General features: G+C 42.4%; 54 protein-coding genes and 1 pseudogene (1 of these 55 running past the window's edge). 50 read left to right on the top strand and 5 right to left on the bottom strand.

Annotation, left to right across the window (positions count from 1 at the left end; translation table 11 throughout):
- Positions 1–58 carry the 3' end of a DUF3841 domain-containing protein gene (locus H8S07_RS12780; protein ID WP_186856149.1) on the top strand. It extends 554 nt beyond the left edge of the window, so only the last 58 of its 612 coding nucleotides appear in the window; its start codon lies beyond the left edge, outside the window; it ends in the stop codon at positions 56–58.
- Positions 59–170: 112 nt separating this feature from the next.
- On the opposite strand, the gene H8S07_RS12775 is transcribed toward H8S07_RS12780, so the two are convergent.
- Positions 171–1,286 (bottom strand): acyltransferase family protein, encoded by a 1,116-nt coding sequence (locus H8S07_RS12775; RefSeq protein WP_117538388.1) that lies wholly within the window; start codon positions 1,284–1,286, stop codon positions 171–173.
- A 244-nt stretch (positions 1,287–1,530) separates the two neighbouring features.
- Between H8S07_RS12775 and H8S07_RS12770 the strand changes: the two genes are divergently transcribed.
- From H8S07_RS12770 to H8S07_RS12760, 3 genes are all read left to right on the top strand, one after another.
- Entirely contained in the window at positions 1,531–2,244 is a 714-nt protein-coding gene (locus tag H8S07_RS12770) for an IMP cyclohydrolase (RefSeq protein ID WP_021861307.1), read from the top strand.
- A gap of 53 nt (positions 2,245–2,297) precedes the next feature.
- Positions 2,298–3,476, top strand: coding sequence for a phosphoribosylaminoimidazolecarboxamide formyltransferase (locus H8S07_RS12765; protein WP_021861308.1), 1,179 nt, complete (start codon positions 2,298–2,300; stop codon positions 3,474–3,476).
- 91 nt (positions 3,477–3,567) lie between these two features.
- Entirely contained in the window at positions 3,568–4,962 is a 1,395-nt protein-coding gene (locus tag H8S07_RS12760; RefSeq protein ID WP_117538390.1) for an NAD(P)/FAD-dependent oxidoreductase, read from the top strand.
- On the opposite strand, the gene H8S07_RS12755 is transcribed toward H8S07_RS12760, so the two are convergent.
- On the bottom strand, positions 4,952–5,491 hold the full coding sequence (locus tag H8S07_RS12755) for a TetR/AcrR family transcriptional regulator (protein ID WP_021861310.1): 540 nt from the start codon (positions 5,489–5,491) through the stop codon (positions 4,952–4,954). The two genes, H8S07_RS12760 and H8S07_RS12755, sit on opposite strands and share 11 nt — an antisense overlap.
- Positions 5,492–5,610: 119 nt before the next feature.
- On the opposite strand from H8S07_RS12755, the gene H8S07_RS12750 reads away from it, so the two are divergent.
- The 17 genes and pseudogenes from H8S07_RS12750 (at position 5,611) to hflX (ending at position 21,727) form a co-directional block, all read left to right on the top strand.
- Positions 5,611–6,474: a DegV family protein gene (locus H8S07_RS12750; protein ID WP_021861311.1), complete on the top strand. Its 864-nt coding sequence runs from the start codon at positions 5,611–5,613 to the stop codon at positions 6,472–6,474.
- A gap of 1 nt (position 6,475) precedes the next feature.
- Positions 6,476–6,601, top strand: a pseudogene (locus H8S07_RS12745) (LysR family transcriptional regulator); the annotation flags it as partial.
- A 267-nt stretch (positions 6,602–6,868) separates the two neighbouring features.
- Complete coding sequence (locus H8S07_RS12740; protein ID WP_118288799.1) at positions 6,869–8,206, top strand: MATE family efflux transporter; 1,338 nt, start codon at positions 6,869–6,871, stop codon at positions 8,204–8,206.
- Between the two features lie 37 nt (positions 8,207–8,243).
- Complete coding sequence (gene eno / locus H8S07_RS12735) at positions 8,244–9,593, top strand: phosphopyruvate hydratase (RefSeq protein WP_118288777.1); 1,350 nt, start codon at positions 8,244–8,246, stop codon at positions 9,591–9,593.
- Between the two features lie 86 nt (positions 9,594–9,679).
- A complete protein-coding gene (gene secG / locus H8S07_RS12730; RefSeq protein WP_021861314.1) occupies positions 9,680–9,925 on the top strand; it encodes a preprotein translocase subunit SecG in 246 nt (81 codons plus the stop codon).
- A gap of 92 nt (positions 9,926–10,017) precedes the next feature.
- A complete protein-coding gene (gene rnr / locus H8S07_RS12725) occupies positions 10,018–12,165 on the top strand; it encodes a ribonuclease R (RefSeq protein ID WP_186856148.1) in 2,148 nt (715 codons plus the stop codon).
- Positions 12,158–12,628: an SsrA-binding protein SmpB gene (gene smpB / locus H8S07_RS12720; protein ID WP_021861316.1), complete on the top strand. Its 471-nt coding sequence runs from the start codon at positions 12,158–12,160 to the stop codon at positions 12,626–12,628. Before rnr ends, smpB begins: the two co-directional genes overlap by 8 nt.
- A gap of 22 nt (positions 12,629–12,650) precedes the next feature.
- Positions 12,651–12,890 (top strand): hypothetical protein, encoded by a 240-nt coding sequence (locus H8S07_RS12715; RefSeq protein WP_186856147.1) that lies wholly within the window; start codon positions 12,651–12,653, stop codon positions 12,888–12,890.
- A 57-nt stretch (positions 12,891–12,947) separates the two neighbouring features.
- Complete coding sequence (locus H8S07_RS12710) at positions 12,948–13,625, top strand: response regulator transcription factor (protein ID WP_117538396.1); 678 nt, start codon at positions 12,948–12,950, stop codon at positions 13,623–13,625.
- Positions 13,626–15,110, top strand: a complete 1,485-nt coding sequence (locus H8S07_RS12705; protein WP_021861319.1) for a sensor histidine kinase — start codon at positions 13,626–13,628, stop codon at positions 15,108–15,110.
- 96 nt (positions 15,111–15,206) lie between these two features.
- Complete coding sequence (hisH, locus tag H8S07_RS12700) at positions 15,207–15,812, top strand: imidazole glycerol phosphate synthase subunit HisH (protein WP_186856146.1); 606 nt, start codon at positions 15,207–15,209, stop codon at positions 15,810–15,812.
- A 15-nt stretch (positions 15,813–15,827) separates the two neighbouring features.
- A complete protein-coding gene (gene hisF / locus H8S07_RS12695; RefSeq protein WP_186856145.1) occupies positions 15,828–16,589 on the top strand; it encodes an imidazole glycerol phosphate synthase subunit HisF in 762 nt (253 codons plus the stop codon).
- 96 nt (positions 16,590–16,685) lie between these two features.
- Positions 16,686–17,354 (top strand): uracil-DNA glycosylase, encoded by a 669-nt coding sequence (locus tag H8S07_RS12690; RefSeq protein ID WP_021861322.1) that lies wholly within the window; start codon positions 16,686–16,688, stop codon positions 17,352–17,354.
- A gap of 232 nt (positions 17,355–17,586) precedes the next feature.
- The gene (locus H8S07_RS12685) at positions 17,587–17,946 is read left to right on the top strand and encodes an ArsR/SmtB family transcription factor (protein WP_021861323.1); all 360 of its coding nucleotides are present in this window, start codon (positions 17,587–17,589) and stop codon (positions 17,944–17,946) included.
- Between the two features lie 42 nt (positions 17,947–17,988).
- Positions 17,989–19,851 (top strand): heavy metal translocating P-type ATPase, encoded by a 1,863-nt coding sequence (locus H8S07_RS12680; protein WP_021861324.1) that lies wholly within the window; start codon positions 17,989–17,991, stop codon positions 19,849–19,851.
- A gap of 75 nt (positions 19,852–19,926) precedes the next feature.
- Positions 19,927–20,451: a tetratricopeptide repeat protein gene (locus H8S07_RS12675; RefSeq protein ID WP_117538400.1), complete on the top strand. Its 525-nt coding sequence runs from the start codon at positions 19,927–19,929 to the stop codon at positions 20,449–20,451.
- Positions 20,452–20,485: 34 nt separating this feature from the next.
- Positions 20,486–21,727, top strand: a complete 1,242-nt coding sequence (gene hflX, locus H8S07_RS12670) for a GTPase HflX (RefSeq protein ID WP_117538401.1) — start codon at positions 20,486–20,488, stop codon at positions 21,725–21,727.
- Here the strand turns inward: hflX and H8S07_RS12665 are convergent.
- Positions 21,706–22,548, bottom strand: coding sequence for an AraC family transcriptional regulator (locus tag H8S07_RS12665; RefSeq protein WP_021861327.1), 843 nt, complete (start codon positions 22,546–22,548; stop codon positions 21,706–21,708). The two genes, hflX and H8S07_RS12665, sit on opposite strands and share 22 nt — an antisense overlap.
- A 168-nt stretch (positions 22,549–22,716) precedes the next feature.
- Here H8S07_RS12665 and dapF point away from each other — a divergent pair, with 168 nt between their 5' ends.
- From dapF to addA, 3 genes are all read left to right on the top strand, one after another.
- Positions 22,717–23,574: a diaminopimelate epimerase gene (gene dapF / locus H8S07_RS12660; protein WP_021861328.1), complete on the top strand. Its 858-nt coding sequence runs from the start codon at positions 22,717–22,719 to the stop codon at positions 23,572–23,574.
- A gap of 61 nt (positions 23,575–23,635) precedes the next feature.
- A complete protein-coding gene (locus tag H8S07_RS12655) occupies positions 23,636–27,100 on the top strand; it encodes a PD-(D/E)XK nuclease family protein (protein ID WP_186856144.1) in 3,465 nt (1,154 codons plus the stop codon).
- Entirely contained in the window at positions 27,100–30,717 is a 3,618-nt protein-coding gene (gene addA / locus H8S07_RS12650) for a helicase-exonuclease AddAB subunit AddA (RefSeq protein ID WP_186856143.1), read from the top strand. Before H8S07_RS12655 ends, addA begins: the two co-directional genes overlap by 1 nt.
- Before the next feature lie 21 nt (positions 30,718–30,738).
- Here the strand turns inward: addA and H8S07_RS12645 are convergent, their stop codons facing one another.
- Positions 30,739–31,173, bottom strand: coding sequence for a hydrolase (locus tag H8S07_RS12645; protein WP_186856142.1), 435 nt, complete (start codon positions 31,171–31,173; stop codon positions 30,739–30,741).
- Between the two features lie 227 nt (positions 31,174–31,400).
- Here H8S07_RS12645 and H8S07_RS12640 point away from each other — a divergent pair, with 227 nt between their 5' ends.
- The 21 genes from H8S07_RS12640 to purD all read left to right on the top strand — a co-directional run bounded on the left by H8S07_RS12640 (position 31,401) and on the right by purD (position 49,926).
- A complete protein-coding gene (locus H8S07_RS12640) occupies positions 31,401–31,610 on the top strand; it encodes a small, acid-soluble spore protein, alpha/beta type (RefSeq protein ID WP_118520677.1) in 210 nt (69 codons plus the stop codon).
- Positions 31,611–31,746: 136 nt separating this feature from the next.
- Positions 31,747–32,445 (top strand): WecB/TagA/CpsF family glycosyltransferase, encoded by a 699-nt coding sequence (locus H8S07_RS12635; protein WP_117538405.1) that lies wholly within the window; start codon positions 31,747–31,749, stop codon positions 32,443–32,445.
- Between the two features lie 173 nt (positions 32,446–32,618).
- Complete coding sequence (locus H8S07_RS12630) at positions 32,619–33,707, top strand: PucR family transcriptional regulator (protein WP_117538406.1); 1,089 nt, start codon at positions 32,619–32,621, stop codon at positions 33,705–33,707.
- Between the two features lie 31 nt (positions 33,708–33,738).
- Entirely contained in the window at positions 33,739–34,425 is a 687-nt protein-coding gene (gene ftsE, locus H8S07_RS12625) for a cell division ATP-binding protein FtsE (RefSeq protein ID WP_021861335.1), read from the top strand.
- A complete protein-coding gene (ftsX, locus tag H8S07_RS12620) occupies positions 34,415–35,323 on the top strand; it encodes a permease-like cell division protein FtsX (RefSeq protein WP_118520675.1) in 909 nt (302 codons plus the stop codon). The genes ftsE and ftsX overlap by 11 nt, the downstream gene beginning before the upstream one ends.
- Positions 35,324–35,402: 79 nt before the next feature.
- Positions 35,403–36,512, top strand: a complete 1,110-nt coding sequence (locus H8S07_RS12615) for a murein hydrolase activator EnvC family protein (RefSeq protein ID WP_186856141.1) — start codon at positions 35,403–35,405, stop codon at positions 36,510–36,512.
- 16 nt (positions 36,513–36,528) lie between these two features.
- Entirely contained in the window at positions 36,529–37,701 is a 1,173-nt protein-coding gene (locus tag H8S07_RS12610; RefSeq protein WP_118288790.1) for a S41 family peptidase, read from the top strand.
- Positions 37,702–37,825: 124 nt separating this feature from the next.
- Positions 37,826–39,121 carry a dihydroorotase gene (locus tag H8S07_RS12605; protein WP_021861339.1) on the top strand — a complete coding sequence of 432 codons (1,296 nt, stop codon included), beginning with the start codon at positions 37,826–37,828 and terminating at the stop codon, positions 39,119–39,121.
- Between the two features lie 78 nt (positions 39,122–39,199).
- Positions 39,200–40,120, top strand: a complete 921-nt coding sequence (pyrF, locus tag H8S07_RS12600) for an orotidine-5'-phosphate decarboxylase (protein ID WP_021861340.1) — start codon at positions 39,200–39,202, stop codon at positions 40,118–40,120.
- Between the two features lie 11 nt (positions 40,121–40,131).
- Positions 40,132–40,917, top strand: coding sequence for a dihydroorotate dehydrogenase electron transfer subunit (locus tag H8S07_RS12595; RefSeq protein WP_186856140.1), 786 nt, complete (start codon positions 40,132–40,134; stop codon positions 40,915–40,917).
- On the top strand, positions 40,917–41,819 hold the full coding sequence (locus tag H8S07_RS12590) for a dihydroorotate dehydrogenase (RefSeq protein WP_021861342.1): 903 nt from the start codon (positions 40,917–40,919) through the stop codon (positions 41,817–41,819). Before H8S07_RS12595 ends, H8S07_RS12590 begins: the two co-directional genes overlap by 1 nt.
- A gap of 114 nt (positions 41,820–41,933) precedes the next feature.
- Complete coding sequence (locus H8S07_RS12585) at positions 41,934–42,341, top strand: sugar transporter (protein ID WP_186856139.1); 408 nt, start codon at positions 41,934–41,936, stop codon at positions 42,339–42,341.
- Between the two features lie 349 nt (positions 42,342–42,690).
- On the top strand, positions 42,691–43,371 hold the full coding sequence (gene pyrE / locus H8S07_RS12580) for an orotate phosphoribosyltransferase (RefSeq protein ID WP_021861344.1): 681 nt from the start codon (positions 42,691–42,693) through the stop codon (positions 43,369–43,371).
- Between the two features lie 17 nt (positions 43,372–43,388).
- Positions 43,389–43,541: a hypothetical protein gene (locus tag H8S07_RS12575; protein WP_021861345.1), complete on the top strand. Its 153-nt coding sequence runs from the start codon at positions 43,389–43,391 to the stop codon at positions 43,539–43,541.
- A gap of 32 nt (positions 43,542–43,573) precedes the next feature.
- The gene (locus H8S07_RS12570; RefSeq protein WP_021861346.1) at positions 43,574–44,038 is read left to right on the top strand and encodes a VanZ family protein; all 465 of its coding nucleotides are present in this window, start codon (positions 43,574–43,576) and stop codon (positions 44,036–44,038) included.
- Positions 44,022–44,366 (top strand): DUF6142 family protein, encoded by a 345-nt coding sequence (locus H8S07_RS12565; RefSeq protein ID WP_186856138.1) that lies wholly within the window; start codon positions 44,022–44,024, stop codon positions 44,364–44,366. Before H8S07_RS12570 ends, H8S07_RS12565 begins: the two co-directional genes overlap by 17 nt.
- The gene (locus H8S07_RS12560) at positions 44,367–46,415 is read left to right on the top strand and encodes an aminopeptidase (RefSeq protein WP_118520665.1); all 2,049 of its coding nucleotides are present in this window, start codon (positions 44,367–44,369) and stop codon (positions 46,413–46,415) included.
- Between the two features lie 42 nt (positions 46,416–46,457).
- On the top strand, positions 46,458–46,967 hold the full coding sequence (purE, locus tag H8S07_RS12555) for a 5-(carboxyamino)imidazole ribonucleotide mutase (protein ID WP_021861349.1): 510 nt from the start codon (positions 46,458–46,460) through the stop codon (positions 46,965–46,967).
- A 23-nt stretch (positions 46,968–46,990) separates the two neighbouring features.
- Positions 46,991–48,016 carry a phosphoribosylformylglycinamidine cyclo-ligase gene (gene purM, locus H8S07_RS12550; RefSeq protein WP_117538415.1) on the top strand — a complete coding sequence of 342 codons (1,026 nt, stop codon included), beginning with the start codon at positions 46,991–46,993 and terminating at the stop codon, positions 48,014–48,016.
- Positions 48,010–48,636, top strand: a complete 627-nt coding sequence (gene purN / locus H8S07_RS12545; protein ID WP_117538416.1) for a phosphoribosylglycinamide formyltransferase — start codon at positions 48,010–48,012, stop codon at positions 48,634–48,636. The genes purM and purN overlap by 7 nt, the downstream gene beginning before the upstream one ends.
- Positions 48,637–48,651: 15 nt before the next feature.
- Positions 48,652–49,926 carry a phosphoribosylamine--glycine ligase gene (gene purD / locus H8S07_RS12540; RefSeq protein ID WP_021861352.1) on the top strand — a complete coding sequence of 425 codons (1,275 nt, stop codon included), beginning with the start codon at positions 48,652–48,654 and terminating at the stop codon, positions 49,924–49,926.
- A gap of 170 nt (positions 49,927–50,096) precedes the next feature.
- On the opposite strand, the gene H8S07_RS12535 is transcribed toward purD, so the two are convergent.
- Positions 50,097–50,954: a MurR/RpiR family transcriptional regulator gene (locus H8S07_RS12535; RefSeq protein ID WP_117538417.1), complete on the bottom strand. Its 858-nt coding sequence runs from the start codon at positions 50,952–50,954 to the stop codon at positions 50,097–50,099.
- Positions 50,955–51,241: 287 nt separating this feature from the next.
- On the opposite strand from H8S07_RS12535, the gene ald reads away from it, so the two are divergent.
- The 5 genes from ald to radA all read left to right on the top strand — a co-directional run bounded on the left by ald (position 51,242) and on the right by radA (position 57,229).
- Positions 51,242–52,357 (top strand): alanine dehydrogenase, encoded by a 1,116-nt coding sequence (gene ald / locus H8S07_RS12530; protein ID WP_021861354.1) that lies wholly within the window; start codon positions 51,242–51,244, stop codon positions 52,355–52,357.
- A 118-nt stretch (positions 52,358–52,475) separates the two neighbouring features.
- Positions 52,476–52,859 carry a GntR family transcriptional regulator gene (locus H8S07_RS12525; RefSeq protein WP_118520663.1) on the top strand — a complete coding sequence of 128 codons (384 nt, stop codon included), beginning with the start codon at positions 52,476–52,478 and terminating at the stop codon, positions 52,857–52,859.
- The gene (locus tag H8S07_RS12520) at positions 52,856–55,300 is read left to right on the top strand and encodes an ATP-dependent Clp protease ATP-binding subunit (RefSeq protein WP_186856137.1); all 2,445 of its coding nucleotides are present in this window, start codon (positions 52,856–52,858) and stop codon (positions 55,298–55,300) included. Before H8S07_RS12525 ends, H8S07_RS12520 begins: the two co-directional genes overlap by 4 nt.
- A gap of 56 nt (positions 55,301–55,356) precedes the next feature.
- Positions 55,357–55,770, top strand: coding sequence for an endosialidase (locus H8S07_RS12515; RefSeq protein WP_118520659.1), 414 nt, complete (start codon positions 55,357–55,359; stop codon positions 55,768–55,770).
- Between the two features lie 103 nt (positions 55,771–55,873).
- The gene (radA, locus tag H8S07_RS12510) at positions 55,874–57,229 is read left to right on the top strand and encodes a DNA repair protein RadA (protein ID WP_118520657.1); all 1,356 of its coding nucleotides are present in this window, start codon (positions 55,874–55,876) and stop codon (positions 57,227–57,229) included.
- Positions 57,230–57,671 lie beyond the last annotated feature (442 nt).

The raw sequence follows: 57,671 nt of genomic DNA, 5'->3' as shown, positions 1-57,671 counted from the left end.
TAAAATCGTTCATCCGGGAGAGGAGATTCCGGATGATACAGATCTGATTGAAGGATAAAGGTATAAAGACAATATACGTCATCACCATAAAAAGAAGACTTCTGAAGTACAGAGGTCTTCTTTTTATATGAGTGGGGCAGGCAGCGTACGTCGCTAATGAAGGAAAGTCTTTAATCTGCTCTGTTAGTGGAAAGGGTACAGCTAAACAACTGCAGCGTTCCAGGTTCCAGTGCCGGATTGGAAACTTCCAGATAATGCACAGGAAGAAAACGGAACGGGAAAGCCAACTGTTGTATGGAAAGTTTAAGTACTGCAGGAAGATTGGAAACCAAGCCGGTCAGTCTGCTGAATGGCAATGCAGAAAACAGCAGTGCCAGAGCCGTACAGAAGAAGAGCAGAATGAGAGATTCTGTCAGAGTATCCACATGATCCAGCAGTGTTGTACATTCTTTCAGATAAGAATAGGTCAGTCCATGAAACAGATAAATTGCCATTGTCCGGCTTCCAATATAGGAAAGCAGATTCTGGCGGTCTGTGATAAGACTAAAAATAGCAAATGTAAGAATGAAGCTTACTGCATAACAGAATAACCGGCAGAAGATTCCTTCGGCGTTTGTCTGTCCTAAGAAATCATAATTGTATCTGCCATAAAAAATTTTCGGCGAATATTCTGTGTGTGTTTCATCTAAAATCAAATAAAGAATAAATGTTGCAATAACACATGCGGAAAAGAGCTGGCATTTTCTTGTGCGGAGAGTATTCAGAGTATCTCTGGAAAATATAGTTCCGGCGAGGAAAAATGGATAAAATACAAGAATCCTCGGCAGGCTTAAAAAATTGTCAGCCATATCACTGCATCCGATCAAGAGCCCAAGTCCGACAGAAAGCAACATATAGTATGGAAGCTTTTTGAAATACGGTGTGACAGCTCTCCATGCAAATAAAGCCAAAATATACCAAAGGGAGAACTTCGGATATAACAGATATAAGCTGGTTTCTTTATGAAGTACATAAATATAGAAAAAATAATATATAAATTCATAAATCAAATACGGAATAACCAGTTTTTGAAATAATTTTGCAAAAGTCAGTTCACGTTTGGAAAAATAGCCGGATATGAAAATGAATGCCGGCATATGAAAGGACACAATCAGCCATTTTAAAGTATATAAAAAATCATTATTGCGATAGGATGGCTCGGTAAAATGTCCGATGATGACCAGAATGATCAATAATACTTTGTAGTTATCGAATAAATAATCTCTTTGTCTGTTCTTTGATTCCATAATATCTGCTCCTGGATTAGCGAATAGATTTTAAAACCGCATTTATTTTACTCTTTTTTATTTCTGCGTACAAGATAAAAATTGCATAAAAATGTAATAAAATTGTAATATAATCTTAACAAAATTAATGTTTTTCAGAGCAAACAAAAGAAAGAGTTCGGTTGTTGACACTTGTATCAATTCCAGATTTCTTATATAATGAATGCACAGCTTAAAACCAATCAGAAGAAGGAGACGTATTCTTATGGAAATGTTAGCAATTGAAAAAGAACTGAAAGAAAATTCCTATCCAGGAAGAGGTATCGTTATAGGCAGAAGTGCAGACGGAAGTAAAGCTGTAACTGCCTATTTTATTATGGGAAGAAGTGAGAACAGCCGGAACCGTGTGTTTGTAGAAGACGGACAGGGAATCCGTACGCAGGCATTTGATCCGGCGAAACTGACAGATCCGAGCCTGATCATCTATGCACCGGTTCGTGTACTGGGGAATAAGACGATCGTTACAAACGGAGATCAGACCGATACGATCTATGAAGGTATGGATAAGCAGATGACATTCGAACAGTCATTGAGAAGCCGTGAATTTGAACCGGACGGACCGAACTATACACCACGTATTTCCGGTATTATGCATATTGAGAATGGAAAATACAACTATGCCATGTCTATTCTTAAGAGTAATAATGGTGATCCTTCCGGATGTAACCGCTATACATTTGCATATGAGAATCCGGCAGCAGGAGAAGGACATTTCATTCATACATACCAGCATGATGCCAATCCACTGCCAAGCTTTGAGGGAGAGCCGAAGCTTGTTCAGATCCCGGATGGAATCGATGCATTTACAGAGCTTCTGTGGAGCAGCCTGAATGAAGACAATAAAGTATCTTTATTTGTACGTTATATTGATATCGAAACAGGAGAGTATGAGACAAGAATTGTCAACAAGAACCAGTAAGAACAGAATATAGAGAATATAGAAATCACATATGAAAAGTCAGGAGTGTAAACATGAAAGAATTAGAATTAAAGTATGGTTGTAACCCGAATCAGAAACCATCTAAGATCTATATGAAGAATGGAAAAGATCTGCCGATCCAAGTGTTAAACGGACGTCCGGGATATATTAATTTCCTGGATGCGTTTAATGGATGGCAGCTTGTAAGTGAGCTTAAGAAAGCAACCGGACTTCCGGCAGCAACTTCTTTTAAACATGTATCACCGGCAGGCGCTGCCGTAGGTCTTCCGCTGAGCGATACACTGGCTAAGATTTACTGGGTAGATGATCTTGGAGAGTTGTCTCCGCTAGCAAGTGCTTATGCAAGAGCAAGAGGAGCAGACCGTATGTCTTCCTTCGGTGATTTTATTTCGCTGTCTGATGTGTGCGATGTAGATACTGCAAAGCTGATCAAGAGAGAAGTGTCAGACGGTGTGATCGCACCGGGCTATGAGCCGGAAGCACTGGAGATTTTAAAAGCAAAGAAAAAAGGCAATTACAATGTTATCCAGATTGATCCGGATTATGTACCGGATCCGATGGAGCACAAAGAAGTATTTGGAATTACTTTTGAGCAGGGACGAAATGAATTAAAGATTGATGATGATTTCTTTGCTAAGATTGTGACTGAGAATAAAGAACTGACAGAGCAGGCAAAGATCGATCTTGCGATCTCTATGATCACTCTGAAATATACACAGTCAAATTCCGTATGCTTTGTCAAAGACGGACAGGCAATTGGTATCGGAGCAGGACAGCAGTCACGTATCCACTGCACACGTCTGGCAGGTCAGAAAGCAGATAACTGGTGGTTAAGACAGTCTCCGCAGGTAATGAATCTTCCGTTTGTAGATGGAATCCGCCGTGCAGACAGAGATAATGCGATCGATCTTTACATTGGTGAAGATTATATGGATGTACTTGCTGACGGGGCATGGGAGAATATTTTCAAAGAAAAACCGGAAGTATTTACAAGAGAAGCGAAGAGAGAATGGCTGGATAAGCTGACAGATGTATCACTTGGTTCGGATGCCTTCTTCCCATTTGGGGATAATATTGAACGTGCCCACAAGAGCGGTGTAAAATACATTGCACAGCCGGGTGGTTCTGTACGTGACGACAATGTGATCGATACATGTAACAAGTATGATATGGTAATGTCGTTTACAGGCATTCGTCTGTTCCATCACTAGATCCATTACCAGAACAGCCGGGGAGCTCTCACCGGCTTGTTCTGTGCCACAGGAGTGTTGCACGAATATAAAACCAGGAAGGTGAAAATGATTGAATAATCAATATGATGTAATTATTATAGGAGCAGGTCCGTCAGGAATTTTCTGCGCCTATGAACTGACGCGGCAGAAACCGGATCTGAAAGTCCTTATGCTGGAAAAAGGAAGATCTATAGAAAAGCGACAGTGTCCGAAGCGTAAGACGAAAGTCTGCGTGGGATGTCAGCCGTGTTCCATCACAACCGGATTTGCAGGAGCAGGAGCATTTTCCGATGGAAAATTATCGCTGTCACCGGATGTCGGCGGTACACTGCCGGAGATTTTAGGATATGAGAAAGCAGAAGAACTGATTCATGAGGCAGATGATATTTATCTGAAATTCGGAGCAGATAAGAAGGTATACGGCATTGAAGACTATGAGGCAATCGAAGCAATTCGTACTAAAGCAATCCGTGCGAATCTGAAGCTGATCGAATGTCCGATCCGTCATCTGGGAACGGAAGAAGGTTATAAGATTTATACAAGACTGCAGGAACATCTGATAAAGAGCGGTGTTGAGATAAAATTTATGACAATGGTGAAGAATATTCTGGTAGAAGATGGCGTTGCAAAAGGCGTGCTCACGGAGCAGGGAGAGGTGTTCTATGCACCGGAAATTGTAGCCGGAATCGGTCGTGAAGGTTCTGAGTGGTTTTCACATATCTGTAAGGAACATGGCATCGATACCAAGAATGGTACAGTAGATGTCGGTGTTCGTGTGGAAGTGCGTGATGAGATCATGAAGGAACTTAATGAGAAACTGTATGAAGCAAAGCTTGTATACTATACACCAACCTTTGATGATAAAGTGCGTGTATTCTGTACGAATCCGTCAGGAGAAGTTGCGACAGAATATTATGATGACGGGCTTGCCGTTGTAAACGGACATGCTTATAAATCAAAAGATATGAAGACAAAGAATACGAACTTTGCACTTCTTGTATCCAAGAATTTTACAGAGCCGTTTAAATCACCAATCGAATATGGTAAACATATCGCACAGCTTGGCAATATGTTAAGTGACGGTAAGATCCTGTTACAGAGATACGGAGATTTCCGCAGGGGAAGAAGAACAACAGAAGAGCGTCTTCACCGTAACAATATTACGCCGACACTGAAAGATGCAGTGCCGGGAGACCTGTCACTGGTATTTCCACACAGAATCATGGTTGCGATTGACGAGATGATCCAGGCACTTGATAAAGTAACACCGGGTATTGCGTCGGATGAGACATTGCTGTATGGCGTGGAAGTGAAGTTCTATTCCAATAAAGTTGTAGTTGGACAGGATTTTGAGACCAGCATCAAAGGATTACGTGCGATGGGAGACGGTGCTTCCATTACAAGAGGACTGCAGCAGGCATCTGCGAATGGTCTGTGGGTAGCGCGCTGTATCCTTAATCAGTAGTCAAAGAAAGAAGAATCTGTACGATTTCATCGACAGGTTCTTTCTTTTTTCCTTTTTCCCATTCGATGAATGTATTTAAAAGTGCACCTGCGTAAAAATACAGTTCATAGATAGAACCGGAGTAATAAGGAGCGACATAAATACGCATATAGTCATTGATGGCATTAATCATAAGGGAGTACAAACCGGCTTTTTCCAATGTCAGAAACAGAGAAGTGTACTGATCAAAATAATGCAGTGCCTGACGGATCGATGTCTCACGGCGAAGCATGACAAGGGTAATGTCTTTCGGGCAGACTTCCTGATAACCGTCAATGACTTCCTGCAGATAGTTGCCGAGAGCTTCGGTTTTATCTTTGAAATAGTGGTAAAAAGTCATGCGGGATACGCCGGCAGTTTTTACAATGTCGGAGATGGTAATGGAATCAAAGTCTTTTTTGTAAACAAGAGCAATAATCGCTTCTCCGATACACTGTCGGGTAAAACGTGTCCGCTTTGTATATTTTCTGGAAAATAATTTTCGTGTCATGAGAAGGCTCCTTTCTTACACTTTCACGTCTTTTGTAAATTGTATCACAGATATGTATGAGATACAATTAAATGTAGTAATAAAAACTACGTGATAAAGATGAAGGGAAATTATTTAGAATGAGCAAGATTGTGATTTTAGCCGAGACGGGTTCGGATATAACAGAAGAAGTGGCGAAAGAATATGGGATAAAATTAGTGCCGATGCACGTCTCCTTTGGAAAAGATACGAAGGATGACGGAACATTTCCGGCAGAAGAAATCTATGCGTATTATGAGAAGACCGGTGAGTTGCCACGGACAAGTGGAAGCGTACCGGAAGATTTCCGGCGTGTAATCGCAGAAATCAGAGAGGAAGATCCGGAGTGTGAGCTTTTATATCTGGCATATTCAGCAGTGACAACCTGTTCTTACCAGAGCGCCCAGATTGCAATTGATACAGATGATATTGAAAGAATTGCCTGTGTGGATACAAAACATGTGGCAGCAGGTCAGTATATGGTGGTGGTTGAAACCGCAAAAGCAATTAAGGCGCATCCGGAGTGGACACTTTCTGAGGCGAAAGAAGCGGCGGAGAAGATTTCAGCAAGTGTACATATGTGTTTTATACCTGATACATTGAAATTCTTAAGAGCAGGCGGAAGAGTCAGCAATGGTGCGGCAATTGCAGGAGAGTTGTTAAAACTGCATCCACAGATTGAGATCCTGGATGGATATTTGCAGGCAACGAAGAAGCATCGTGGCAAAATGAAGAAGATTGCAGTAAAAGTAATCCCGGAATATATCAAAGAACAGAAACTGGATCTTAGTGAATTGTATCTGATCTGGTCTCCGGGAATGGATGAACATACAAAAGAAATTGCAGAAAATGCCGCAAAAGAGTGTGGTGTGAAGAAAATCACATGGGTGCGTACCGGGGGTGTGATCACCTGTCACGGAGGTCCGGGAGCATTTGGCGTGGTAGGAATCTGCAGGGAAGGATAATATGACATTACAACATTTAAAATATATTCTTACAGTGGCAGAGAAAGGCTCGATCAGTGAAGCCGCGCGGGAATTGCATATTTCACAACCCAGCCTTTCCAGTGCGATCAAAGAAGTGGAGAAGGAACTCTGCTTTCCGGTAATTTCCGTATCATCAATGTTATGCTGTCTCTGACTCTGCTGGAATGTGTTGCCGGAATGTTACGTGTTTAAAAAAAGATGATTTTCACCTCGGGAAGATACACCGCTGGATCATGTGCTGGCCGGTTAAAGTGTGAACAAGTGATGCTGGTTTACAGAAGTAAAACAGAAGTGTTATACTTATTGCGGTATGAGTAATTGAAAATCTAAAGGAGAGGTGAATCAATTGAAAAAGAATAAATATGAAATTGATATGTGCAATGGAACCATTATGGACAAATTGATTTCTTTTTCTGTGCCGTTAATTTTGTCCGGAATCTTACAGCTTTTGTTTAATGCGGTAGATATTATTGTGGTTGGAAGATTCAGCGGAAGTCAGGCACTGGCAGCTGTCGGTTCAACAACAGCACTTATTAATATTTTTACGAATTTATTTATCGGAATATCACTTGGGGCAAATGTGCTCGCAGCAAGATTCTATGCAGCACAAAAAGATAAAGAAATGTCGGAAACGGTACATACAGCGATTATGCTGGCGCTTATAAGCGGTGTAGTAATGCTGTTTGTCGGTATCTTTTTTGCCAGAGGTGCGTTGGAACTTATGGGAACACCGGATGATGTTATCGGTCAGTCCACTTTATATATGCGGATTTATTTTGCCGGGATGCCATTTTTTATGCTGTATAACTATGGTGCGGCGATCCTTCGTGCAGTCGGAGATACAAAGCGGCCATTGTTGTTCCTGATCGTATCAGGTGTTGTCAATGCGTGTCTGAATCTTTTTCTCGTTATTGCTTTTCATCTGGGCGTTGCCGGAGTGGCAATCGCAACTGTTACTGCGCAGGGAATTTCCTGTGCGCTTGTGCTTCGCTGTCTGCAACGGTCACAGGCAAGTTATCAGTTACGTTTCAGAGATCTTAAGATCCGTGGCTGCTATGTGCAGCAGATTTTCCAGGTAGGACTGCCGGCGGGAATCCAGAGCACAGTTATTAATTTTTCCAACGCATTATTACAATCTTCGGTAAACTCTTTTGGTTCAATTGCAATGGCAGGGTATACAGCAGCCAACAATTTGTTTGGATTCCTGTATGTGTCAACGAACTCGATCACACAGGCATGTATGAGTTTTACAAGCCAGAATTACGGAGTCGGTAAATGGAAGAGAATGGATCGGGTACTGTTTGACTGTATAATCTTATCGGTTGCAGTTATGCTGATTCTTGGCGGTGGAATGTATTTCTTCGGACCGGAGGTACTGAAAATATATACAACGAATCCGCGGGTTATCAGTTGTGGAATGGAAGTTCTGACTTATACGACACTTACTTATTTTCTGTGTGGCATCATGGATCTCCTTCCGGGAGCTCTTCGTGGTATGGGATATTCATCTGTGCCGATGATCCTGTCAATCATAGGAACAGTAGGTACGAGAATTGTATGGATCTTTGGAATCTTCCCGAACCACCGTTCACTGGATATTTTATTTATTTCTTATCCGGTATCATGGATGATAACGATTGTGCTTCAGGTCATCTGTTTTTATTTTGTGCGACGGAAAGTTCATGCACGTCCGGGTGTATCAGAAACGTAAAACCGGTGCATAATATCCTCTGTAAGGAGGAAAAAACATGTACAAATATTTACCGATCACGGATTTGTACGCAAGAGAAATCCTGGACTCCAGAGGTAATCCGACTGTAGAAGTAGAAGTGCTTGCGGCGGATGAATTTTGTGGCAGGGCGTCTGTGCCGTCCGGTGCATCGACCGGGCGTTATGAGGTCGTGGAACTAAGGGATGGCAGGCAAAGGGAGAAGAACCTGGAAAAGAAACCGGGAATAAAACATACAAAAGAACGATACGGCGGTATGGGAGTGGAGCTGGCAGTAGACCATGTAAATTCCAGAATTGCACCGGCGGTGATTGGGATGAATGTTTTTGATCAGGCAGCAGTCGATGAGATGCTGAAAAAACTGGACGGAACGAAAGATAAATCCAATCTGGGAGCCAATGCAATGCTTGGAGTATCCATGGCAGTTGCAAGAGCGGCTGCAAATTCACTTGGCATACCGCTGTATTCATATCTGGGCGGTGTAAATGTGAAGATGCTTCCGGTTCCGATGATGAATATTATGAATGGAGGAAAACATGCCGACAATACGATCGATATCCAGGAATTTATGATCGTACCATCTGGAGCAGAGACATATAAGGAAGGATTAAGGATGTGTGCGGAAGTGTATCAGATGCTGAAAAAGATCCTGAAAGAAGAAGGATTAAGCACTGCGGTCGGTGACGAAGGCGGGTTTGCACCGAATCTTCCGGATGCCGGGACCGTGTTGGAATGGATGGAAAAAGCAGTGCGGCGTGCCGGATATGAACCGGGACAGCATATTACGTTTGCACTGGATGTGGCAGCGAGCGAACTGTATGATTCTACTTTTCAGAAGTATGTATTTGAAGGAGAAGGAAAGATGCAGGGGAAACCTTGCGTCCGGTCATCTGAGGAACTCATTGATTATTACGAAGAGCTTCTGGAACGTTTTCCGATTGTATCGCTGGAAGATCCACTGGACGAAGAAGATTGGGATGGCTGGGAACTGATTACGACAAGGCTTGGGCTTCATACACAGCTTGTGGGGGACGACTTGTTTGTGACAAATACGAAGAGGCTGAAAAAAGGAATCAGGAAAAAAGTTGCAAATGCGATTCTGATCAAAGTAAATCAGATCGGGACGCTAACAGAAGCGTTTGATGCGATTGAACTGGCAAAGCGCGCCGGATATCAGACAATCATATCACACCGATCAGGAGAAACTGCGGATACGATGATCGCAGATATTGCGGTTGCATTTCAGGCAGGACAGATTAAAACCGGAGCACCGTGCAGAATGGAGCGGGTAGAAAAATATAACCAGTTACTGCGGATTGAGGAACGGCTGGGAGAGATTGCACAGTATCCTACAAAAACGCGGAATTAATCACAGGAAAACCAGAAAATAAAGCTTGCGAATCTACCGCCTCTATGATAAAATATACATGGTTTATCCGCAGGAGGTGTAAAGGGATGGATATTTTAAAAACGATTTTAATGATTATATTTGCAATAGATTGTATCGCATTATCAGCTATCGTGTTGATGCAGGAAGGTAAGACACAGGGACTTGGTTCTATCGGAGGTATGTCAACAGACACATACTGGGGACAGAACAAGGGACGTTCTATGGAAGGAGCACTTGTAAGAGGTACGAAGATACTTGCGATTCTTTTTATTGTGCTGGCAGCAGTGTTGAATTTAAAAGTATTTGCGTAGATTGCAGATGATGAGAATGAATGGGTAGGGCACTCCTGTATGGGAGTGCCTTTTTTCTAATATTAAATGGATTTATGGAGGATTTGTAAGACGTGGATAAAACATTTGAAAAAAGAAAAAAGGTTGTGCACGATCTGATCTGTGACGATTTGTATACACCTATGAAATTTAAAGAACTTGCAGTCCTTCTGCAAGTTGCAAAAGAGGACAGAGATGCTCTTCGTATGATTCTGGAAGAGCTGGAAGAAGAAGGAAAAATATATCTTTCCAAGCGTGGGAAATACTGCAAAGGAGAGGCGAAGAAACTGAGAGGAAGATACCGTGCTAATCAGCGTGGCTTCGGCTTTGTTGTAGTAGAAGACGATCCGGACGATACGTTTATCGCTGAGGAGAATGCAGGTGGTGCGCTGGACGGCGATGTGGTTGAGTTTACGATTATCCGTTCTCCACAGGGGCGAAGTAAGGAAGGCAAGATCACAAAAGTTCTGGAGCATGAGCTTAAGACCGTCGTAGGGCTTTATCATAAGCGTAAAGGAAAAAGCTATGGATTTGTGCTTCCGGATAATTTGAAGATATTAAAGGATATATTTGTACCGGCGGAAAAGGATAAAAGTGCATTGGATGGACAGAAGGTTGTCGTGAAGCTTACTTCCTACGGGGATGACAGACATAAACCGGAAGGAGAGATTACAGAAGTTCTTGGCTATGCAAATGAGCCGGGAACAGATATTTTGTCGATCGCCAAAGGCTACAATCTGCCGACAGAATTTCCGGAGAAAGTGCTGAACCAGGCAGAGCGCGTGGCTAAGCCGGTCAGTGAGGCAGACCGCGTGGGGCGCAAGGACTTAAGAAACTGGCAGATGGTTACCATTGACGGAGAAGATGCGAAAGATTTGGATGATGCAGTTTCGCTTGTAAAAGAAGGAGAGAATTATATTCTCGGCGTTCACATTGCAGATGTGACAAATTATGTGCAGGAGAACAGTGCACTGGATCGAGAAGCCTTGAAGCGTGGAACAAGTGTATATCTGGCAGACCGTGTGATACCGATGCTTCCACAGACATTGTCCAATGGGATCTGTTCGCTGAATGCAGGAGAAGACAGACTGGCACTGAGCTGTATTATGACAGTCAGCCCGAAGGGTGTTGTGATTGATCACGAAATCACTGAGACGGTGATCCATGTAGACCGGAGAATGAGTTATACCAGTGTAAATAAGATCCTGACAGAAGAGGACGAGGAAGAGTGCAGAAAATACGAAGAACTGGTCCCGATGTTCAGACAGATGGAAACGTTATCGGGAATCTTAAGAGCACACAGAAAACAGCGTGGAGCGATTGATTTTGATTTTCCGGAAGCAAAAGTAATTCTGGATGAAAAAGGCAGACCGGTTGAGATTCGTGCATATGAGAGAAATGTGGCTACGAAGCTGATTGAGGATTTCATGCTGCTGGCAAATGAAACAGTGGCAGAAGACTATTACTGGCAGGAGCTGCCATTTGTATACCGTGTGCACGAAGCACCGGATGAGGAAAAGATGCAGGCACTTGCGCTGTTTATCAATAATTTTGGATATTCCATGCATCTTGGCGTAAATGAAATTCGACCAAAAGAAATACAAAAATTGCTTGGCAAAGTTGAAGGCACACCGGAAGAGCCAATGATCAGCCGTCTGGCATTAAGGTCTATGAAACAGGCAAAATATACACCGGAAAATGCCGGACATTTCGGGCTAGCAGCTTCCTATTATACCCATTTCACGTCACCGATAAGGAGATATCCGGATCTTCAGATCCATAGGATCATCAAGGATAATTTAAGAGGCAGGATGACACCGGAAAAACGTGCGCATTATGAAGCAATCCTTGAAGAAGTGACAAAACAGTCTAGTGAGATGGAGAGAAGAGCAGAAGAGGCAGAGCGTGAGACGGTCAAGCTGAAAAAGACGGAATACATGGAAAAACATAGCGGTGAATACTTTGATGGCGTGGTTTCCGGTATTACGAAGTGGGGCGTATATGTAGAACTGGAGAATACGATAGAGGGATTGGTACATGTCGTAAACATGACAGACGATCATTATGAGTATTATGAAGAACGGCATGAGATGGTCGGCATGCATACAGGAAAGACTTATAAGCTTGGACAGCGTGTGAGAATCTGTGTACTGGATACAGACAGATTCTTACGGACAATCGATTTCAAATTTGCAAGGGAAGGGGAAAAACAGGATGGCTAAGGCAAATGGCAAGATGATTGCCAATAATAAAAAAGCATACCATGATTATTTTATATTAGAGAATTTTGAAACAGGAATTGCGCTTCATGGAACAGAAGTAAAGTCCCTGCGTATGGGAAAATGCAGTATCAAAGAATCCTTTATCCGTATTGAAAACGGAGAAGTGTTTATTTACGGCATGCATATCAGTCCATATGAGAAGGGAAATATTTTTAATAAAGATCCGCTTCGTGTACGGAAACTTCTGATGCACAAATCAGAGATCAATAAACTGATCGGTAAGACAAAAGAAAAAGGAATGGCGATCGTGCCGCTCAAAGTTTATTTCAAAGGCAGTCTTGTAAAAGTAGAAATCGGTCTTGCCAAAGGTAAGAAACTGTACGACAAACGACAGGATATTGCGAAGAAAGACCAGAAGAGAGAAGCGCAGAGAGATTTCAAAGTGCGGAATCTTCGCGTATAGTGCACGAAAGGGAGGAACACGAATGGTACCGGTAAAAAAAGAAGATTTACGGAAAATGGTAACACAGAAGACGCTGGATACTTACGAAGATCTGACACCGCAGCTCATCCAGCTTATCGATCAGACGAAGCATGATGATTCTCTTTCAGAGGCACAGAAACAGGATGAGATTTCTCTTCATATGATGGGATATATCAAGTCCTGCACGAATGAGATCATTATTGAAGTACTTGCGGAGATCCTTGGAATACAGGAAGATTAATTCACAGAACAGACAAACTTTTTTGGTAGTATAAGATACAAAGAAGGAGGGTTTTTGATGGATAAGATCAAAATACTGGTAGTAGATGATGAGAGCAGGATGAGGAAGCTTGTAAAAGACTTTCTTGAAAGAGAAGGATTTGAAGTACTTGAAGCCGGAGACGGAATGGAAGCGATGGAGATTTTCTATGAAGAGAAAGAGATTGCTCTGATTATTCTGGATGTGATGATGCCGAAGATGGATGGATGGCAGGTATGCCGGGAAGTAAGACAGAGTTCCAAAGTGCCGATTATTATGCTGACAGCAAGATCGGAAGAGCGGGATGAACTGCAGGGATTTGATCTCGGGATTGATGAATATATTTCCAAACCGTTCAGCCCGAAGATCCTCGTTGCCCGTGTAGAAGCGGTACTTCGCAGAACACATGGCATAGATGCTTCTTCTGTAATGGATGCAGGCGGAATTGAGATTGACAAATCGGCACATATGGTCAAGATCGATGGCAAAGAGATCGACCTGAGTTTCAAAGAATTTGAATTACTTACTTATTTTGTAGAAAATCAGGGAATTGCGTTGTCCAGAGAGAAAATCCTGAACAATGTGTGGAATTATGATTATTTCGGAGATGCAAGAACGATTGATACGCATGTAAAGAAACTTCGGAATAAATTAGGCGACAAAGGCAATTATATCAAAACCATCTGGGGTATGGGCTACAAATTCGAGGTGGAATAGATGAAAAAACAGTCGATTAAAAGGCAGATGATTGCTGTATTTATATGCATGATCGTTTGTATGATTGGCGCAATGTGGATCACAAATGTACGTTTCCTGGAACCTTATTATGTAAGAAATAAGCAGACTGAATTTATCAAAATGTACAAGGAACTTCGTACGGCGATAAAAAAAGACAACATTACAGACAATACGGTATCTAACCGTATTCAGAAAATGGCAGAAAAGAATAATATATCATTTCTGGTGTTGGATAACAGGAATTCCGATTCGGATGATGTGAGTATTATAACGAATGTACATGATAAAGATCTGCTCCGGAAGCAGCTGATGGGATACCTTCTTAATCAGGCACAGAAAAATGGCAAAGTTCTTTTAAAGAAAAAGAATTATCAGATCCGGCAGACAAAAGAGCCGTGGACGCAGACCGAGTATATTGAAATGTGGGGAACATTCTCAGACGGTGAGACTTTCCTGATCCGGAGTCCATTGGAGAGTATCAAAGAAAGCGTACAGCTATCGAATCGGTTTCTCCTTTACATCGGAGCTGCTGCGCTTATTATCTGCGCAATTCTTGTATGGTTTTTCTCAAAGCGTCTGACGGCGCCTGTAAGAGAACTGGCTACATTATCAGAGAAGATGGCAAATCAGGATTTTGAAGCGAAGTATACCGGAGGAGGACCGAGTGAGATCGCGGAACTGGGCGAGAATTTCAACCAGATGTCGTGGAAACTGGAACGCTCGATTTCGGACTTAAAGAGTGCTAATAATAATTTGCAGAAAGACATTGAACAGAAAGAAAAACTGGAACAGATGCGTAATGATTTTCTGGGAAATGTATCCCATGAATTAAAGACGCCGCTGGCGTTGATACAGGGATATGCCGAAGGATTGAAGGACGGCGTGACCAGCGATCCGGAAAGCATGGATTTTTACTGTGATGTGATTATTGACGAAGCTAGCAAGATGAATAATATGGTTCGTAATCTGCTGACGCTTAACCAGCTGGAATTTGGCGATGAGGATATTACTTTTGAACGTTTTGATTTGACAGCAGTAATCAGAGGCGTGATCCAGAGTATGGATATCATGGCACAGCAGGGTAATGCTACGGTGAACTTCCGGCGAGATGAACCGGTCTATGTATGGGCAGATGAATTCAAAGTAGAACAGGTAATTCGTAATTATATGAGCAATGCTTTCCACCATCTGAACGGAGAGAAGATTGTGGAAGTAAAGATTTATATGGAGGAAAGCAGAGCGAAAGTAACAGTGTTTAACACAGGATCGCCGATCCCGGAAGAAGATCTTAACCATATCTGGGATAAATTTTATAAAGTGGATAAGGCGCATACAAGAGAGTATGGTGGTAATGGAATCGGTCTTTCTATTGTAAAAGCGATCATGGAATCCTTCCATCAGGAGTATGGTGTGAAGAATTATGAAAATGGCGTGGAATTCTGGTTTACACTGGATCGGAAGTAGGAAAGTTTCATATCGACAAGCTATAAGGGATGTGCTATTATTTTAACGTGGCAAAGTGATAAAATGGTAAAACGTACTGATTAGGAGTAAAAACATATGATAGCAATTATTGATTATGATGCCGGTAATATTAAAAGTGTAGAGAAGGCAATGATCCGTCTGGGACAGGATGTCTGCATTACAAGAGATAAAGAACGGATTCTTACAGCAGACAAAGTTATTCTTCCGGGTGTGGGAGCCTTTGGTGATGCAATGGGAAAGATTCATCAGTACGGACTGGAGTCGGTGATCCATGAAGTAGTGGAGAGAGGAACGCCGTTTCTCGGAATCTGTCTTGGCTTGCAGCTCTTGTTTGAACGAAGTGATGAGACACCTGGAGTGGAAGGACTTGGCATTTTGAAAGGTGAGATTTTAAGAATTCCGGATCACCCGGGACTTAAGATACCGCATATGGGTTGGAATTCCCTGGATTTTCAGAATGATGGAAGACTGTTCAAAAATCTTCCGGAACATCCATATGTATATTTTGTACATTCTTATTACCTGAAGGCGGCTGAGGAAGATATTGTAACTGCAACAACCGAATACAGCACACATATTCATGCATCGGTGGAAAAAGGCAATGTATTTGCATGTCAGTTCCATCCGGAGAAGAGCAGTGATATCGGACTTCAGATTCTGAAAAATTTTGTGGAATTATAAGCGGAGGTAGTTTAGATGCATACAAAGAGAATTATTCCATGTCTGGATGTAAATAACGGTCGGGTAGTAAAAGGTGTGAATTTTGTAGATTTGAAAGATGCCGGAGATCCGGTTGAGATTGCGAAAGCGTATGATCAGGCTGGAGCAGATGAACTGGTATTTCTGGATATTACGGCATCTTCCGATAATCGTGGAACGGTCATAGATATGGTGCGAAAAGTCGCTGAGAATGTATTTATTCCATTTACAGTTGGTGGTGGAATCCGTACCGTGGACGATTTTAAGGCACTTCTGCGCGAGGGAGCAGACAAGATTTCCATCAATTCTTCGGCAATCAATACACCGAATCTCATTTCTGAAGCGGCAGACAAGTTCGGAAGTCAGTGTGTAGTTGTTGCAATTGATGCAAAGAAGCGGGCAGATGGAAGTGGCTGGAATATATACAAAAATGGCGGACGTATAGATGTCGGCATTGATGCGCTGGAATGGGCACGCAAGGTAGAAAGCCTTGGAGCAGGAGAAATCCTGTTGACAAGCATGGATTGCGACGGAACAAAAGCGGGATATGATCTGGCACTTACAAGAGCCATTGCGGAAGCGGTAAATATTCCGGTAATCGCATCCGGTGGAGCCGGAACGCTGGAACATTTCTATGAAGCACTGACGGATGGAAAGGCAGATGCAGCACTGGCGGCTTCATTGTTCCATTATAAAGAACTGGAGATCAAAGAAGTAAAACAGTATCTGCGAGAGAAAGGCGTATCCGTGCGTTTGTAGGCACAGGAGCCGGACAGATGATATTGAATAATATATAGGAAAATACATAAGAAATGAAACTGCCATATAGCAGTAAGAGAAAAGAAGGAAAAGAGTATGTCTGCGATTAACAATGACTGGTTAGATGCGTTAAAAGGGGAATTTAAGAAACCTTATTATAAAGAATTATTTAATAAAGTGAATGAAGAATATCGGACGAGGCTTATCTTTCCGCCGGCAGATGATATTTTCAATGCATTTCATCTGACACCGCTCAGTAAGGTAAAGGTTGTAATTCTTGGGCAGGATCCGTATCATAACAACGGACAGGCACATGGACTTTGCTTTTCGGTGAAAAAAGGTGTGGAAGTACCACCGTCACTGGTGAATATTTATAAAGAACTGCACGATGATCTTGGATGCACAATTCCAAATCACGGATGCCTTACGAAGTGGGCAGAGCAAGGCGTACTTATGCTGAATACAGTACTGACTGTGCGCGCACATCAGGCAAATTCCCATCGCGGGATCGGCTGGGAAGAATTTACCGATGCGGCGATCATGGCGCTTAACAGTCAGGATCGTCCGATTGTATTTATTTTATGGGGCGCTCCGGCACAGCGGAAAGCCAGAATGCTTGATAATCCGAAGCACCTGATCTTAAAGGCACCGCATCCGAGTCCGCTGTCGGCATATCGTGGATTCTTCGGGAGCAAGCCGTTCAGCCAGACGAATGATTTCCTGAAGGAACATGGGATCGAGCCAATTGACTGGCAGATTGAGTAGGCGGAAGAAGTGATAGGAGAATGTTGATGCTAGAAGAGAAGAAGGCTCTCACTGCTGTTAGCGGCAGTGAGAGCCTTCTTACGAATATAAATCGTTACAATTTTCTTAATTTTCCGTGTATTTTGCTGCAAACAGTTGAAATGCCGGTTTTGTTTTGGCATAATATATCAGATGAGAGATGGTTCATATTTTCATAGGTTATGGATCTCTTGAATCGATGGGAGGACAGACCATGAAGAAGACAGAAGTAGAATGCTGTGACGTTACATGCGTACACAACCAGATTATAGAGGCAGTAAAAGAGAAGATGCCGGCGGAAGAATTGCTGAATGAACTGGCGGATTTTTATAAAGTATTCGGAGATGCAACAAGAATCAAGATCTTATGCGTGCTGCTCCGATCAGAGATGTGTGTGTGTGACCTGGCAGAGATGCTGGGGATGACGCAGTCGGCGATTTCACATCAGCTTCGTGTATTAAAGCAGATGAAGCTGGTGAAGAACAGAAGAGAAGGAAAAACAGTTTATTATTCACTTGCGGATGGGCATATTCAGAATATTATCAGCCAAGGAATGGAACATATTATGGAGTAGTTTTTACAGGCTTTTTAGTGGAAAAAGAAAAGGGAAAATGATATGACAGAGCAATTAAAAAAACAAAGTATGATATATGGAGTCGGCGTTGTTATTTATCTGGCGGCTGTTATTGTGACATCGAATTTTACGATAGAAGATGAGATTAAATTCGTCTGGTTTCTGATCGCATATCTGATCGTTGGTTTTGATGTATTTAAAAAACTTCGAGACAGGATTCTGGAACTGAAATTTTTAACAGAATATACGCTGACGACGGTTGCGACGATCGGAGCTTTCGGTATTGGAAGATATACAGAAGGTGTACTTGTCATGATCCTTTTTGAGCTGGGAGTTATTTTTGAAGCATATTCCACAGACAATGCCAAACGATCCATTGAAGAGATGATTGATATTCGTCCGGCATTTGCGATCCGTAAGACAGATGGCGGAGAAGAACAGATCGATCCGATCGATCTTCAGGTTGGAGATATCATTGTGATCAAGCCGGGAGAACGTGTGCCGGTTGATGGAATAGTAGAAGCTGGATCTACGCTTCTTGACATGAAAGCGGTTACCGGTGAGTCTATGCCAAGAAGAGTTTCTGAAGGAAATAAGATCTACAGTGGATGTATTAACTTAAGCGGTGCAGTAGAGGCAAAGGTTCTGAAAGTATATCGTGATTCGACAGTCGCACAGATCATGGAACTGGTAGAGGAAGCACAGAATAAGGAATCCGAGAGCGAAAGTTTTGTTTCCAGATTTTCAAGAATATACACACCGGCAATGGTGCTGTTAGCACTCTTTGTTATGATCTATCCGCCGCTTACATTTTCTTATCATAACTGGAATATATGGATTTACAGAGGACTTATTTTCCTGATCGTGGCATGCCCGACAGCACTTGTAATGTCGATTCCAATCGCGTTCTTAGGAGGAATTGCATCGGCGGCAAGACAGGGAATCGTAATCAAAGGAGCCAACTATCTGGAAGACCTTTCCAAGGCAGATACATTTGTATTTGATAAGACAGGAACACTGACAGAAGGAGAATTTTCGGTTCAGGAGATTTACGCAGAGCAGGGAACAGAAGAGGAACTTTTAAAGATTGCGGCGCATGTGGAAAGCTATTCCAATCATCCGATCGCACAGTCACTCCTGAATGCCTATGATGGCGAGATTGACAAAGATCTCGTATCCAATATTAAGCAGATTCCGGGATATGGTCTTTCCGGAGATTATGATGGAAAGCGAATCCATGTCGGAAACTTCCGGCTGATGGAAAAATATGATATTGAAGTAGATGAATTTGATAGTACAGGAACGGTTGTCTATGTCAGCGTGGGAACAGAATATATGGGTGCGATCATCATTGAAGATGCGATTAAATATCGTGCGAAGTGGACGATGAAATATCTGAAAGATAAGTGTAAAGCTGTGCTTGTTATGCTGACTGGTGATACAAGGAGCGCAGGATATGCGGTGGCAAAAGAACTGAAGATGGATTATGCATATACAGATCTGATGCCTTCAGACAAATTAGAGCAGCTGGAAGATTTCCTGACGATCCAGGATGATATGGAGAAATTGGTCTGTGTCGGAGACGGTGTAAATGATGCCCCGGTACTGGCACGTGCAGATATCGGAATCGCGATGGGAGCGTTAGGTTCTGCGCTGGCAATTGAGGCGGCAGATATTATTTTACTGGAAGATGAATTGCCGAAAATCGTAGATGCGATCAAAATTTCCAAAGAAACACTCCGGGTAGTAAACCAGAATATTGCTTTTGCGATTGCAGTGAAAGTGATCATTGTACTGCTTGCACTGGTTGGATACTTTGGAATGTGGGAAGCGATCGTTGCAGAAGTCGGCGTTGTATTTGCAGCGATTATGAACGCAGTCTATGTCGTGAAATATTATGCATAGACTGTGGAATATATTTTGAGAGAGAATCACTATTTGCATATAAACATGTAGGAAAGCAAAAGGAGACAGATCATAATGAAGAGATTGGCAGCAGTGATATTGACAGCAAGTATGGGACTTGCGCTGGCAGGATGTTCCGGCAATCCTTACAAAGAGGGTGTCAGCCAGTTAGAGTCCAAAGAATATAAACAGGCAGAAGCAAGCTTCAAAGAAGCAGTGAAACAGGACAAGAATACAGCAGATGCATACCGTGGAATCGGAATTGCCTGCTGGGAGCAGAAGGAATATAAGGCTGCATTAAAAGCATTTAAAAATGCAGTTAAAGCAGGAACAAAAGAAAATGCCACACTTTATAATTTGATGGGTGGCTGTGCACTGAAACTTGATGATGGAAAGAGTGCACTTTCCTATTATGAGAAAGGTCTGGCAGCATCCGGAAGTTCAGATGAGTTGAAAAAGGAAATGGAATACAATGTTATTGTTTCCTATGAGAAGATGCAGAACTGGGAAAAAGCAAAGTCAAAACTGAATGAATATCTGGAAAAATATCCGGATGATGAAACAGCAAAAAAAGAAGTGGAATTTCTGGAAACAAGATAATCAGTTATAGAACCAGATAAAATAGAGGTTTCGTATGATAGAATTAAAACAGGATAAAGAGAGAGTGATCCTGGTAGGAGTGGAACTTCCGGGAGAAGAAAGCATGGAAGATTCGCTTTCGGAACTCTCTGAACTGGCAACCACAGCAGGTGCAGAAACGGTCGGTCGTGTGATCCAGAACCGAGAGCAGGTGCATCCGGGGACTTATGTTGGGAAAGGAAAGATAGAAGAGATCAAAGACCTGTTATGGGAACTGGAAGCAACAGGTATTATTTGTGATGACGAACTTTCACCGGCACAGATGAAGAATCTGCAGGATGAACTGAATGTGAAGGTGATGGATCGTACACTTCTTATATTGGATATATTTGCAGCCAGAGCTTCTACAAGTGAAGGTAAGATTCAGGTAGAACTGGCACAGTTAAAGTACCGGCAGACAAGGCTGACCGGATTTGGTACGGCAATGTCAAGACTTGGCGGCGGTATCGGAACGAGAGGACCGGGAGAGAAGAAACTGGAGATGGACAGACGTCTCATTAAAAGCCGGATTGCAGCATTGAACCGGGAATTAAAAGAAGTAAAACGCCACCGTGAAGTGACAAGAGAGCAGAGAAGCAAAAGTTATGTGCCGGTAGTTGCAATCGTTGGATATACGAATGCCGGAAAGTCTACACTTCTTAACCGGTTAACGGGAGCGGATATTCTGGCGGAAGATAAGCTGTTTGCAACATTAGACCCGACAACAAGAGGTTTAAAATTGCCGGGAGGTCAGGAAGTACTTCTGACAGATACAGTCGGATTTATTAAAAAACTTCCACATCATCTGATCGAAGCATTTAAGAGTACACTGGAAGAAGCAAAATATGCGGATGTAATCCTGCATGTAGTAGATACATCCAGTCCACAGATGGACAGTCAGATGTACACCGTGTATGAGACATTATCGAATCTTGGTGTAAAAGACAAAGCGATCATCACGGCGTTCAATAAACAGGACAAGTTAGAAGATGCACCGTTGATCCGGGATTTTAAAGCAGATTATACGGTTAAAATTTCAGCAAAGACAGGAGCCGGACTTACCGACCTGACAGATACGATGGAAGCGGTGTTAAGAGAGCAGAAAGTATTTCTTGAATGCCTGTATGAGTACCGGGATGCGGCAAAGATCCAGCTCATCCGCAAGTACGGAGAGCTGCTGGAAGAGAAGTATCAGGAGGATGGTATCTTTGTAAGAGCCTATGTCCCGGCAGAACTTTACTCGAGGGTCACTGTCTGACTCGGAGATTCAGAAAATAATTTGCGGTATGCACGCTGGAACGTGGAATAGTCGTGATAACCGCAGTCATAACATACCTGTGCGGCAGGAGTGCCGGACAGGAGCATTTCTTTTGCGAGCAGGAGCCGTTTCTGGGCAATGTAATTCCCGATGGTATAACCGGTTTCCTGCTTGAACTGTCTCATCATATAATATTTGCTGATATAAAAATGTTCAGCAAGAATATCAATATTCAAATTTTCACTCAGATGATTATTAATGTAGTCAAGAATATGGATAATCTTTGCATTGCAGTTATCTGTATCAATAAATTCCAGCCTGTTTTTCAGGGCGGCACGGTTTAAGTGGATCATAAATTCCAGAAATAATACCTGCCGGTACAGACCAGAAGCATAACTATCATCAGAGAAAGATTTCTCCAGCCGGGTAATGGAGCGGAAAAGAGAGCTTTTTTCGAGTGATGGAATACGAAGCACGTTAGAATGTTCTTTTGCGGCACGCTGAAAACAGAAACTCAGATCATAATCCTTATTTTTATAAGCTTGGATAAATCCCGGTGCAATATAAACAATAATACGTTCATAAAGAACCGAATTATCCACTTCGAGTCTATGAATATCATTATGATTGACTAGAACGATATCATAAGGTTTTAAATCATAGGATTTTCCTTCAATCATATAGTTGACCTTTCCTTTAATAAAAATCGTGATCTTGTTAAAGTCATGATAATGGTATTCGACTTCCTTCGTCTCACGGTCCGTCAGGTGAAAAAGCCGGAATTCACTGTTCAGATAGCCTTTTTTCATATATGTGTCCATGGAGAAATGCTCCTTTTGTCGTTTTTTCTTATATCATAGAATAAAATAGCACGATTTGCAATGCAAATAGCAATATTTGCGTTGAAAAGGAAAATCATGCCTGCTATGATGAGTACAGAAGCTATGAGAAAAAGAAATCACAAGATTTCTGCAAACCGGAGGTATGTTATGAAAGTTGTATTAGAGCGTTATCATGGACTTGGAAATGATTATGTTGTATTTGATCCAAATAAAAATGAGCTGGAATTAAATGAAAGAAATGTCCGGAGGATCTGTGACAGAAATGCGGGACTTGGCTCTGATGGAGTTCTTGAGGGACCGATTTTAAAAGAAGACGGAATGTATGTGAAAGTATGGAATCCAGACGGAAGCGAATCCGAGACGAGTGGAAATGGTGTCCGTATTTTTGCAAAATATCTCAAAGATGCAAGTTATGTACAGAAAAAGAATTTTAAATTATATACAGGAAACGGACCGGTTGAAGTAACATTTTTAAATGAAGATGGTAGCAGACTTCGCGTTTCCATGGGAAAACTTTCATTCTGGAGTGATGATATTCCGGTAACTGGAGAACGAAGAGAAGTCATTAATGAAGATATGGTATTCGGACGTACGTTATATCCGGTTACCTGTGTAAATATCGGTAATCCGCACTGTGTAATTCCGATGCGCGAGATCTCCAAACCACTTGTTACGAAGATTGGTGACTATGCAGAGATCGCAAGATATTTTCCAAATCGTATTAATACACAGATTATGAAAGTGATCGACAAAGAAAATATTGCGATTGAAATCTTTGAGCGAGGCGCAGGTTACACACTTGCATCCGGAACAGGAGCGTGTGCGGCAGCCGGAGTTGCATACAAACTGGGCATGACGAACAGCAAAGTGATCGTGCATATGCCGGGTGGAGAATTACAGGTAGAAGTAGAAGATGATTGGAATGTCTATATGACAGGAGATGTTTTCTATGTTGCGAAGATGACTCTGAGCAATGAATTTGCAGAGAAGTTAAGAGCTTTATAAAAATGTGTGGGGTAGATTTGTACCATCTAATAAGATATACTAAGGCATAGGAGGAAAACCTATGCCTTTAAAATTTGTATTGGGACCATCGGGGTCCGGAAAAACTTATCAATTATATAAGAATGTGATCGCTGAGTCGAAAGCGCATCCGGAGGAGAATTTTATTGTTCTTGTACCGGAGCAGTTTACGATGCAGACGCAAAAAGATCTTGTGACGATGCATGACAGACACGCAATCATGAACATCGATGTATTAAGTTTTGTGCGTCTTGCATACCGTATATTTGAAGAGACAGGAGCCGGTACACTGCCGGTGCTGGATGATGAGGGAAAAAATCTGATCCTGCGTAAGATTGCAGGCAATCATGAAAATGAATTACAGATGCTCCGCGGCAACATTCGCAAGCTTGGATATATTAGTGAAGTCAAATCGGTGCTGTCGGAATTTGCACAGTATGATATCGGGGAAGAAGAGATTGACCGTGTGATGGAAAATGCCGGCAGAGAGTCAAGACTGTATTATAAGCTGGCAGATATGAAAGTTCTATACCGCGGGTTTCAGGACTATCTGAAAGAACGGTATATTTCCAAGGAAGAACTGTTGGACGTATTAAGCCGTGTCGTATGTAAATCGGAAATATTAAAAAACAGTACGATCGTTTTGGATGGATTTACCGGATTTACACCGGTACAGAACCGCTTGCTTGGAGAACTGATGAAGCATTGTCGGAAAGTTATGATCACTGTAACGATCGATCCGGCGGAAGATCCGTACCGCTATGAACATCCATATCAGTTATTTGCGCTTAGTAAACATATGGTTACATCCATGATACAGCTGGCGAAAGAAAATCAGATCAAGATCGAAGAGTCCATGGAGCTGTTTGATAAGATTCCGTATCGTTTCCGTGATAATCCGGCACTTGCATTTCTGGAAAGAAATCTTTTCCGCTATCGGAAAGAAACTTATGAAGGAGAGCAGGATGCGGTTAAGATCCATGTGGCGAGAGAGCCGGGGGAAGAAGCACTTGCGGCGGCGCAGCAGGTGCGCGCTTATATGCGGGAGAATGGATATCGCTGCCGTGAGATTGCTGTGATCGTCAGCGATATGGAGATGTATGCCGAGGCGCTGGAACAGGCATTTGCGCTGTATGAGATCCCGGTATTTATGGATCACAAGAGAAGTATCCTGTTAAATTCATTCGTAGAGTATATACGAAGTCTCCTTGGAATGGCAGAACAGAATTTTACATATGAAAGTGTATTTCGTTTTCTGCGTACGAATCTGGCGGGATTTACCCATGATGAAGTGGACGAACTGGAAAATTATGTCATCGGTATGGGAATCAAAGGCTATAAACGGTGGCAGGAGAAATGGATCCGCAGATTAAAAGATATGAAAGAAGAGGATCTGGAACGACTGAACCATTACCGCACCAGATTCGTAGAAAAAGTAGATAATTTCGTCTTTGTATTAAAGCAGCGGAGGAAAACTGTCAAAGATATTACAATGGCATTGTATGAATTTATGGTGCAGGAGCAGTTGCAGGAGCGGATCGCAGAGCAGGAGCAAAAATTCCGTGAGAATGGTGAACTGGCACTTGCGAAAGAATATGCACAGGTTTATCGGATTGTTATCGAACTGATTGATAAATTTGTCGAGCTTCTCGGTGATGAACAGGTGAGCCTGAATGAATATTGCAAATTGCTGGATGCAGGGCTGGAAGAGGCACGTGTCGGTGTCATCCCGCCAAGTATTGACCAGGTTGTGATCGGAGATATGGAGCGTACGCGTCTGAAAGACATCCGTGCACTTCTCTTTGTCGGGGCAAATGATCTGCATCTTCCGGGAAATCTTCTGCGTACCGGTCTGTTGTCAGAGCCGGACAGGGAACAGTTCCAGAACCAGAAGCTGGCTCTGGCTCCGGGTGGAAAAGAGCGGGCATATGTACAGAAGTATTATCTCTATATGAATCTTACAAAACCATCGGAAAAGCTGGATATATTCTATAGCAAGGTATCTTCCGATGGTAAAAATATGCGACCGGCGTATCTGATGCAAGATTTAAGAAAAATGTATCCGGACATGAAGATCATAGAGGAAGAAGAAAAAAGCTTCGCAGAGAGGGAATTTACCGAGAAGCTGGGAATCACCTGTCTGATACGGGGGCTGCAGGAAAGTAATGGAGAACTTGATCCACTCTGGTGTGAACTGTACACCTGGTATAAGAAACATCCAGAATGGCAGCAGACAGTAGAAAGCTTACTGGAAGCCGGCTATTACCGTATGCCGATGGATGGACTTACGAGACAGGTGGCAGAGAAGTTATATGGAAAATATTTTACAGATAGTATATCGAGAATGGAGCGGTTCAGTATCTGCGCATTCGCACATTTTCTGACATACGGGCTCCGTCTGAAAGAACGGCCGGAATATGATTTCCAGTCTGTGGATTTTGGAAATGTGTGTCACCGTGCACTGGAACTGTACTCAAGAAAACTGGAGCACACCGGAGAGAGCTGGACAGAAGTTGAAAATAAAATAAGAAAGCAATATATTGATGAGTCGGTGGATGAGGCAATTACAGACTATGGCAATTCGGTTCTCTACAGTTCATCGCGGAACGAATATCTTGTAGAGCGTATGAAGAGAATGCTGGAACGCACGATCTGGGCACTGACAGAACAGCTTGCACAGGGGGATTTTGCGCCTTCTGCATATGAAGTCCGCTTTACAAATGGTAAAATTGACCGTGTCGATACCTGTGAGGATGAGGATAAAGTTTATGTGAAAGTTATGGACTATAAAACCGGCAGCAAAGAATTTGATGTAGTTTCGCTGTATCAGGGATTGCAGCTTCAGCTGATGGTTTATATAAAGGCGGCAGTGGAAAGAGAAGAGAAAAGACATCCGGGAAAAGAGATTGTACCATCGGGCGTATTTTATTACCGTATTCAGGATCCGCTTCTGGATGGAAAAGTCATGGATGAAGTCCTGCGTGGAACGGAAGAAGAAAAGAAAGAACAGATGGAAAAGGAGATGTTAAAAGTACTCCGTCCGGATGGTCTGGTCAATCTGTCCGGTGAGAATCTTAAACATTTACAGAAAATACAGTCTGGTGATTCTGTTGCAGTTCCGGTTAAATATACAAAATCGGGATCGCTTTCCAAAACATCCAAAGTGGCTTCAGAGACAGATTTTGATACATTGATGCGATATGCCCAGAAGAAAGTGGAAGAGATCCATCAGAAAATTGCAGATGGTGAAGTTGCTGCTCTGCCGTACCGTCAGGGAACGGAGACAGGATGTGACTATTGTAAATATCGGCACATTTGCGGATTTGATCTGAAAGTTCCGGGTTATCATTATCGGAATCTGGAAAAATTATCAAAAGAAGAAGCAATCCAGAAGATGACAGCAGAAGTCGGGACTGGTTTAAAACAGCCGGAAAAATCTAAAAAAACTGGAATGGCAGAGAAAGAAGAACAGCCAGATAAAGAAAAGAACAGCAAGGAGGAGCAGTAATGGGTGTGACATGGACGCCGGAACAACAGAAAGTAATTGATTTGCGTAACCGGAATATACTTGTGTCGGCGGCAGCAGGCTCCGGGAAAACGGCAGTTCTGGTAGAACGGATCATAACAATGCTGACGAAAGATGAGCCGCCGATCGATGTAGACCAGCTACTTGTTGTGACATTTACAGAGGCGGCGGCAGCGGAGATGAAAGAAAGAATCCGTGTGGCCATAGAGCAGAAATTGGAAGAAGAGCCGGATAATGAACATCTGAAACGGCAGGCAACACTGATTCATAATGCACGTATTACGACAATCCACAGCTTCTGCCTGTCTGTGATCAAGGATCATTTTTATGCAATCCATCTGGATCCGGGATTCCGGATCGGAGAGGAAGGGGAGCTTAAGCTTTTGTGTCATGATGTGCTCGGAGAAGTGCTGGAAGAAGAATACACAGAGGGGAGACAGCGTTTCCTGGATTTTACGACTGCATATGGAGATGGAAAGAATGATAAGAAGATCGAAGAACTGATCCTTAAAATATACGAATATTCCAGAAGTTATCCGGATGCAAAAAAATGGATACATGACTGTGCAGAAAGCTACCGGGTTAAAGATTTTGATGCACTGGAAGAGACAGAATTTATCCGTGTCATCAAAGATCAGGTGAGCCGTTATCTTAAGGATGCGGCGAATAAAATTCGGCAGGCAATGAAGATCTGTACCGGAGAAGCTGATGGACCATATATGTATGAGACGGCGCTGGTAAATGATTCGCAGTTGATTCAAAGTTTAAGATCAAAAGATACATTTCTTGAGATGTCAACGGTGCTGGACAAGGATTATAAATGGACAAGGCTTCCGGGCAACAGAGATGAAAACGTATCTGAGAATAAAGCAAACCAGGTAAAATATTTAAGAGATACGGCAAAGAAGATCATAAAAGAAATGAAAGAGCAGTTCTTCTATGCACCGTCTTTTAAATTGCTGGAAGACTTAAATGCCAGTGCGCCGATGATGGAAGAACTGGCAGATCTGGTATGCAAATTTGCAGATCGCTTTGAAGAGAAAAAACGAAGCAAAAATATGATTGATTTTTCCGATATGGAGCAGTATGCCCTGCAGATTCTGACAGAAGAAAAGGATGGCAGACTTGTGCCGTCATCGATCGCAAAAGAGTACCAGAGACAGTTTGTGGAAATCATGATCGATGAATACCAGGACAGCAATCTAATCCAGGAAGCGCTTCTTACAAGTGTTTCTACAATATGGGAAGATAAGTATAATATTTTCATGGTTGGTGATGTAAAGCAGAGTATTTATCGTTTCCGTCTGTCCAGACCGGAGATTTTCATGGATAAATATAATACATACAATAAATACGAAAGTAAAAAACAGCGGATCGATCTGCATAAGAATTTCCGAAGCCGTAAGGAAGTGTTGGACAGTGTGAATTTTATTTTCCGTCAGATTATGACGGAAAATTTAGGAGGGATCGACTATGACGACGATGCAGCGCTAAATGTAGGAGCTGACTATAAAAAGACCGGAGAAAATGCGACGGAAGTGCTTGTTGTCGATACTGATATTCGCGACAATGATCATAAGAAAGTAAAAGGGATCAATGAAAGGGAGATAGAAGCAAGAGCAATTGCGGGGAAAATCCGTTCCATGATGGAGGATAACTTCCGCGTGACAGATAAAGAGAGTGGAAAACTTCGCCCGCTTCAGTACCGCGATATTGTGATCCTGACAAGAAGTTCGAGAGGATTTTCAGATGTATTTGTGGAAATCCTCGGGCAGGAAGGAATCCCGGCGTTTGCGGGAACAAAAGAAGGATATTTTGCCACACAGGAGATCGGAGTACTGTTGGACTATCTGCGTGTGCTGGATAATGCAAGACAGGATCTGCCACTGACGGCAGTGTTGACGTCACCAATCGGTGGATGCAGTGCAAAAGAGCTTGCACTGATTCGTAGCTCATGTCCGGAAGAACCATTTTATGAAACAGTGCGCAGATACCGAGCAGAAGGAACGGAAGAAGAGCTTAGAGACAAACTGGAAAACTGCTTTTCGGTGATGGAGAAAATTCGTGAGATCGTGCCGTATACACCGATGCATGAATTATTACAGCGTGTGTTGGATGATACCGGATATGCAATGTATATGTCAGCAATGCCGGGAGGTATCCAGAGAAAAGCCAATATTGATATGCTGATGGAAAAGGCGAAAGCTTTTGAAAGCACCAGTTACAAAGGGCTGTTTCATTTTGTGCGCTATATGGAACAGCTGCAGAAATATGAAGTGGATTATGGAGAGGCGAATGTCGAGGAAGAGCAGGCAGATACTGTACGTCTTATGACAATCCATAAAAGTAAAGGACTGGAATTTCCAGTTGTATTTGTAGCCGGTATGGGGAAACGATTTAACATGCAGGATATTAACAGCCGTGTTGTTTTGAATTCTAAATTCGGTGTGGGTCTGGAAGTTGTAGACCTGAAGCAGCGGACGAAGCGGGCGAGCCTGTTAAAGAAAACGATCCGGCAGGAAGAAAAACTGGATTCGCTTGGAGAAGAACTCCGAGTTCTCTATGTTGCCTATACAAGGGCAAAAGAGAAATTGATCATCACAGGAACGATATCTAATCTGGAAAAGAAGCAGGCAGAATATGAAAGTGTGCAGGAAGAGTCGGATATGAAATTTGATTTCCTACGTCTGAGCAAAGCGACAACGTACTGGGATTTTGTACTGCCGGCAGTATTACGGGCTCCGCGGTCTGTACCGCTCAGACTGAAAGTGCTGAATATGTATGACATCATTGCGGGACAGGCAGAAGCGCAGGTGAAGAGTCAGATAGAAAGAAGTGTACTGGAAGACTGGGATACAGAGCGTGTATATGATGAAGAGATGCATGAAAATCTTAGGAATCAGTTTGCGTACAGATATCCATATGAAAACAGCCAGACACGAAAGTTGAAATTCTCCGTTTCGGAATTAAAGAAACGGATTTATTTACAGGAATCCGGAGAAATGGAGGACAGCGAGCAGCTTTACGAAGAAACGGAACTGCAGCCGATCCTTCCGAAATTTATGGAGGAAGAGGTGCCGCTTACAGGAGCATCCAGAGGTACCGCTTATCACCGTGCACTGGAGCTTCTGAATTTTGCAGAAGACTATGATACTGAGAAACTGAAAAATTGCCTTAGGAAGTTTACAGAAGATGGGAAGATGACGGACGAGATGCGAAAGGCTGTCTGCATTCGGGATTTCTTGAAATTTTTACAGACAGACAGCGGAAAACGGATGCAGGCATGTGCAAAACAAAACCGCCTCTTTAAAGAGCAGCCATTCGTACTCGGAGTGCCGGCAACGGATCTGTGGAAGGAAGAAGAGGAAGGCGAACTTGTTCTTGTTCAGGGAATCATAGATGTGTATTTTGAAGAAGAGGACGGATTGGTTGTGCTGGATTATAAGACAGACCGTGTCCGTGAAAGCAGAGAACTTGTAGAACGTTATCATGGACAGCTTGATTACTACGCCAGGGCACTGGAACAGGCGACCGGTAAAACCGTAAAAGAAAAGATCATCTATTCCTTTACCCTTGGCGAAGAAATTCATCTGCCATAAAAGAAAATAAAAAGTTTACAATTAAGGACGGAATGTTTTCAGCGCTTCGATGGTCTGGGCAATCAGATCCTGAACGCTTTTGGACGGTCGCATAACAACGACTGCACCGATCAGTCCGGTCAGCTCGTCAACGGCATAAAGCACCTTTTCCATTTCGTGTTCCGGTTGTATGTCAACAGTAATTGCATAACCGTGACTTGCTGTGGCGTGGATGATTTTTTCATCTGCGCCATTTTCTTTTAAGATTTCTTGCTCTTTGATGCAGTGCTGATCCGGATATTTCTCAAAATCCAGGTCGTGCAGGATCCCTACGACTTCCCAGAAATCTTTCTCATCACCATATCCAAGTTTCTCTGCAAAATAGCGCATTGTTTTTCCGACAATGTCTGCGTGTTCCAGATGAAATTCATCCTGATTATATTCTTTCAATAATGTCCATGCCTGTTCCTGTGTCATATATATACCTCCTGGATGTTATTGCTATAATGATGTCAGGGTCAAAAGATGCCATACGAATTGTTCCGTACTTCGTATTCCACAATTCTATCTGACATTATTATAGCACGGTATATAAGTTCCATACTAATAAGAATCTTTTTTGGCAGACTATAGAAAAAAGTTATTACACGAATATTTTAAAAATGTTATGGAAATACTTTCAAAATAATGAAAGGGGTAATATTATGACTGCAAAAAAGAAAGATCCGATACGGCTGGATCAGATCACGCCGGAAGAGAAAATGAAATATGAAGTAGCAGAGGAGCTGGGACTGCTTGATAAAGTGCTGGCAGAGGGATGGAAATCTTTATCATCCAAGGAAACCGGACGGATTGGCGGGAAGCTGGCAGGACGCAGGCGTCGGCAGCAGCAAAGCGCTGTGAAAGAGGAGTAAAAGTAACAAAAGTATTACGAATGTTAATTAGTATGAACATTTACAGGGAAAGCTTGAAAACAGAAAGCCCTTTTGCTATAATCGAAAAGCTTGATTAGAAGAGTAAAAGATTCGGGATATAGCGGGTGCAGAGAAGATGGACAGCAAGATTAATGTTTTAGGTATATATATAGACAATTACACAGGCAAAGAAGCTATGAAAGAAGCGGTCGGATACATGGAGTCTGATCCGGTTAATATTGTAGAACTTCTTACAGTAGATGCAGTGATGGATGTAGATCTGCAGCAGGAGACGAAGGAACAGCTTAGAAGTTTCGATCTTGTGTTGGCAGGAGACAAGACAATTCTGGAAGCAGCGGATGTGGAAGAGAAGCGTTGTCTGCAGGAGACAGAGAATCATTTATTTATGAAGATGTTCCTGAGATATTTGCATAAGAACCATAAGCGGGTATATCTTCTTGTTGAGACACAGGAAGAGGGAGAAGCATTTTTTCAATATCTGGAACACTATTATAGAGGAATCCAGATTGTTGGGATGGCGAAAGTCTCTGCAGAAAACAGAGCGGATGATATGCTGGTGAATGCGATCAATGGTGCAGAGACAGACTGTGTACTTTCTATGTTATGTTCGCCGCTTCAGGAAGATTTTGCGGCAAAGAACAGAGCACTTCTCAATACGAGAATTCTTTTCGGTATGGGAAAAGCAGCTCCGCCGTGGAAAGAGACCAGCTTTGGAAAGGAAAAAGTCACCCGATTCTTTACCCGGAGAATTTTCAGAAAAGAGATGGAAAAGCAAAAGGCAGAGAGCGACAGGAATGTCGGGGCAGACATTTAAAAGACATACAGATACAGAAAGAAAAAAGTGAGGAAATCAACAAAAAATTGTGATTTCCTCTTTATTTTTTTGTTGATATATATTAATATAGGTCTAGTAATATGCAAATTCACTTAAGATAGAGTAATTTTGTTGTAGAAAATGCATATTGAAATGAGTGGAGGAGATAACCTATGATATCTAATCAAATACTTCAAAACACGATTGAAGGATTGAAAGGGATTACTAGAATTGACTTTTGTATTATGGATACAGATGGTAAGGCCCTTGCAAGTACATTTTCAAAACAGGAGAATTACGAAGACGAGATTCTGTCTTTTGTGGAATCTCCGGCAGACAGTCAGGTAGTACAGGGATATCAGTTCTTTAAGATCTTTGATGAACACCAACTGGAATATATCCTGCTCGCGAACGGCGGCGGAGAAGATGTCTATATGGTGGGCAAGATCGCAGTGTTCCAGATCCAGAATCTTCTGGTAGCATATAAAGAACGGTTTGACAAAGACAATTTCATAAAGAACCTGTTGCTTGATAACCTGTTGTTGGTGGATATTTACAATCGTGCCAAAAAATTACATATTGACACGGAAGTAAGACGTGTTATCTTTATTATTGAGACAAAACACGAGAAGGACAGCAGTGCCCTTGATAATGTGCGCTCACTTCTTGGCGGTAAAGCCAAGGATTTTGTAACAGCGGTAGATGAGAAGAATATTATAGTTGTGAAGGAACTGGAGCCGAATGACGGACATGCAGAATTGGAGAGGATTGCGCAGAATTTCTATAATCTGCTCCGCAATGACGGAGAAGAGGACATTCTGATCGCATATGGTACGGTTGTCAGTGACATCAAAGAAGTATCGAAGTCTTACAAAGAAGCCAAACTGGCGCTTGATGTGGGTAAGATCTTTTTTGGTGAGAAGAATATTATCGCATACAGTGCGCTTGGCATTGGGCGACTGATCTATCAGCTTCCGATTCCTCTGTGCAAGATGTTTATCCGTGAGATTTTTGAGGGGAAATCACCGGATGATTTTGATGAGGAAACATTGACTACGATCAATAAGTTCTTTGAGAATAACCTCAACGTGTCAGAGACTTCAAGACAGCTCTATATTCACCGTAATACTTTAGTTTACCGTTTGGATAAACTTCAGAAAAGTACGGGACTTGATCTTCGTGTATTCGAGGATGCTATTACATTCAAGATTGCATTGATGGTTGTAAAATACATGAAATATATGGAGTCGCTGGAATATTAAATTGCTGGAGTATAATAATTAGGAGGAACATATGATTGAATTAAGAGAAGTAACGAAAGAGTACTCAAAAGGGGTTGCAGCCCTTAATGGTATCAATCTTAAGATTGAACAGGGCGAATTTGTCTTTATTGTTGGAGACAGTGGTTCCGGTAAGTCTACTCTGATTCGTCTGATCATGAAGGAGTTAGATCCTACTTCAGGCACGATCATTGTAAATGGACATAATCTGAACCGCATGAAACATAAAAAGATTCCGTTGTACCGGAGAAAACTGGGCGTTGTATTTCAGGATTTCCGCCTTTTGAAGGATAGAAATATCTATGAGAATATTGCGTTTGCCCAGAGAGTAACCGAGACATCGACAAGAATCATTAAGAAAAAAGTGCCGGCTGCGCTGTCCCTTGTAGGACTTGCACAGAAGTACAAATCATTCCCGAAGGAATTATCCGGTGGAGAGCAGCAGCGTGTTGCAATCGCGAGAGCAATTGTGAATGAACCGGCAATCCTTCTGGCGGATGAGCCTACTGGTAATCTCGATCCGACGAACTCATGGGAAATCATGAAGCTTCTTGAAGAGGCGAATGACCGTGGAACAACTGTACTTGTTGTTACACATAACCAGGAGATTGTAAACGAGATGAAAAAGCGCGTTGTAACGATGAAGAAGGGTGTCATCGTCAGCGACGAGAAAAAAGGTGGGTATAATAATGAGAATTAGTACATTTGGATATTCGATGAAACAGGGCGTGAAGAACATCGGCAGAAATAAGATGTTCTCCATGGCATCCATTGCAACGATGTCAGCTTGTATTTTCCTCTTTGGATTATTCTATTCGATTGTAATGAACTTTAATTACATTGTAGACAAAGCAGAGCAGGGAGTTGCAATTACAGTATTTTTTAGCGAGGATGCAACACAGGAACAGAAAGATAAGATCGGAGAGGATCTGAAGAAGGAAGACGGTGTTCTGGAAGTGAACTATATCAGTGCAGAAGAAGCATGGAATAAGTTCCAGGATGACTACTTCGGAGATTCCAAAGAAGCGGCAGAGGGATTTAAAAATGATAATCCACTGGCAAATTCAGACAACTATGAAGTATACATGTCAGATGTATCCAAGCAGAAACAGGTCGTATCTTATGCAGAGAAACTGGACGGTGTGCGGAAAGTCAACAAGTCAGATACGGTTGCCAAGACTCTGACAAGTGTGAACAAACTGGTTGGTATCATTTCGGCAGCGATTATTTTGATCCTGCTGGCTGTATCTATCTTTCTGATCAGTAATACAGTAACAATGGGTATTACAGTAAGACGGGAAGAGATTGCGATCATGAAATACATCGGAGCGAAGGACGGTTTTGTGCGGGCACCGTTCGTATTTGAAGGTCTTCTGATTGGTGTGATCGGTGCGATCATTCCACTGGTAATGTTATATTTTATGTATGATAAAGCAGTAAGCTATGTGATGACAAGATACAGTCTGCTGAATAATATCGTGGACTTCCTCCCGGTAATGAGAGTATACCGTACACTTTTACCGGTCGGTATTGCTCTTGGAGTAGGTATCGGTTTCCTTGGAAGTACATTTACAATCCGCAAACATCTGAAAGTTTAGTTGCTTTAGCGTACGAAAGAAGCTGTCAGTGACAGGTTCTTCAGATAGCACAAGGGTGTAATTAATAAGGGAGACACAGATGAAGAAGAGAAAAAGAATCCTCAGTCTGTTATTGGTATGTGTTCTGTGCTTCAGCATGACAGGGCAGGCACAGGCATCAAAGATTAGTGCCGCTAAGAAAAAAGCGCAGGTGTTACAGTCGAAGAAAAAAGAGGCAGTAGCAGAGAAGAAAAAACTTCTGGAGCAGTTGGAATCTGTATTGGATGAGATGGAAACAACAAAGAAGAAGATCACTGCCAAAGAAGATGAGATCAGTAAAAAAGAAGATGAACTACTGATTGCGCAGGTAGATGAAGACAATCAGTATGAAGACATGAAGAAACGTATCAAATATATGTATGAGAATGGCAATGCTAAATTCATCGAGATTCTTTGCCAGTCGAAGTCGTTGAGTGACTTTCTGAATAATGCAGAGTACATATCGACGATTTCTTCATATGACAGAACTATGTTGAAAAAGTTCCAGAAAGTTGTAAAGAATGTGCAGGCGCAGGAAGAAGTCCTGAAAAAAGAGAATGCCGAACTGGAAAAGATGCAGGATAATCTGATCGCAAAGCAGAGTACTGTAAAACAGATGCTTTCGGATAAGAAGAATGAGATTGCCGGAATCCAAAAGGATATTAAAAAGAATGCAAGCAAGCTGAGCGCGCTTGAACAGGCAGCGGCAGATGCTGCAAGAAAGAAGCAGGAAGCAGCGAGTTCTTATTCACCCGGAGCGGGTGCGTCTGTCGTATCCGGTAATGGAACATTCACACATCCTTGTCCGGGATACAGTCGCATATCCAGTTATTTCGGATATCGTGAACAGCCACTTGCCGGAGCCAGCACAAATCACAAAGGAATGGATTTTGCGGCGCCGACCGGTACGCCGATTTATGCGGCGGCAGGAGGTACTGTAGTATCTGCCGGATACAGTGGCAAAGCCGGTAACCTGATCGTAATCAATCATGGAAACGGATTATCTACTTACTATATGCACTGCCACAAGATTTACGTCCGGGCAGGGCAGAAAGTAAGCAAAGGACAGAATATAGCAATTGTAGGAACAACGGGTAATTCAACAGGACCACACCTGCATTTCCAGGTTATGTCCGGCGGAGTACCGGTGAACCCGTTGAAATATTTATAGAATAGGACTGACGATTGTGGAACATAAAAAAGGATTTATAAAAGGGGCGCTTACGGGCGCCCTTCTGACATTATTAGTTGTGAGCCTTGCAGCCTGTGGACTGCAGCATATCAATGAAGGAATCATATCATCTGATACAGAGACGAAGTTATCTTATTTGAAAAAACTGATTGATGAGACATATCTGCATGACATAAAAGAGAAAGATCTCAATGAAGGCATTTACAAAGGCTATGTAGAAGGACTAGGGGACCAGTATTCTGCTTATTACGACAAAAAGGAAACAAAAGAGTTGTCGGAAAGCCTGGATGGTTCTTTCAGTGGTATCGGTGCTGTTATGACGCAGGATGCCAGCAGCGGAGTGATCACGATCACACAGGTATACGATGATTCGCCGGCAAAGAAAGCAGGAATTAAGGCTGGAGATATCTTGTACCGAGTAGAAGAGAAAACGGTGACAGGAAAAGATCTGGACAAAGTTGTTTCGTGGATCAAAGGTAAAAAAGGAACAAAGGTCAATCTGACACTGCTTCGTGGAACGAACAGTGATAAGATTAAAGTGACAGCTACACGTGACGTGATCAATGTTGAGACAGTGAAATATAAAGTGCTGGAAAATCAGATTGGATATATTTCCATTTCAGAGTTTGATTCTGTGACAGGTGCTCAGTTCGCAAAAGCATTGAAACAGCTGCAAAAGAAGAATATAGAAGGACTGGTCGTAGATTTAAGAAACAATCCGGGAGGAAGTCTCTCTACGGTGTGTGATATTCTTGACAGCATCCTCCCAAAAGGACTGATCGTTTACACGAAGGATAAGAATGGAAAGAAGGAAGAATATACATCGGATGAAAAACACCGGTTAAACCTTCCGATGTCTGTGCTGGTAAATGGTCAGAGCGCAAGCGCATCAGAGATTTTTGCCGGAGCAGTACAGGATTATGGCAAAGCTGAGATTATAGGAACACAAACTTACGGAAAAGGTGTGGTACAGAATCTGTTTGATCTGAAAGATGGCACCTGCGTAAAATTAACGACATCCGAGTATTTTACACCGAAAGGCCGCAACATTGATGGCAAAGGAATCACGCCGGATGTAAAGATCGAATATAAATATAATGCCAAAGATCCAAAGGCAGACAATCAGCTTGATAAAGCGGTGTCTGTTGTAAAAGACAAAATAAAATAATCGATGAAAATAAAGGGAATGCTTTTTTGGCATTCCCTTTTAACATGCCATGTGATAGAATAAAAACGAAAATTTTTCTAAATGAAATCCTGGGAAATCATTTCCGGAAGAAAGGATTATAGATATGACAGTTTTAATTAAAAATGGACATGTTGTAGATCCACTCACAAAAAAAGATGGAGTATACGATGTGTTGGTAGAAGGAAAGAAAATTCAGAAAATTGCAGAGAAGATCGATGAGAAAGCGGACAGAGTGATCGATGCAAGAGGAACTTATGTGTTGCCGGGATTTATTGATCTGCATGTACATCTCAGAGATCCGGGACTGGAATACAAGGAAACACTGGAGACAGGCGGAAGAGCGGCGGTACACGGTGGTGTGACGACAATCTGTGCGATGCCGAATACGAAACCGGTGATCGACAGCCGGGAGAAAGTAGAAGCTGTGCATGAAAGAGCCGTGAAAGAATCACCGGCACATGTTATCCAGCTTGGCGCAGTTACTTGTGGACAGGAAGGAAAAGAACTGGCTGATATTGCAGGAATGGCAGCGGCGGGATGCCATGCGATCAGTGAAGATGGCAAATCTGTAATGAATGCATCTTTATACCGTAAAGGGATGAAAGAAGCGAAGAAGGCAGGAATCAGTGTATTTGCACACTGCGAGGACATTACCATGGTCGAAGGAGGCGTGATGAATGCAGATGAGAATGCGAAGCGTCTCGGACTTAAGGGAATCACAAACTCTGTAGAAGATGTGATCGTTGCAAGAGATATCCTGCTGGCAAAAGAGACAGGCGTACGTCTGCATCTGTGCCACTGCTCTACAAAGGACAGTGTGACGATGGTAGAGATGGCGAAAAAAGAAGGACTTCCGGTAACGGCAGAAGTATGTCCGCATCATTTTATACTGACTTCAGATGATATCAAAGAAGATGATGGAAACTTCAAGATGAATCCGCCGCTGCGCAGCAGAGAAGATGTTGAAGCGCTCCGCATGGGACTTAAGAATGGAATTATGGATGTGATTTCTACAGACCACGCACCACATTCTGAAGAAGAGAAGAACCGTTCCATTGAGAAAGCATCTTTTGGTATCGTAGGTCTGGAAACTTCAGCAGCGCTTACTTATACAGAACTGGTGAAGACAGGCGTGCTCAGTATTATGGATATGGCAGAGAAGATGAGTTATAATCCGGCGCAGATATTGGGGCTTACTGAAAAAGGAGCAGTGGCAGAAGGAAAGATTGCGGATCTTGTAATTTTTGATCCGGATGCTAACTATAAGATTGATAAGAATACATTCTTTTCCAAAGGGAAGAATACACCGTTTGACGGAAGAGAAGTATACGGCCGGGTAGAATATACACTGGCGGATGGTGAAATCGTATATGAGTATCAGGATACCAGAAAGGTGTAGTATGCAACGGCATGCAAGTGTTAGGGCAGAGTATCTTACGATGTGTAACAGTACAGAGAATATAGGAGGAATAAGAGGATGATCAACAAATTAGTAGCAAACATTAAGAAGACAGGGGCACCGATCGTAGTAGGGCTTGATCCGATGTTAAATTATATTCCGGAGCAGGTACAGAAAAAAGCATTTGCTGAATACGGAGAGACGCTGGAAGGTGCAGCAGAAGCAATCTGGCAGTTTAACAAAGCAATCGTAGATAATACTTATGATCTGATCCCGGCTGTAAAACCGCAGATTGCCATGTATGAGCAGTTTGGCATTCCGGGAATGCAGGCATTCAAGAAAACTGTAGATTACTGCAAAGAGAAAGGACTTGTAGTGATCGGAGATATCAAACGTGGCGATATCGGATCAACATCCGCAGCCTATGCAGTCGGACATCTTGGAAAAGTTGCAGTTGGAAGCAAGAGCTATGCAGCATTTGATGAAGATTTCGCAACAGTGAATCCATATCTTGGATCTGATGGTGTGAATCCATTTCTGGATGTATGCAAAGAAGAGAAGAAAGGAATTTTCGTGCTGGTTAAAACATCCAATCCATCCAGTGGCGAATTCCAGGATCAGAAGATCGACGGACGTCCGCTCTATGAACTGGTTGGAGAGAAAGTGGCCGCATGGGGCACAGAAGCAATGGGAGACGAATACAGCTATGTAGGAGCCGTTGTTGGAGCAACTTATCCGGAGATGGGTAAAGTACTGCGTAAGATCATGCCGAAAGCATACATTCTTGTTCCGGGATATGGTGCACAGGGTGGAAAAGGAAAAGATCTTGTACACTTCTTTAACGAAGACGGACTCGGTGCGATCGTGAACTCATCCAGAGGAATCATCGCTGCATACAAGCAGGAGAAATATGCAAAATTCGGAGCAGAGAATTTTGCAGATGCATCCAGAGCAGCAGTAGAAGACATGGTTGCAGATATCAAAGGAGCACTTGGTTAAGGAGAAAATAAATGGCTAAAATGGAAAAAGAACAGGCACGTGTCCTCTCTCAGGAGATGCTGGCTGCCGGTATATACAGTATGTGGATTCAGACAAAGGCTGCAAAAAATGCAAAACCGGGACAGTTTATATCCATGTATACAAATGACGCAGGTAAATTATTGCCGCGTCCGATCAGTATTTGTGAGATAGACCGTGAGAGTGAGAAACTTCGTGTAGTATACCGGGTAACCGGAGAAAACACAGGTACAGAGCAGTTTTCAAAACTGCAGGCGGGAGATACAATTGATATTGTTGGATCTCTTGGCAATGGATTTCCGCTTGAGAAAGCAAAAGGGAAAAAAGTATTTCTGATGGGTGGAGGAATCGGAGTGCCGCCGATCTTACAGCTTGCTAAGGAAATGGAATGTGAAAAGAAGCGGATCATTGTCGGTTACCGGGATGCGCAGACATTTCTGAGAGAAGAGTTTGAAGCAAACGGAGAAGTTTATATTGCAACAGAAGACGGAAGTGTAGGAACAAAGGGCAATGTTATGGATGCAATCCGGGAAGCAGCTCTGGAAGCAGAGATTATTTACGCTTGTGGACCGGCTCCGATGCTTCGTGCGATCAAAGCATATGCAGCAGAAAATCAGATTGAATGTTATATATCTTTAGAAGAACGGATGGCATGCGGAATCGGTGCCTGTCTGGCGTGCGTCTGCAAATCAAAAGAAAAAGATGCACACAGCAATGTACATAACAAACGGATCTGTAAAGACGGACCGGTATTTCTTGCTACGGAGGTGGAAATCTAATGGACATGAGAGTGAATATTGCCGGAGTAGAATGGAAGAATCCGGTTACTGTAGCATCCGGAACGTTTGGATCAGGAGAAGAGTTTTCCGATTTTGTAGATTTGAATAAGTTAGGTGCAGTAACAACAAAAGGTGTGGCAAATGTACCGTGGTCCGGTAATCCGACTCCGCGTGTAGCAGAAGTATACGGCGGCATGATGAATGCAATCGGATTACAGAATCCGGGAATTGAGCTGTTCTGCGAGAGAGATATCCCGTTTCTTAAAAAATACGATACAAAGATTATTGTCAATGTCTGCGGACATGCGCCGGAAGAGTATCTTGCAGTTGTAGAAAGACTTGCAGATGAACCGATCGACATGATGGAGATCAATATTTCCTGCCCGAATGTAAATGCAGGCTTTCTCGCTTTTGGACAGGATGCCGGTCATGTAGAAAAACTGACTGCCCAGATCAAGAAGATTGCAAAACAGCCGGTTATCATGAAACTGACACCGAACGTAACGGATATTACGGAGATTGCAAAAGCGGCAGAAGCAGGAGGTGCAGATGCAATTTCTCTGATCAATACATTAACAGGAATGAAGATTGATATTAACCGAAAAACATTTGCACTTGCAAATAAGACCGGGGGCGTGTCAGGTCCAATCGTGCATCCAATTGCTGTGCGCATGGTTTATCAGGCAGCACAGGCAGTGAAGATTCCGATCATCGGAATGGGAGGTATCCAGTCGGCGGAAGATGCGATTGAATTTTTACTTGCGGGTGCAAGTGCCGTTTCTGTAGGAACAGCGAATTTCTATCATCCGAATATCACAGAAGAAGTGGTTGACGGAATCCGTGCATATATGGAGAAGAATGGCTTTGATAAAGTTTCGGATATGGTAGGGATTGTAAAATAAAACGGATGTCGAAATATAGAAAAAAACAATAAATACCATACAAAAAAACAATTGGATTTTGCCGGAGGACAGCTTTATACTAAAAGAAGATGTAAATGTAGGAGGTAATGAAGTATGTCAATTACAGCTGAAACAGCGAAAGCGCATGCAAAAGACCCGGCAGTTCTTTGCTGCAGAGCAGAAGGTGGAATTACAATTGAACCGGCTAACCTGGAAGATCCGGCAATCTTTGATGAATTAGTAGATTCTGGATTATTAAATCTGGATGGATGTCTTACAATCGAGCAGGTACTGGGAGCAAAACTTACAAAGACAAGTGATTCTCTCTGTCCACTTACTGTAGACAACGTAGAAGGAATCAAAGAAGTTACAGAAGAAGTACCGGCTGAGGAAGCACTGGCAGAAGAAGCTGCAGTTGCTCCGGAAGTGAATGTAGAAGGTGCAGCAGTGACTGTAAAACATGGAAAGGTAGTTATTTCTATCAAAGAAGGAAAAGATATTTATCTTGAACTGCCAATCTAGTATTAAAAAAGGGATGTAAGAAAACTGTCGTACGTATCGCGTACGGCAGTTTTTTTTGTGTCGCGTTTTCCACACGTTGCCTGTAAAGAAAAATTGTGTTATTATTAAAAATAATGATGCCATACGAATTGTTTCGTACTTCGTACTCCCGCAATTCTACCCAATATTCGCATATCGTGAAGCTTATGCTCCACTTTTATGCTCATATCGGGCGGGGCACTAAGCCATAAAACCACTCATGTGCAAGCACATCGTGGTTTCAGGCTTTTGCCCCTGGCATCATATAATGTAAAAAAATAAGAGCAGAGCTGTAAGAGCAAAACTGCTCACTCATACGGAGGATAGAAAGATGGAGAGCTACAAACAGGAATTTATTAAATTTATGGTAGAAAGCGATGTGCTGAAATTTGGAGAATTTACATTAAAGAGTGGAAGAAAATCCCCTTTCTTTATGAATGCAGGAGCATATGTGACAGGCTCCCAGCTTAAGAAACTCGGAGAATACTATGCAAAAGCAATCCATGATACATACGGAGATGATTTTGATGTGTTGTTCGGACCGGCATATAAAGGTATTCCACTTGGGGTTGTAACTGCAATTGCATACAGTGAATTATATGGAAAAGAAGTACGTTATTGCTCTGACAGAAAAGAAGAGAAAGATCACGGTGCAGATAAAGGAAGCTTTCTTGGAAGCAAATTAAAAGACGGCGACCGTGTGATCATGATCGAAGATGTTACAACATCCGGTAAATCCATGGAAGAGACAGTTCCTAAGGTAAAAGGCGCCGCTGATGTTACGATCGTGGGACTTATGGTTTCTTTAAACCGTATGGAGGTTGGAAAAGGCGGAGAAAAATGCGCACTCGACGAGATCAAAGACCTGTACGGATTCGATACTGCAGCGATCGTTACAATGGAAGAAGTTACAGAGTGTCTGTACAACAAAGAGTGTAACGGAAAAATTGTGATCGATGATACATTAAAAGCAGCAATTGACGCATATTATAAACAATATGGAGCGAAATAATAACGGAGGATTTCACTATGAATGAGAAGATATACAAATCCATGACTTTTGCAGGAGTTTCTAATATTGCAGTTGGAGTTATCGTAGCAGTGGTAGGTGTTGTCACGGGAATCATTACGATCATTAGCGGTGCCCGTCTGCTGAAAGAGAAGAAGAAGCTTACATTTTAAGCATGGACAGATAAATAAGGGGAGTGTACAAAGTGAATTCGGGCAGTAGAAAGAGAATTCGTATATTAGGGAAGATATTATTCGTATTATATATTATTTTTATTATCTATTTCCTGCTTTTTTCTGACTGGTACGGACGTACCGGTCAGATGCAGGAGTATCATTATAATCTCGTATTATTTAAAGAAATTAAAAGATTCTGGTATTATCGGGATCAGGTAGGCATGTTTGCAACATTTACGAATCTGTTTGGAAATGTTGTGATTTTTATTCCGTTTGGATTTTTTATGCCGATGGCAAGCAAACATAGAAGTTTTCTGGCTACATTGTTTTACAGTTTCGGGTTGAGCTTGTGCGTTGAAAGTTTTCAGCTGATCACGAAAGTTGGATGTTTTGATGTGGATGATCTGCTGCTTAATACGCTTGGCGGTGTGGCAGGATATCTGATATTTATCATCTGTGTGGCACTAAGGAGGATACATGGTCGTAAAAAATAAACAGAAAAGAAAAATGATGCGAACCAGATTCGGACAGTCACCAAGGAGACATTCCAGAAAAGGAATGAAATCATGTATACTTGCAGTGCTGTCATTTCTGCTTCTGGTCTTTATGATCTGGATTTCATTTTGTTTAAAAGGAAATGTAAATATCCTGGTCGGTTTTGCAGGACTGTTTACTATGGTGATGGCAGGATATGGCATTTATCAGGGCGTTACAGGACTGAGAGAAAGAGATAAAAATTACATTACGTGCAAAGTGGGAATTGCAGTCTGCAGCGCACTTTTCCTTGGCATGTGCGCAATATTTATCAGGGGGCTTGTTTAGATGGTGGAAGAAAGATACAATCTGGTGGTAGATAGAATTGGCGATATTAAGGAAGAAAGAACGGTGGATGTGAAGTTCCGTGACTATTTTGTAAAAGTTGCGGAATTTATTCATCTTATTGATGGGACGAAAAAGAAAATAGAGGATCATACATTTGATGGGATGCAGATAGAAGAACTGGCTGCATGGAACAAGAAGCTTTACAGCGATATCCTTCCGGAACATTACCGGGAGAGCTATGCAAATCCGGATTATGCGGTGGCGCAGCTTGGAGAAGCGTATGGAAGCACACTCAGTGCGCTGTATGCGGAAATACGTGCAGCAATCGTGTATGTATATGAAAAGAAAACAGAATATTTAGATATTCTGTTTGAACTTTTTATAGAGGTATATAATCAGTTCGAGGAAGAAGAAATGCCGGAGCCACATGTGTTAAAGGAGATCCTGTACTGGTACGCCAGCGATTACTGTGATGTTTTTGTGGCAGACCGCATCCATGAGCAGGTAGATGCTACACAGTCTTTTGCAGCAGATCTGATCCTTGGAAGTGATCTTGCAGATCTTCGTTATCTGTATCGCTTTGGAGAGTATATCAGTGACAGTGAGCTGACAACTGCAAAATATCTGTTGTCACTAGATGAAACAACAATTCAGAAGATGGCAGATGTATACACAGAAGGATACCGGATCGGTTTTGTGAATACCGGAAAAGATCTGTCTAAGAAAAAGACGGTCAATATCCGTTATGTATTAGGCTTTGAACGTGTTGTCAAAAAAGCAATTGAGAATTTTGATAAAATGGGGCTTAAGCCGGTTATTTACCGGAGTGGTGTCAGCATGCTGACGAAGAGACAGCATTTGAAGATTGGATACTATGGAGCTATTGCAAATAAACAATATGAGTATGATCACAGAAATGACCAGGCGTTATTTTTGGATAAGAAATTTGTGGAACGCAAATTAGAAGTGATCGCGACTACTTACGAACATCTGAAAGAAGAAGCGGGAGCTTTTGCAGGACCGGCATGCATAGAGATGTTTGGAGAAGTTCCGTTTGTGCCGGAGCAGAAAGAAACAGCTCTGAAATTAAGCGAGAAACAGCAGGAGTTGTCCGTATTTTTTGACGGACGTCAGAGTCGGCTTACGAACACTTATATTCCGGGAGATGAGAGAAGTTTTACGATCATTGCGTATCCGGTGCCGGAGATCGGAGAAGATTACGAGGAGATATTCCAGGAGATTATCCGGATCAATACGCTGGATGCGGGATTGTATGAACAGGTTCAGCAGACACTGATCGATGCACTGGACCGAGGAGAGTCCGTGCATATCTGCGGGGAAAATGGGAACCGCACTGACCTTACTGTACAGCTACACACGCTGAGTGATCCGGAAAAAGAGACAATTTTTGAAAACTGTGTTGCTGATGTGAACATTCCGGTGGGAGAAGTATTTACATCACCGGTACTGGAAGGAACAAACGGTGTACTGCATGTGAGCAAAGTTTATCTGAATGAGTTACAGTACAAAGATCTGGAAATTACATTTTCCAATGGAATGGTTGCAGATTACCGGTGTAGCAATTTCGAACGAGAGCTGGAGAATAAGGAATATATCCGGGATAATGTTTTGTATCGTCATGACACACTGGCACTTGGAGAATTCGCAATCGGAACAAATACGACTGCTTATCAGGCGGCAAAAAAATATGGCATTGAGGATAAAATGCCGATTCTGATCGCAGAGAAGATGGGACCACATTTTGCAGTGGGGGATACCTGCTATAGTTGGTGTGAGGATATAGCGGTTTACAATCCAAATGGGAAAGAAATCATAGCAAGAGATAATTCGGTCTCAATCCAGAGAAAAGAGGATTTGGGAAAGGCGTACTATCACTGCCATACAGATATTACCATTCCGTACGAAGAACTTGGAAAGATCGAAGTAAATAAAAAAGACGGCGGTCATATTTTACTTCTGGAACATGGAAGGTTTGTTCTGCCGGGTACGGAGATTTTAAATGAGCCATTGAAAAATATAGATAAATAATGTAATATTTTCAATAGTAGAAGAACAGAAAGGAAGAGAAAAATGCCAAAAGTAGGAATTGTGATGGGCAGCGACTCGGATTTAAAAGTAATGAGCAAAGCTGCAGCGATGTTGGAAAAATTAGGGATTGATTATGAGATGACGATTATCTCAGCGCACAGAGAACCAGATGTTTTCTTCGACTGGGCGAAATCCGCAGAAGGAAAAGGAATTAAAGTAATCATAGCAGGTGCAGGTATGGCAGCACATCTTCCGGGAATGTGTGCGGCATTATTCCCGATGCCGGTTGTAGGAGTGCCGATGTCAGGTAAGAACTTGGCGGGTGAAGATGCACTGTTTTCAATTGTACAGATGCCACCTGGAATCCCGGTTGCCACAGTAGCAATTGATGGTGGTATGAACGCAGCAATTCTTGCAGCTAAGATTCTTGCAGTTTCAGACGCAGAGCTTCTTGAAAAGCTTAAAGCTTATACAACAGAGATGAAAGAGACAGTACAGGCAAAAGCTGCAAAACTGGATGAAATCGGATACGAAGCATATTTAAATAAATAAAACATACACAAAGGAGACGAGTTATGGATTACAAAAAAGCTGGTGTCGATATTGAGGCAGGTTATAGATCAGTAGAACTGATGAAGGAGCATGTAAAGAAAACAATGCGTCCGGAAGTTTTAGGCGGACTGGGAGGATTCTCAGGAGCATTTTCTCTTACAAAGATTAAAGAGATGGAAGAGCCGGTGCTCTTATCCGGAACAGATGGATGTGGAACAAAAGTGAAACTTGCCATGGTCATGGACAAGCATGATACGATCGGGATCGATGCAGTAGCAATGTGTGTCAATGATATTGCATGTGCAGGTGGAGAACCGTTATTTTTCTTGGATTATATTGCGTGTGGCAAGAATTATCCGGAGAAGATCGCAGCAATCGTAAGTGGTGTTGCAGAAGGATGCCTTCAGTCAGAGGCGGCGCTGATTGGTGGAGAGACAGCAGAGCATCCGGGACTTATGCCGGAGAATGACTATGATCTGGCTGGTTTTGCAGTTGGTGTCTGCGATAAGAAAGATATGATCACAGGGGAGAATTTAAAAGCAGGCGATGTACTGATTGGTATGGCGTCCAGCGGTGTACACAGTAATGGTTTTTCTCTCGTCCGCAAAGTTTTTGAGATGACAAAAGAATCTCTGGATACTTATTATGATGAACTTGGCAAGACGCTTGGAGAGGCGTTACTTGCTCCGACAAGAATCTATGTAAAAGCTTTAAAGAATGTGAAAAATGTCGGTGTAACAGTAAAAGCCTGCAGCCATATTACCGGTGGTGGATTTTATGAAAATATTCCTCGTATGCTCATTGACGGTATGCATGCAGTTGTAGAAAAAGACAGCTATCCGGTACCACCAATCTTCAAACTGCTTGCTGAGAAAGGCGATATTGAAGAGCAGATGATGTACAATACATACAATATGGGATTGGGTATGATCGTTGCAGTTGATCCGGCAGATGTTGATAAGACAATGGAAGCAATTAAGGCAGCAGGAGATGAACCGTATGTTGTAGGACATATTGAAGCAGGAGAAAAAGGAGTTACCTTATGCTAAATGTAGTTGTAATGGTATCCGGCGGAGGAACGAATCTTCAGGCGATCATTGACGCAGTTCATTCCGGCAAGATTACAAATACCCGGATTGCAGGTGTGATCAGCAATAATCAGAATGCATATGCACTGACAAGGGCAGAGGAGAATGGTATTGCTGCACAGTGTATTTCACCTAAGCAGTTTTCAGACAGAACAGAATTTAACAGGGCACTGCTTGATGTGGTTGATGCGATGGAACCGGATCTTATCGTGCTGGCTGGATTTCTGGTTGTAATTCCACCGGAGATGATCCGTAAATATGAACACCGTATCATTAATATACATCCGTCTCTGATCCCGTCTTTTTGCGGGACTGGATATTATGGACTGAAAGTACATGAAGCGGCACTTGCAAGAGGTGTGAAAGTGGTCGGCGCGACCGTGCATTTTGTGGATGAAGGAACTGATACAGGACCGATCATCCTGCAGAAAGCGGTGGAAGTACAGAATGGAGATACTCCGCAGATACTTCAGCGACGTGTGATGGAGCAGGCAGAGTGGCAGATCCTGCCAAGAGCGATTGACCTGATCGCTAATGGAAAAGTAAGTGTGACAGAAAGAATTGCAACAGTGAATGAATAAGTGGAGGACGAGAAGATGAATGTATTGATCGTAGGTAGTGGCGGAAGAGAACATGCAATTGCTTATTGTGTAGCAAAGAGTCCGAAGGCAGATAAGATATACTGTGTTCCGGGGAATGCAGGAATAGCACAGATTGCAGAGTGTGCGCCAATCGGAGCGATGGAATTTGACAAAATTGTAGCTTTTGCAAAGAAAAAGGACATCGATCTCGTTATCGTCGGAATGGATGATCCTTTGGTAGGCGGACTGGTAGATGCGCTGGAAGCAGAAGGTATTCGTACATTCGGACCAAGAAAGAATGCAGCAATTCTGGAAGGTTCAAAAGCATTTTCCAAAGATCTGATGAAAAAATACAATATTCCAACGGCTGCTTATGAGAATTTTACAGATCCGGATAAGGCACTTGATTATCTGAAGACAGCAAAGATGCCGGTTGTATTAAAAGCAGACGGATTGGCACTCGGAAAAGGTGTACTGATCTGCAATACACTGGAAGAGGCAAAAGAAGGCGTGAAGACGATTATGCTGGATAAGAAATTTGGCTCTGCCGGTAACGAAATGGTGATTGAAGAGTTCATGGTTGGACGTGAAGTCTCTGTCCTTTCTTTCGTAGATGGAAATACAATTAAGACAATGACTTCTGCACAGGATCATAAACGTGCAGGAGACGGAGATACAGGACTTAATACCGGCGGAATGGGTACATTCTCGCCAAGCCCGTTCTACACAAAAGAGGTAGAAGATTTCTGTAATAAATATATTTATCAGGCAACGGTTGATGCCATGAAAGCTGAAGGAAGACCATTTAAAGGTGTGATTTTCTTCGGACTCATGCTGACAGAAGCTGGTCCGAAAGTGTTGGAGTACAATGCCCGATTCGGAGATCCGGAAGCACAGGTTGTCCTGCCACGTATGAAGAATGATATTTTGGAAGTAGTAGAAGCCTGCATAGATGGAACGCTTGATCAGGTAGATCTGCAGTTTGAAGACAATGCAGCAGTATGTGTCGTTCTGGCAAGTGATGGATATCCGGTCAAATACGAAAAAGGAATTCCAATCCACGGTCTGGAAAAATTCGATGATGCAGACGGATATTATTGTTTCCATGCAGGGACGAAAGAAAACGATGGACAGATCGTCACAAACGGAGGACGTGTTCTTGGAATTACTGCAAAAGGAAAAGATTTAAAAGAAGCCCGTGCAAATGCTTATGCAGCAACAGAATGGGTAGAATTTGCAAACAAATATATGCGTCATGATATCGGTAAAGCGATTGACGATGCAATGTAAAATATAGTATTTATTAAAAACATAAAAGCCAGCTTCCGGTTAGCGGATGATGTGTCTCTGTATCAGGATACATCATCCGCTAACCGGAAGCTGGCTTCTTGTTATGGCGGCATCTGACGACCGCTAATCAACGAATAAAACTCACAGAGCGTGTTTTGACGTTAAACATATCAATATGTGCCCAGCTCACTTAAGTACTGGTCGATTTTTTTCAGCCGCTTCTCAATGCCCTTCACATGGTGGCTGATCGTATCAAGCAGTGCTTCACATGCAAACTGTGGTGCGACAAGAGAATTGAAAAAAGCATTGCTGTCAACCGGAACTGTAATCAGAACAGTGGCATAAGGTGCGAGAAGTGCACTTGGCTTGTCTGTGAAAAGAATAATCTGTGCGCCGGCATCACATGCCATCTGTACAGCAAGTTTATCCATGGAAGAGTACCTTGGAAAGCTGAATACGATCAGGCAGTCCTCTTTTGAAATATTACACATATGATCAATCGGGCTGATGGAAGCGGAAGAAGTGCTTTCCACTCCGCGTACCATATGCTTCAGGTACAGAAGGAAATAATCGCCCAGACATGCATTGCCGCGGGATGCAACGATATATTTGTGTCTGCTGTTGATAATAATATTTGCAGCTTCATCAAAAGCAGAAGTTGCATTCTGCGAAAAAATAGTATCCAGATTTTTCGTTGTATTTTTATAATGTCTTTTAATATAATCTGAATTAGTTTCCAATTTTGCCTGCTTGGCAACTCGCTGTGAAGGTACAGTAATGGAGCTGGAAATGCTCAGCACCTTATCCTGATAATCCTTTCGCAGGGATTTCTGGAATTCCATAAATCCACTGTAACCCAGAGAGCGGCTGAACCGTACGACAGAAGATTCGCTTACGCCAAGAGTGTCGGCGATATCCGTTGAAGTCATAAAGCAGGCATCGGCTGAATTGTCCAGAACATATTTGGCAATCAGCTTCTGCGTTTTTGTCAGAGTTGCATTATGTATTGTTTCTCTTAGTTCTTTCATAGTCTATTCCTCAGTTTTTTTACATATAAATAGAAATGAGATATTTCTAACTTAAATTTAATCATGAAAAGCCTAAATATGCAAGTGCAATTGTCGGCACAATTGACATATTATTAACGAAAATAAAACTTTCGTGAAATAAATAACTTTTATTGCATAACAGAAAGGGTTGTGTTAGTATAATTTTAGAGATAAATGAATAATATTCTTCATAAAAAATGAAAGATGAAAAATATTATCCCGGAAACTAAAAAGAAACGACATCAGTAAAACAGGAGGTAGTAAAAATGAAAGTTGGATGCGTAAAAGAAATCAAAAACAATGAATTTCGTGTAGGTATGACCCCTAACAATGTAAAGAGTTACAAAAATGCAGGACATGAAGTTTATATCGAAAAAGGCGCAGGGGTTGGCTCCGGCTTTACAGACAAAGAGTATGAAGATGCGGGCGCAATCATGATTGATTCCGCAAAAGAAGTATGGGACACCGTTGAGATGATGATCAAAGTAAAAGAGCCTCTTCCGGAAGAATATCCATTATTCCATGAAGGCCTGATTCTTTATACATATTTACATCTGGCAGCGGACAAACCGCAGACAGATGCACTCCTGAATGGAAAAGTAAAAGGCGTTGCATATGAGACATTGATCGAGCGTGACGGAAGTATTCCGCTTCTTGCACCGATGAGCCAGATTGCAGGCCGTCTGAGTATTCAGGAAGGCGCGAAATACCTCGAAAAACGTTTTGGCGGAGAAGGTGTTCTCCTGGCAGGTGTTCCAGGTACACCAAAGGCTAATATTGTAATCTTAGGCGGTGGTTCTGTAGGAACGAACGCATGCAAGATCGCAGTAGGTATGGGTGCCAATGTAACAATCCTTGATATTAATTTAAAGAGACTTGCATATCTGGATGATATTTTTGGAGCAAGAATCCAGACACTTGCATCTAATGATTCCAATATCGAACATGCAGTAAAAGAGGCAGATCTTGTAATCGGTTCTGTTCTGATTCCTGGTAAATCTGCACCGAAGCTGTTTAAAAAAGCATATTTAAAAGAGATGAAACCAGGTGCTGTATTTGTTGACGTGGCAGTTGACCAGGGCGGATGCGGTGAGACAACAAAAGTTACGTATCATGATGATCCGATTTTTATTGAAGACGGAATCGTACATTACTGTGTAGGAAATATGCCTGGAGCAGTTCCGAGAACATCTACAATTGCACTTACGAATGCAACATTAAGCTATGGACTTCAGATTGCAGGAAAAGGTCTGGAGCAGGCTTGTAAAGATAACGAAGTGATTTTCTCAGCAATTAATACATACGATGGAAAACTGACATGTAAGAACGTTGCAGACAGTTATGACTGCTACGAATATGCAGATATCCATACACTCGTATAAGAGAGAAATTTCCAAACTTAATTCCTTCAAAGTTGCGAAAGAGAGCTTACAGTTTTTATTGTAAGCTCTCTTTAATTGTGTTATAGTGGTTGTATAACAAAATGAAAAAGGTGATAATGTGCTGATAGAAGTTGATTTTAACAGCGATGAAGCAATCTATGTACAGTTGCAGAACCAGATCATTATGGGAATTGCAACAGAGATGATCAAAGAAGGTGATACGCTTCCGTCGGTCAGACGTCTTGCAGACAATATAGGGATTAATATGCATACGGTGAACAAGGCATATTCTATTTTAAAGCAGGAAGGCTTTATACAGCTTGACCGCAGACGAGGTGCTGTGATCGCCATTGACGTAGACAAAGCGAGAGCGCTTCTGAAGTTGGAAGGACAGTTAAGAATCCTTCTGGCAAAGGGATGCTGTAAGAATATAACCAGAGAAGAAGTTCATACTCTGGTTGATGAGATTTTTGATGAATACGGGAAAGGAAAGACAGAATGATTTATACAGAACAGGCAAAAGAGGCGCTTCGCCTGTCCAGGACAATTGCGAAGGAGCTGCATCATCCTTATATAGGAACTGAGCATTTACTGCTTGCATTACAGAAAGTATTTACAGGTGTTGCAGGACAGGTGCTGGCAATGAACCGTGTGGATGAAGAACGTCTCGTGCAGGTTATTAATGAACTTGTAACTCCGGTTGCAGGTATACAGACGATTGACAGCAGAAGTATTAAGAACAGTCCAAGATTGGAATTTGTGTTAGAAGAGAGTAAGATAGAAGCAGTGCGCGTGCATGCAGATAAGATAGGAACAGAACACATGCTCCTTGCGCTTGTGCATGATGCAGACTGTGTGGCGGCAAGAATATTGCAGACGTTAAATATCAGTCTGCAGAAGATATCACAGGATATCTGGCTTGTATCCGGTGTTGATCCGAGAGAGATGATGGAGGATATGGCAGCAGATGCAGGTGGAAGAAAGGATTCCGTGCTGGATCAGTATGGAACAGATCTGACACTGCGTGCAGAAGAAGGCAAATTAGATCCGGTGATCGGACGAGAGAAAGAGATTGAGCGTCTGATGGAGATCTTGAGCAGAAGAACAAAGAACAATCCGTGCCTAGTCGGCGAACCGGGGGTAGGAAAGACCGCAGTGATCGAAGGTCTTGCAGCCCGAATTGCTGCAGGAATTGTTCCGGAAAGTATGAAGAACAGGCGGATTTATACGATGGATCTTGCGGGAATGCTTGCAGGCACGAAGTACCGCGGAGAATTTGAAGAACGTATGAAACGGCTGATCCGTGAAGTAGAGAATGCTGGAGATATCATTTTATTTCTGGATGAAGTGCATACGATCATTGGCGCAGGCGGTGCAGAAGGTGCGATGGATGCTTCTAATATTTTAAAACCATCGCTTGCGAGAGGAGAACTGCAGCTTATTGGTGCAACAACGATTTCTGAATATCGCAAATATATAGAGAAAGATGCTGCATTGGAGCGCAGATTCCAGCCGGTTATGATTGAAGAGCCGGATGAGAAGAAGTGCACAGAGATTTTAAAAGGATTAAGAGCCGGTTATGAGAAGCATCATCAGATAGAGATTGATGAAGAAGCGCTGGATGCTGCGGTGAAGTTATCTGAGCGCTATATCAGTGATCGCTTTTTGCCGGATAAAGCCATCGATGTTCTTGATGAAGCGTGCGCGAAAGTACGGTTGCGTGGATTCAAGGCACCGGCATCTGTATATGATCTGGAGGAACGTCTTGCAAAAGTAAAGACAGATCTGGAAAATGCGATCCGCAGCGGTGATATGTCGGAAGCCAGAGAGAAGAACCAGGAAAAAGAGCAGATCCAGAGGAAATTAGAACGGACGCAGGAGCGCTTCCGGCGGAAGAATAAGGAAAGTAAATTTACTGTCACAGAAGATGATATTGCAGATGTTGTAGCTGAATGGACGAAGATCCCGGTACACAGACTTAAGGAAGAAGAAAGCGTGAGACTTAAGAAGCTGGAGGCAACGCTTCATAAACGTGTAGTCGGTCAGGAAGAAGCCGTTACGGCGGTGGCAAAGGCAGTAAGACGTGGACGTGTCGGTTTGAAAGATCCGAACCGCCCGATCGGTTCATTCTTGTTCCTCGGACCAACTGGTGTAGGAAAGACAGAGCTTTCAAAAGCGTTGGCGGAAGCAATGTTTGGAAGTGAAGAGTCTATGATCCGGGTAGATATGTCCGAATATATGGAAAAACACAGCGTGGCAAAACTAATCGGATCTCCACCGGGATATGTCGGGCATGAAGATGGTGGTCAGTTGAGCGAGCAGGTGCGCAGACATCCATATTCGGTTGTATTGTTCGACGAAATTGAAAAAGCGCATCCGGATGTATTTAATATATTGTTACAGGTTTTAGATGATGGACATATTACAGATTCACAAGGAAGAAAAGTAGATTTCCGTAATACCGTGATTATTATGACATCGAATGCCGGAGCACAGGCGATCATTGATCCGAAGAAGCTTGGATTTAATGTGAAGGAAAATGCGGCCGATGATTATAAGCGGATGAAAGATAATGTCATGCGTGAGATCAAACTGATCTTCCGCCCGGAATTTTTGAACCGTATTGATGAGATTCTTGTGTTCCATCCGCTTGGAAAAGCAGAAATCAAGAAGATTGTCGGAATGATGTGCCGCGAACTTACGAAGCGTGCGAAAGAACAGCTTGGAATTAAACTGACGATCCGTGAATCTGTGAAAGAGTATATTGCAGAAACGGGAATGGATCAAAAATACGGCGCAAGACCGCTCAGAAGAGCGGTACAGAACCAGCTGGAGGAACCGCTGGCAGAAGCACTTCTGAATGGAGAAGTAAAAAAAGACTCCGAAATAGTAGTCGGAATGTCTAAAAAAGAAATAAAATTTATCCCAAAAGCTACAAAATAAAAATGTTTTGATATATAATAGGGATACGAAAGAAGAACTGTAGGAGGACACATGAAATGGCAGCTGTGAAAGAATTATTAAGAGCTGAGAATGATGGAACATTAAGCTTTGGAGATTATACATTAGGGAGTAAGACCAAACTGGACGGTTTTGAATTTCAGGGAGACATTTACAAAGTAAAGACATTTTCTGAGATTACCAAACTGGAGAAGAACGAAATGTTCGTATATGAATCCGTACCGGGAACAGCAGTTACGAATTTTAATGCATCTGAACAAGTCGTTACATTTTCTGTATCAGCAATGCAGGATGCTCAGTTTACACTGGAACTGGAGGCAGATACCGAGTATGTAGTATATCTGGATGATGTGAATGTCGGAGATATGAAGACGAATCTGAGTGGTAAGCTGAGCGTCAGCGCTGAACTGGAACCAGAGCGTTCGATGAAAGTTAAGATCATTAAAAAATAATCCCGAACGATTATTGATATTGATGGAAACAAAGTGAAACAGAAAAGTCAAAAAGGGCTGCGAGAGAGCAGCTCTTTTTTTACCAAATTGTAGGAGCGTTAGAATGGCAAAAGCAAAGAAGAGTGTATATTTCTGTCAGAACTGTGGGCATGAAGAGTCAAAGTGGCTTGGGCAGTGCCCGATGTGTAAGGAATGGAATACATTTGCAGAAGAAAAGGTAGTATCGATAAAAGGACAGAAAAGTTCGAAGGAAAAACAGGTACAGGCAGTAACTTTGTCGAGTGTGACAACAGACGAAGATGAGAGAATGAAAACAGAACTGGTAGAACTGGACAGGGTGCTTGGCGGAGGAATTGTGCCAGGATCACTGGTCCTGGTTGGCGGAGATCCCGGAATTGGTAAATCGACATTACTTTTACAGGTTTGTCAGAAACTTTCTGCAATGAATAAAAAGGTGTTGTATATTTCAGGAGAAGAATCTCTGAAACAAATAAAACTGCGTGCGAACAGGATGGGTGAATTTTCAGAAAATCTTTATCTGTTATGTGAGACAAGTCTGAATCTGATCCAGACAGCAATCGAACGGGAAAAGCCGGATGTGGTAGTGATTGATTCTATACAGACAATGTACAATGAAGAGATTGGATCGGCGCCGGGGAGCGTTTCGCAGGTGCGGGAATCTACGAACGTATTTATGCAATTGGCAAAAGGTATGAATATTGCGATTTTTATTGTCGGTCACGTGACAAAAGAAGGTACAGTTGCAGGACCAAGAGTTCTGGAGCACATGGTAGATACCGTACTTTATTTTGAAGGGGACAGACATGCTTCTTACAGAATACTTCGAGGAGTAAAAAACAGATTTGGCTCCACGAATGAAATTGGCGTGTTTGAAATGAGAAAAGAAGGCCTTGTAGAAGTTGAGAATCCGTCAGAATTTATGCTGAGTGGCAAACCGGAAAATGCATCGGGATCGGTTGTTGCCTGTGCAATGGAAGGAACAAGACCAATGCTGATGGAAATTCAGGCGCTGGTTTGTAAAAGTAACTTTGGAATGCCGAGAAGAACGGCAGCAGGAATTGACTATAACAGAGTGAATCTGCTGATGGCGGTTCTGGAAAAAAGAGTCGGATTGCCGTTATCCGGTTATGATGCGTATGTAAATATTGCCGGAGGAATCCGTATGAATGAGCCGGCAGTAGATCTTGGAATTATAATGGCAGTTGCGTCAAGTTATAAAAATCGTCCTGTAAGTGAAGATACGATTGTGTTTGGTGAAGTTGGGCTCAGTGGTGAGGTGCGTGCAGTAACCATGCCTGAACAGAGAGTTGCAGAGGCTAAGAAGCTTGGATTCAAGGTGTGCGTGGTCCCGGAAGTGTCGTTGAAATCAATTGGTAAAGTAGAAGGAATAGAAGTAATTGGCGTAAAAAGTGTAAATCAGACGATGAACTTATTGTAAGAAATAATTATCAGAATATTCGGAATTGAAGAAATTATAAAAACATTATTGACAATTATGAATTGTAGTGGTATTCTAATATAGCTGTCGCGTGAGACACACCTGAGAAGCGTAGATGTCACACGGAAGACAACAAAGAAAAATAAAAAAGTTGTTGACAAACGACATGAGATGTGATAACCTATTAAAGCTGTCGCTTGAGACAACAGATAAGAACCTTGATAATTAAACAATAGACAACAACCCTGAAAATTCTTAAGAGAATATTCAGAACGGACAAAGAACAAAATGAAGTTCGACTCTGTCGAACGACTTTCACACTAAATTCGTGAAAGACCTCAATAAGTGTTCAATGTCAACCTTAAAACAGTAAAAGGGATAAGAAAGCTAGTAGTTTTCTTGAACTGGAACGAACTTGATTTTAAATCCGAGTCAAATCGGA

The organism is Dorea hominis (assembly GCF_014287705.1).
Lineage (GTDB): Bacteria > Bacillota > Clostridia > Lachnospirales > Lachnospiraceae > Dorea_D > Dorea_D hominis.
This window is presented reverse-complemented; position numbering and strand designations above follow the sequence as displayed.

What these genes read in the sequence shown, in the direction of transcription:
- H8S07_RS12585 (WP_186856139.1), top strand. Translation starts at nt 41,934, where the DNA reads ATGTCAATTACAGCTGAAACAGCGAAAGCGCATGCAAAAGACCCGGCA.
- H8S07_RS12605 (WP_021861339.1), top strand. Translation starts at nt 37,826, where the DNA reads ATGACAGTTTTAATTAAAAATGGACATGTTGTAGATCCACTCACAAAA.
- pyrF (WP_021861340.1), top strand. Translation starts at nt 39,200, where the DNA reads ATGATCAACAAATTAGTAGCAAACATTAAGAAGACAGGGGCACCGATC.
- H8S07_RS12750 (WP_021861311.1), top strand. Translation starts at nt 5,611, where the DNA reads ATGAGCAAGATTGTGATTTTAGCCGAGACGGGTTCGGATATAACAGAA.
- H8S07_RS12715 (WP_186856147.1), top strand. Translation starts at nt 12,651, where the DNA reads ATGGTACCGGTAAAAAAAGAAGATTTACGGAAAATGGTAACACAGAAG.
- secG (WP_021861314.1), top strand. Translation starts at nt 9,680, where the DNA reads ATGGATATTTTAAAAACGATTTTAATGATTATATTTGCAATAGATTGT.
- H8S07_RS12520 (WP_186856137.1), top strand. Translation starts at nt 52,856, where the DNA reads ATGATTTATACAGAACAGGCAAAAGAGGCGCTTCGCCTGTCCAGGACA.
- H8S07_RS12755 (WP_021861310.1), bottom strand. Translation starts at nt 5,491, where the DNA reads ATGACACGAAAATTATTTTCCAGAAAATATACAAAGCGGACACGTTTT.
- H8S07_RS12630 (WP_117538406.1), top strand. Translation starts at nt 32,619, where the DNA reads ATGATATCTAATCAAATACTTCAAAACACGATTGAAGGATTGAAAGGG.
- H8S07_RS12640 (WP_118520677.1), top strand. Translation starts at nt 31,401, where the DNA reads ATGACTGCAAAAAAGAAAGATCCGATACGGCTGGATCAGATCACGCCG.
- H8S07_RS12685 (WP_021861323.1), top strand. Translation starts at nt 17,587, where the DNA reads ATGAAGAAGACAGAAGTAGAATGCTGTGACGTTACATGCGTACACAAC.
- ald (WP_021861354.1), top strand. Translation starts at nt 51,242, where the DNA reads ATGAAAGTTGGATGCGTAAAAGAAATCAAAAACAATGAATTTCGTGTA.
- radA (WP_118520657.1), top strand. Translation starts at nt 55,874, where the DNA reads ATGGCAAAAGCAAAGAAGAGTGTATATTTCTGTCAGAACTGTGGGCAT.
- hflX (WP_117538401.1), top strand. Translation starts at nt 20,486, where the DNA reads ATGATAGAATTAAAACAGGATAAAGAGAGAGTGATCCTGGTAGGAGTG.
- H8S07_RS12690 (WP_021861322.1), top strand. Translation starts at nt 16,686, where the DNA reads ATGTCTGCGATTAACAATGACTGGTTAGATGCGTTAAAAGGGGAATTT.
- hisH (WP_186856146.1), top strand. Translation starts at nt 15,207, where the DNA reads ATGATAGCAATTATTGATTATGATGCCGGTAATATTAAAAGTGTAGAG.
- H8S07_RS12575 (WP_021861345.1), top strand. Translation starts at nt 43,389, where the DNA reads ATGAATGAGAAGATATACAAATCCATGACTTTTGCAGGAGTTTCTAAT.
- ftsX (WP_118520675.1), top strand. Translation starts at nt 34,415, where the DNA reads ATGAGAATTAGTACATTTGGATATTCGATGAAACAGGGCGTGAAGAAC.
- H8S07_RS12770 (WP_021861307.1), top strand. Translation starts at nt 1,531, where the DNA reads ATGGAAATGTTAGCAATTGAAAAAGAACTGAAAGAAAATTCCTATCCA.
- addA (WP_186856143.1), top strand. Translation starts at nt 27,100, where the DNA reads ATGGGTGTGACATGGACGCCGGAACAACAGAAAGTAATTGATTTGCGT.
- H8S07_RS12775 (WP_117538388.1), bottom strand. Translation starts at nt 1,286, where the DNA reads ATGGAATCAAAGAACAGACAAAGAGATTATTTATTCGATAACTACAAA.
- H8S07_RS12710 (WP_117538396.1), top strand. Translation starts at nt 12,948, where the DNA reads ATGGATAAGATCAAAATACTGGTAGTAGATGATGAGAGCAGGATGAGG.
- purN (WP_117538416.1), top strand. Translation starts at nt 48,010, where the DNA reads ATGCTAAATGTAGTTGTAATGGTATCCGGCGGAGGAACGAATCTTCAG.
- H8S07_RS12635 (WP_117538405.1), top strand. Translation starts at nt 31,747, where the DNA reads ATGGACAGCAAGATTAATGTTTTAGGTATATATATAGACAATTACACA.
- H8S07_RS12535 (WP_117538417.1), bottom strand. Translation starts at nt 50,954, where the DNA reads ATGAAAGAACTAAGAGAAACAATACATAATGCAACTCTGACAAAAACG.
- pyrE (WP_021861344.1), top strand. Translation starts at nt 42,691, where the DNA reads ATGGAGAGCTACAAACAGGAATTTATTAAATTTATGGTAGAAAGCGAT.
- H8S07_RS12655 (WP_186856144.1), top strand. Translation starts at nt 23,636, where the DNA reads ATGCCTTTAAAATTTGTATTGGGACCATCGGGGTCCGGAAAAACTTAT.
- H8S07_RS12645 (WP_186856142.1), bottom strand. Translation starts at nt 31,173, where the DNA reads ATGACACAGGAACAGGCATGGACATTATTGAAAGAATATAATCAGGAT.
- eno (WP_118288777.1), top strand. Translation starts at nt 8,244, where the DNA reads ATGTACAAATATTTACCGATCACGGATTTGTACGCAAGAGAAATCCTG.
- H8S07_RS12595 (WP_186856140.1), top strand. Translation starts at nt 40,132, where the DNA reads ATGGCTAAAATGGAAAAAGAACAGGCACGTGTCCTCTCTCAGGAGATG.
- purD (WP_021861352.1), top strand. Translation starts at nt 48,652, where the DNA reads ATGAATGTATTGATCGTAGGTAGTGGCGGAAGAGAACATGCAATTGCT.
- purE (WP_021861349.1), top strand. Translation starts at nt 46,458, where the DNA reads ATGCCAAAAGTAGGAATTGTGATGGGCAGCGACTCGGATTTAAAAGTA.
- H8S07_RS12515 (WP_118520659.1), top strand. Translation starts at nt 55,357, where the DNA reads ATGGCAGCTGTGAAAGAATTATTAAGAGCTGAGAATGATGGAACATTA.
- H8S07_RS12615 (WP_186856141.1), top strand. Translation starts at nt 35,403, where the DNA reads ATGAAGAAGAGAAAAAGAATCCTCAGTCTGTTATTGGTATGTGTTCTG.
- H8S07_RS12565 (WP_186856138.1), top strand. Translation starts at nt 44,022, where the DNA reads ATGGTCGTAAAAAATAAACAGAAAAGAAAAATGATGCGAACCAGATTC.
- ftsE (WP_021861335.1), top strand. Translation starts at nt 33,739, where the DNA reads ATGATTGAATTAAGAGAAGTAACGAAAGAGTACTCAAAAGGGGTTGCA.
- H8S07_RS12680 (WP_021861324.1), top strand. Translation starts at nt 17,989, where the DNA reads ATGACAGAGCAATTAAAAAAACAAAGTATGATATATGGAGTCGGCGTT.
- H8S07_RS12675 (WP_117538400.1), top strand. Translation starts at nt 19,927, where the DNA reads ATGAAGAGATTGGCAGCAGTGATATTGACAGCAAGTATGGGACTTGCG.
- H8S07_RS12765 (WP_021861308.1), top strand. Translation starts at nt 2,298, where the DNA reads ATGAAAGAATTAGAATTAAAGTATGGTTGTAACCCGAATCAGAAACCA.
- hisF (WP_186856145.1), top strand. Translation starts at nt 15,828, where the DNA reads ATGCATACAAAGAGAATTATTCCATGTCTGGATGTAAATAACGGTCGG.
- H8S07_RS12665 (WP_021861327.1), bottom strand. Translation starts at nt 22,548, where the DNA reads ATGGACACATATATGAAAAAAGGCTATCTGAACAGTGAATTCCGGCTT.
- H8S07_RS12560 (WP_118520665.1), top strand. Translation starts at nt 44,367, where the DNA reads ATGGTGGAAGAAAGATACAATCTGGTGGTAGATAGAATTGGCGATATT.
- H8S07_RS12740 (WP_118288799.1), top strand. Translation starts at nt 6,869, where the DNA reads ATGTGCAATGGAACCATTATGGACAAATTGATTTCTTTTTCTGTGCCG.
- H8S07_RS12705 (WP_021861319.1), top strand. Translation starts at nt 13,626, where the DNA reads ATGAAAAAACAGTCGATTAAAAGGCAGATGATTGCTGTATTTATATGC.
- dapF (WP_021861328.1), top strand. Translation starts at nt 22,717, where the DNA reads ATGAAAGTTGTATTAGAGCGTTATCATGGACTTGGAAATGATTATGTT.
- smpB (WP_021861316.1), top strand. Translation starts at nt 12,158, where the DNA reads ATGGCTAAGGCAAATGGCAAGATGATTGCCAATAATAAAAAAGCATAC.
- purM (WP_117538415.1), top strand. Translation starts at nt 46,991, where the DNA reads ATGGATTACAAAAAAGCTGGTGTCGATATTGAGGCAGGTTATAGATCA.
- H8S07_RS12590 (WP_021861342.1), top strand. Translation starts at nt 40,917, where the DNA reads ATGGACATGAGAGTGAATATTGCCGGAGTAGAATGGAAGAATCCGGTT.